Origin of the sequence: Pseudomonas frederiksbergensis (assembly GCF_003732665.1) — a bacterium.
Lineage (GTDB): Bacteria > Pseudomonadota > Gammaproteobacteria > Pseudomonadales > Pseudomonadaceae > Aquipseudomonas > Aquipseudomonas frederiksbergensis_G.
Genome location: NZ_MOBP01000011.1, coordinates 95,195 through 152,865, shown reverse-complemented (window position 1 = coordinate 152,865; position 57,671 = coordinate 95,195). Strand labels below are relative to the sequence as shown.

At 61.1% G+C, this 57,671-nt stretch carries 49 protein-coding genes, 1 tRNA gene and 1 pseudogene (1 of these 51 cut by a window edge); 28 read left to right on the top strand and 23 right to left on the bottom strand.

Features of this window, described 5'->3' with window-relative positions; genetic code table 11:
* Positions 1-88: 88 nt before the first annotated feature.
* The 15 genes from BK665_RS17585 to BK665_RS34865 all read left to right on the top strand — a co-directional run bounded on the left by BK665_RS17585 (position 89) and on the right by BK665_RS34865 (position 17,491).
* The gene (locus tag BK665_RS17585) at positions 89-1,507 is read left to right on the top strand and encodes an aminotransferase (RefSeq protein ID WP_123407640.1); all 1,419 of its coding nucleotides are present in this window, start codon (positions 89-91) and stop codon (positions 1,505-1,507) included.
* A 53-nt stretch (positions 1,508-1,560) separates the two neighbouring features.
* The gene (locus BK665_RS17580) at positions 1,561-2,406 is read left to right on the top strand and encodes a helix-turn-helix transcriptional regulator (RefSeq protein ID WP_259699617.1); all 846 of its coding nucleotides are present in this window, start codon (positions 1,561-1,563) and stop codon (positions 2,404-2,406) included.
* Positions 2,407-2,539: 133 nt separating this feature from the next.
* The gene (locus BK665_RS17575) at positions 2,540-3,637 is read left to right on the top strand and encodes a polyamine ABC transporter substrate-binding protein (protein WP_123407637.1); all 1,098 of its coding nucleotides are present in this window, start codon (positions 2,540-2,542) and stop codon (positions 3,635-3,637) included.
* Between the two features lie 203 nt (positions 3,638-3,840).
* A complete protein-coding gene (locus BK665_RS17570; protein WP_123407635.1) occupies positions 3,841-4,632 on the top strand; it encodes an enoyl-CoA hydratase/isomerase family protein in 792 nt (263 codons plus the stop codon).
* A 23-nt stretch (positions 4,633-4,655) separates the two neighbouring features.
* Positions 4,656-5,816, top strand: a complete 1,161-nt coding sequence (locus tag BK665_RS17565) for an acyl-CoA dehydrogenase family protein (RefSeq protein ID WP_123407633.1) — start codon at positions 4,656-4,658, stop codon at positions 5,814-5,816.
* A gap of 18 nt (positions 5,817-5,834) precedes the next feature.
* Complete coding sequence (locus BK665_RS17560; protein ID WP_123407631.1) at positions 5,835-7,922, top strand: acetate--CoA ligase family protein; 2,088 nt, start codon at positions 5,835-5,837, stop codon at positions 7,920-7,922.
* Between the two features lie 27 nt (positions 7,923-7,949).
* Complete coding sequence (locus BK665_RS17555) at positions 7,950-8,651, top strand: NAD(P)H-dependent oxidoreductase (RefSeq protein WP_123407629.1); 702 nt, start codon at positions 7,950-7,952, stop codon at positions 8,649-8,651.
* A 22-nt stretch (positions 8,652-8,673) separates the two neighbouring features.
* Positions 8,674-9,312, top strand: coding sequence for a TetR family transcriptional regulator C-terminal domain-containing protein (locus tag BK665_RS17550; protein ID WP_123407627.1), 639 nt, complete (start codon positions 8,674-8,676; stop codon positions 9,310-9,312).
* A gap of 96 nt (positions 9,313-9,408) precedes the next feature.
* Positions 9,409-10,122: a response regulator transcription factor gene (locus BK665_RS17545; protein ID WP_123407705.1), complete on the top strand. Its 714-nt coding sequence runs from the start codon at positions 9,409-9,411 to the stop codon at positions 10,120-10,122.
* A 188-nt stretch (positions 10,123-10,310) separates the two neighbouring features.
* Positions 10,311-11,945: a 5-guanidino-2-oxopentanoate decarboxylase gene (locus BK665_RS17540; protein ID WP_123407625.1), complete on the top strand. Its 1,635-nt coding sequence runs from the start codon at positions 10,311-10,313 to the stop codon at positions 11,943-11,945.
* 175 nt (positions 11,946-12,120) lie between these two features.
* Positions 12,121-14,124, top strand: coding sequence for an aminotransferase class I/II-fold pyridoxal phosphate-dependent enzyme (locus BK665_RS35190; RefSeq protein ID WP_123407623.1), 2,004 nt, complete (start codon positions 12,121-12,123; stop codon positions 14,122-14,124).
* A 27-nt stretch (positions 14,125-14,151) separates the two neighbouring features.
* Positions 14,152-14,934 (top strand): transporter substrate-binding domain-containing protein, encoded by a 783-nt coding sequence (locus BK665_RS17530; protein WP_123407621.1) that lies wholly within the window; start codon positions 14,152-14,154, stop codon positions 14,932-14,934.
* A gap of 141 nt (positions 14,935-15,075) precedes the next feature.
* Positions 15,076-15,780: an ABC transporter permease gene (locus tag BK665_RS17525; RefSeq protein ID WP_123407619.1), complete on the top strand. Its 705-nt coding sequence runs from the start codon at positions 15,076-15,078 to the stop codon at positions 15,778-15,780.
* 5 nt (positions 15,781-15,785) lie between these two features.
* Positions 15,786-16,484, top strand: coding sequence for an ABC transporter permease (locus BK665_RS17520; protein WP_123407703.1), 699 nt, complete (start codon positions 15,786-15,788; stop codon positions 16,482-16,484).
* On the top strand, positions 16,484-17,491 hold the full coding sequence (locus BK665_RS34865; RefSeq protein ID WP_123407617.1) for a DMT family transporter: 1,008 nt from the start codon (positions 16,484-16,486) through the stop codon (positions 17,489-17,491). Before BK665_RS17520 ends, BK665_RS34865 begins: the two co-directional genes overlap by 1 nt.
* Here the strand turns inward: BK665_RS34865 and BK665_RS17510 are convergent.
* Positions 17,447-17,875: pseudogene (locus BK665_RS17510) on the bottom strand (TetR family transcriptional regulator C-terminal domain-containing protein); the annotation flags it as partial. The gene BK665_RS34865 and the pseudogene BK665_RS17510 sit on opposite strands and share 45 nt — an antisense overlap.
* Positions 17,876-18,102: 227 nt before the next feature.
* On the opposite strand from BK665_RS17510, the gene BK665_RS17505 reads away from it, so the two are divergent.
* Positions 18,103-19,119, top strand: coding sequence for a M14 family metallopeptidase (locus BK665_RS17505; RefSeq protein WP_123407613.1), 1,017 nt, complete (start codon positions 18,103-18,105; stop codon positions 19,117-19,119).
* 54 nt (positions 19,120-19,173) lie between these two features.
* Here the strand turns inward: BK665_RS17505 and BK665_RS17500 are convergent, their stop codons facing one another.
* The 3 genes from BK665_RS17500 to BK665_RS17490 all read right to left on the bottom strand — a co-directional run bounded on the left by BK665_RS17500 (position 19,174) and on the right by BK665_RS17490 (position 23,686).
* On the bottom strand, positions 19,174-22,191 hold the full coding sequence (locus tag BK665_RS17500) for an EAL domain-containing protein (RefSeq protein WP_123407611.1): 3,018 nt from the start codon (positions 22,189-22,191) through the stop codon (positions 19,174-19,176).
* Positions 22,179-23,198, bottom strand: coding sequence for a substrate-binding domain-containing protein (locus tag BK665_RS17495; RefSeq protein WP_123407701.1), 1,020 nt, complete (start codon positions 23,196-23,198; stop codon positions 22,179-22,181). The genes BK665_RS17500 and BK665_RS17495 overlap by 13 nt, the downstream gene beginning before the upstream one ends.
* 400 nt (positions 23,199-23,598) lie before the next feature.
* Positions 23,599-23,686: transfer RNA gene (locus BK665_RS17490), tRNA-Ser, on the bottom strand.
* 123 nt (positions 23,687-23,809) lie between these two features.
* Between BK665_RS17490 and BK665_RS17485 the strand changes: the two genes are divergently transcribed.
* Complete coding sequence (locus tag BK665_RS17485; protein ID WP_123407609.1) at positions 23,810-24,481, top strand: Bax inhibitor-1/YccA family protein; 672 nt, start codon at positions 23,810-23,812, stop codon at positions 24,479-24,481.
* A 62-nt stretch (positions 24,482-24,543) separates the two neighbouring features.
* Here the strand turns inward: BK665_RS17485 and BK665_RS17480 are convergent, their stop codons facing one another.
* On the bottom strand, positions 24,544-24,873 hold the full coding sequence (locus tag BK665_RS17480) for a YceK/YidQ family lipoprotein (RefSeq protein WP_123407607.1): 330 nt from the start codon (positions 24,871-24,873) through the stop codon (positions 24,544-24,546).
* A gap of 58 nt (positions 24,874-24,931) precedes the next feature.
* Positions 24,932-25,369, bottom strand: coding sequence for an Lrp/AsnC family transcriptional regulator (locus BK665_RS17475; protein ID WP_008155029.1), 438 nt, complete (start codon positions 25,367-25,369; stop codon positions 24,932-24,934).
* Positions 25,370-25,503: 134 nt separating this feature from the next.
* Here BK665_RS17475 and BK665_RS17470 point away from each other — a divergent pair, with 134 nt between their 5' ends.
* A complete protein-coding gene (locus BK665_RS17470) occupies positions 25,504-26,397 on the top strand; it encodes a DMT family transporter (RefSeq protein WP_123407605.1) in 894 nt (297 codons plus the stop codon).
* Positions 26,398-26,400: 3 nt separating this feature from the next.
* On the opposite strand, the gene BK665_RS17465 is transcribed toward BK665_RS17470, so the two are convergent.
* Both BK665_RS17465 and BK665_RS17460 read right to left on the bottom strand, forming a co-directional pair.
* Positions 26,401-27,441, bottom strand: coding sequence for an FUSC family protein (locus BK665_RS17465; protein WP_185076547.1), 1,041 nt, complete (start codon positions 27,439-27,441; stop codon positions 26,401-26,403).
* Positions 27,442-27,476: 35 nt separating this feature from the next.
* On the bottom strand, positions 27,477-29,102 hold the full coding sequence (locus BK665_RS17460) for an NADP-dependent glyceraldehyde-3-phosphate dehydrogenase (protein ID WP_123407603.1): 1,626 nt from the start codon (positions 29,100-29,102) through the stop codon (positions 27,477-27,479).
* Positions 29,103-29,486: 384 nt separating this feature from the next.
* On the opposite strand from BK665_RS17460, the gene BK665_RS17450 reads away from it, so the two are divergent.
* The 4 genes from BK665_RS17450 to BK665_RS17435 all read left to right on the top strand — a co-directional run bounded on the left by BK665_RS17450 (position 29,487) and on the right by BK665_RS17435 (position 33,236).
* Positions 29,487-29,849, top strand: coding sequence for a c-type cytochrome (locus tag BK665_RS17450; RefSeq protein WP_123407601.1), 363 nt, complete (start codon positions 29,487-29,489; stop codon positions 29,847-29,849).
* Positions 29,850-29,867: 18 nt separating this feature from the next.
* Positions 29,868-31,262 carry a D-arabinono-1,4-lactone oxidase gene (locus BK665_RS17445; RefSeq protein WP_123407599.1) on the top strand — a complete coding sequence of 465 codons (1,395 nt, stop codon included), beginning with the start codon at positions 29,868-29,870 and terminating at the stop codon, positions 31,260-31,262.
* A 74-nt stretch (positions 31,263-31,336) separates the two neighbouring features.
* Complete coding sequence (locus BK665_RS17440) at positions 31,337-32,545, top strand: DSD1 family PLP-dependent enzyme (RefSeq protein WP_185076549.1); 1,209 nt, start codon at positions 31,337-31,339, stop codon at positions 32,543-32,545.
* Positions 32,546-32,714: 169 nt separating this feature from the next.
* On the top strand, positions 32,715-33,236 hold the full coding sequence (locus tag BK665_RS17435; protein ID WP_123407595.1) for a GNAT family N-acetyltransferase: 522 nt from the start codon (positions 32,715-32,717) through the stop codon (positions 33,234-33,236).
* 1 nt (position 33,237) lies between these two features.
* On the opposite strand, the gene BK665_RS17430 is transcribed toward BK665_RS17435, so the two are convergent.
* On the bottom strand, positions 33,238-33,930 hold the full coding sequence (locus tag BK665_RS17430; protein ID WP_123407593.1) for an aspartate/glutamate racemase family protein: 693 nt from the start codon (positions 33,928-33,930) through the stop codon (positions 33,238-33,240).
* A gap of 79 nt (positions 33,931-34,009) precedes the next feature.
* Between BK665_RS17430 and BK665_RS17425 the strand changes: the two genes are divergently transcribed.
* Together BK665_RS17425 and BK665_RS17420 are read left to right on the top strand one after the other, a co-directional pair.
* Positions 34,010-34,771, top strand: coding sequence for a helix-turn-helix domain-containing protein (locus BK665_RS17425; RefSeq protein WP_123407591.1), 762 nt, complete (start codon positions 34,010-34,012; stop codon positions 34,769-34,771).
* Positions 34,772-34,841: 70 nt separating this feature from the next.
* Positions 34,842-35,336 (top strand): hypothetical protein, encoded by a 495-nt coding sequence (locus BK665_RS17420; protein WP_123407589.1) that lies wholly within the window; start codon positions 34,842-34,844, stop codon positions 35,334-35,336.
* A gap of 118 nt (positions 35,337-35,454) precedes the next feature.
* On the opposite strand, the gene BK665_RS17415 is transcribed toward BK665_RS17420, so the two are convergent.
* Positions 35,455-35,676 carry a cbb3-type cytochrome c oxidase subunit 3 gene (locus BK665_RS17415; RefSeq protein WP_123407587.1) on the bottom strand — a complete coding sequence of 74 codons (222 nt, stop codon included), beginning with the start codon at positions 35,674-35,676 and terminating at the stop codon, positions 35,455-35,457.
* 8 nt (positions 35,677-35,684) lie between these two features.
* Complete coding sequence (ccoN, locus tag BK665_RS17410; protein WP_123407697.1) at positions 35,685-37,112, bottom strand: cytochrome-c oxidase, cbb3-type subunit I; 1,428 nt, start codon at positions 37,110-37,112, stop codon at positions 35,685-35,687.
* Positions 37,113-37,490: 378 nt separating this feature from the next.
* Between ccoN and nirA the strand changes: the two genes are divergently transcribed.
* The 3 genes from nirA to BK665_RS17390 all read left to right on the top strand — a co-directional run bounded on the left by nirA (position 37,491) and on the right by BK665_RS17390 (position 40,789).
* The gene (nirA, locus tag BK665_RS17400; RefSeq protein WP_123407585.1) at positions 37,491-39,164 is read left to right on the top strand and encodes a nitrite reductase NirA; all 1,674 of its coding nucleotides are present in this window, start codon (positions 37,491-37,493) and stop codon (positions 39,162-39,164) included.
* On the top strand, positions 39,161-39,640 hold the full coding sequence (locus BK665_RS17395; RefSeq protein ID WP_123407583.1) for a DUF934 domain-containing protein: 480 nt from the start codon (positions 39,161-39,163) through the stop codon (positions 39,638-39,640). Before nirA ends, BK665_RS17395 begins: the two co-directional genes overlap by 4 nt.
* A 180-nt stretch (positions 39,641-39,820) precedes the next feature.
* Positions 39,821-40,789 (top strand): hypothetical protein, encoded by a 969-nt coding sequence (locus tag BK665_RS17390; RefSeq protein ID WP_123407582.1) that lies wholly within the window; start codon positions 39,821-39,823, stop codon positions 40,787-40,789.
* Positions 40,790-40,917: 128 nt separating this feature from the next.
* Here the strand turns inward: BK665_RS17390 and BK665_RS17385 are convergent, their stop codons facing one another.
* Positions 40,918-43,278, bottom strand: coding sequence for a tetratricopeptide repeat protein (locus BK665_RS17385; protein ID WP_123407580.1), 2,361 nt, complete (start codon positions 43,276-43,278; stop codon positions 40,918-40,920).
* 205 nt (positions 43,279-43,483) lie between these two features.
* Between BK665_RS17385 and BK665_RS17380 the strand changes: the two genes are divergently transcribed.
* The gene (locus tag BK665_RS17380) at positions 43,484-44,155 is read left to right on the top strand and encodes a DUF3313 domain-containing protein (protein WP_123407578.1); all 672 of its coding nucleotides are present in this window, start codon (positions 43,484-43,486) and stop codon (positions 44,153-44,155) included.
* 163 nt (positions 44,156-44,318) lie between these two features.
* Here BK665_RS17380 and BK665_RS17375 read toward each other — a convergent pair whose 3' ends face one another.
* From BK665_RS17375 to BK665_RS17320, 11 genes are all read right to left on the bottom strand, one after another.
* Positions 44,319-46,832 carry a fused MFS/spermidine synthase gene (locus BK665_RS17375; protein WP_123407576.1) on the bottom strand — a complete coding sequence of 838 codons (2,514 nt, stop codon included), beginning with the start codon at positions 46,830-46,832 and terminating at the stop codon, positions 44,319-44,321.
* Positions 46,833-47,010: 178 nt separating this feature from the next.
* Entirely contained in the window at positions 47,011-48,600 is a 1,590-nt protein-coding gene (locus BK665_RS17365) for an arylsulfatase (protein ID WP_123407572.1), read from the bottom strand.
* Positions 48,601-48,674: 74 nt separating this feature from the next.
* Positions 48,675-49,697, bottom strand: coding sequence for an HAD family hydrolase (locus BK665_RS17360; protein ID WP_123407570.1), 1,023 nt, complete (start codon positions 49,695-49,697; stop codon positions 48,675-48,677).
* Positions 49,694-51,115 carry a BatD family protein gene (locus BK665_RS17355; RefSeq protein ID WP_123407695.1) on the bottom strand — a complete coding sequence of 474 codons (1,422 nt, stop codon included), beginning with the start codon at positions 51,113-51,115 and terminating at the stop codon, positions 49,694-49,696. The genes BK665_RS17360 and BK665_RS17355 overlap by 4 nt, the downstream gene beginning before the upstream one ends.
* Positions 51,115-52,689: a VWA domain-containing protein gene (locus tag BK665_RS17350; protein ID WP_123407568.1), complete on the bottom strand. Its 1,575-nt coding sequence runs from the start codon at positions 52,687-52,689 to the stop codon at positions 51,115-51,117. The genes BK665_RS17355 and BK665_RS17350 overlap by 1 nt, the downstream gene beginning before the upstream one ends.
* Position 52,690: 1 nt before the next feature.
* Positions 52,691-53,683: a vWA domain-containing protein gene (locus BK665_RS17345; protein ID WP_123407566.1), complete on the bottom strand. Its 993-nt coding sequence runs from the start codon at positions 53,681-53,683 to the stop codon at positions 52,691-52,693.
* Positions 53,670-54,263 (bottom strand): DUF4381 domain-containing protein, encoded by a 594-nt coding sequence (locus BK665_RS17340; protein ID WP_123407564.1) that lies wholly within the window; start codon positions 54,261-54,263, stop codon positions 53,670-53,672. The genes BK665_RS17345 and BK665_RS17340 overlap by 14 nt, the downstream gene beginning before the upstream one ends.
* Positions 54,260-55,195 (bottom strand): DUF58 domain-containing protein, encoded by a 936-nt coding sequence (locus BK665_RS17335; protein WP_123407562.1) that lies wholly within the window; start codon positions 55,193-55,195, stop codon positions 54,260-54,262. Before BK665_RS17335 ends, BK665_RS17340 begins: the two co-directional genes overlap by 4 nt.
* On the bottom strand, positions 55,192-56,172 hold the full coding sequence (locus tag BK665_RS17330) for an AAA family ATPase (RefSeq protein ID WP_123407560.1): 981 nt from the start codon (positions 56,170-56,172) through the stop codon (positions 55,192-55,194). Before BK665_RS17330 ends, BK665_RS17335 begins: the two co-directional genes overlap by 4 nt.
* A gap of 78 nt (positions 56,173-56,250) precedes the next feature.
* Positions 56,251-57,150 carry a transporter gene (locus BK665_RS17325; RefSeq protein ID WP_123407558.1) on the bottom strand — a complete coding sequence of 300 codons (900 nt, stop codon included), beginning with the start codon at positions 57,148-57,150 and terminating at the stop codon, positions 56,251-56,253.
* A 29-nt stretch (positions 57,151-57,179) separates the two neighbouring features.
* A protein-coding gene (locus BK665_RS17320; RefSeq protein ID WP_123407556.1) for a DUF1254 domain-containing protein crosses the window boundary here: on the bottom strand, positions 57,180-57,671 show its end. 915 nt of this gene lie beyond the right edge of the window; the window shows 492 of its 1,407 coding nt (coding positions 916-1,407); its start codon lies beyond the right edge, outside the window; the stop codon is at positions 57,180-57,182.

Here is a 57,671-nt window from a genome sequence, read left to right as displayed (position 1 = left end):
ACGAACGGCACCCACCCATTTGGAGTATGGCGCCGCTGTCCAATCGGCTGAATGATCGGCATGACAATTATTCGAAAGGGAAGTGTTCATGCCGATTTCAAAACAAGCGTTCTTGACGCCTGCCGAACAGGCGAAACTGACCCGCGCGGACAAGGCGCATTACATGCACGGTTATCACGTGTTCGATGAGCACCGGGAAATGGGCGCCCTGAACATTGTGGCCGGCGAAGGCGCTTACATCTTCGACGCTGACGGCAATCGATTCCTCGATGCGGTCGGCGGAATGTGGTGCACCAACATTGGCCTGGGTCGTGAAGAAATGGCCGAGGCCATTGCCGATCAAGTGCGTCAACTGGCCTATTCAAATCCGTTCTCCGACATGGCCAATTCGGTGGCCATTCGCTTGTGCGAGAAACTCGCCAGCCTGGCCCCCGGCGATCTGGATCACGTATTCCTGACCACGGGCGGTTCGACGGCGGTGGACACCAGCTACCGCTTGATCCAGTACTACCAGAACTGCCGTGGCAAGCCTGAGAAAAAACATGTGATCGCCCGCTACGGCGCCTATCACGGCTCGACCTGCCTGACGATGTCGATCGGCAACAAAGCCGCGGACCGGGTCCCCGAGTTCGACTACGCCCACGATAAAATCCATCACGTTTCCAGCCCCAATCCCTATCGTGCGCCAGAAGGCATGGACGAAGCGCAGTTGCTGGAGTTTCTGGTGCGCGAGTTCGAGGACAAGATCCTCAGCATCGGTGCGGACAAGGTCGCCGCGTTCTACGCCGAGCCGATCATGGGCTCCGGTGGCGTGATCATCCCGCCGGAGGGTTACCTGCGGCGGATGTGGGAGGTTTGCCAGCAATACGACATTCTGTTCGTCGCCGATGAAGTGGTGACGTCCTTTGGGCGTCTGGGCAAATTCTTTTCTGCCTGGGACGTGTTTGGCGTGCAGCCCGACATCATCACCACGGCCAAGGGTCTGACCTCGGCGTACCTGCCGCTGGGAGCCTGCATCTTTTCCCAGCGCATCTGGGACGTGATCAGCGAGCCAGGCCAGGGCCGCTGTTTTACCCACGGTTTTACCTACAGCGGCCACCCGGTGTGCTGCACGGCGGCGCTGAAGAACATCGAAATCATCGAGCGGGAAAACCTGCTGGCCCATGTCGATGACGTCGGCGCCTACTTCGAACAGCGCCTGAAGACGTTGGTCGGTTTGCCCCTGGTGGGGGATGTGCGCTGCAAGAAATTGATGGCCTGTGTGGAATTCGTCGAAGACAAACGCACGAAAAAGCTGTTCCCGGAAGCCTTGAACATTGGCGAGAAAATCCATCTGCGCGCCCAGTACAAAGGGTTGCTGGTGCGGCCGATCGTGCACCTGAACGTGATGTCGCCACCGTTGACGATCAGCCATGCCCAGGTCGATGAGATCGTCGAGACGCTTCGCGAATGCATTCTCGAAGTCGCCGTGGAGCTGCAATGCAGCGGTGATTACGCCGGGCAATGAAGCGTCGTTTCGCCACTTTGCGCGGGGAGGGGGCAATCGCTAGACTGGCCGGCATGGACATTTCGGCTCCCCCTCATTCGATCACCCTTCCTTTGCAGGCCTTGCACCAATGGCATGTGGAGCTTGAGCGCGCGTTCCGGCAGGCCGCCGAGCCCGGTGCATTGGCGCATCTGGTGGTGGCGTTGACCGCGCTGGCGCCGGTCGAGTCGGTCATGATCAGCCTGGAGCGCAAGAACTGCCCGCCCAGGTTGCTGTATCAGCATGGCATTCCCGAGCAGCACCTGGACGCCATCCTCAATCGCTACTTTTCCGTGGGCTATCTGCTCGATCCGTTTTGCCTGGCGGTGGACAGTGGTCTGGCCCAAGGCTTCTATTCGCTGGCCGAAATCGCTCCGGACGACTTTTTCGACAGCGACTATTACAAGACCTATTACCTGAACCTGGGCTGCACCGAAGACAGTTACTACATCGTCAATCTGGATGAGCAGAGCAAGATTTCGGTCAGCCTGTTCCAGGGCATGGGCGCCAGTTGCTTGAGCGCCGACCAGGTGAATGTGCTGCGCGCCGTGGAGCCGATGGTGCGTCTGTTCATTCGCCAGTGTGGCTACATTGAGACCCTTTCAGCGCAGGGCGAAAGTGCCGCGCAAACGGCATCGACAGCGGTCAACCAGCGCATCCAGGTGGCGATGCAACAGTTCGGCTGTGACGTGCTGACCGAACGCGAGCGCGAGAGTGCGCACATGGTGCTGCGTGGGCACTCGATCAAATCCACCGCCCGGGAAATGGGCATCTCCCCCGAAACCGTGCGCATGCACCGCAAAAACCTGTACTTGAAGCTGGGCATCAACTCGCAGTCGGAGTTGTTTGCGCAGTTTATCGAGTGGTTGCAGAAAGCTTAGCGCTGCTGCGGCGAACGGTTCCTCCCGAGATAAAAGTGCACCTACCCATTTGGAGTATGGTGCCGCTCCCCCAATGGCTAAATAGTAAAGGCGCACGCTTCCTCCAGAAGAAAACACCAAAAGGTGAATAACAATGCGAACTGCGCTAGCCGTCCTTTCCAGTCTTTTGCTTTTCCCCTTGTGCCCGGCGACTCAGGCGGCGGAGGCGGATAACACGCTGCGCATTTACAACTGGTCGGACTACATCGGTGAACACACCCTGGCGGACTTTGAAAAAGCCACCGGCATCAAAGTCATCTACGACACCTTCGATGGTTACGAGACTGTCCAGGCCAAGTTGCTGACCGGCCACTCCGGTTATGACCTGGTGATGCTTAACGCTTCGCTCGTCCCGCCGCTGATCAAGGCGAATGTGTTCCAGCCGCTGGACAAGAAGCAGTTACCGAGTTGGAACAACCTCAATCCCGAGATCGTGCAGAAGTTGCAGACCTACGACCCGGGGCTGGTCTATTCCGCGCCTTACACCTGGGGCAGCAACGGTGTGACCTTCAACGTGAAGATGATCAAGGAACGCATGCCCGATGCGCCGATCGGTTCATTGGCGATGGTCTTCGATCCAAAAGTGGTTTCTAAATTCGCCGATTGCGGCGTGACCTTGCTTGACGCGCCAACCGAAGTCATTCCCCTGGCGTTGCAATACCTGGGACGTGACCCGCAAAGCGTGGCCGCCGACGACCTTAAAGCCGCACAAGACGTGCTGATGGCCGTGCGCCCGTACATCAAGAAGTTTGACTCGGTGAGTTACCTCAACAGTTTGCCCAACGGTGATATTTGCCTGGCCATGACCTGGTCGGGTGACGCCGCTACGGCTCAGGCCCGGGCGAAAGAGGCGGGGCTCAAGACCCAATTGTCGTACTTCGTGCCCAAGGAAGGTTCGCTGATCTGGTTCGATGACTTGTACATCCCGAAAGACTCGACCCACGCGGCGAATGCGCACGCGTTCATCGAGTTCATGTTGCAACCACAGCACATGGCCGACGTCACCAACCTGATTCACTACGCCAACAGCAACTCGGCGGCAACCGCCCTGGTCGACGCGGACGTGCTCGCCACTCCGGCGATCTATCCCGATGACACCACGCGTCAACGCCTGTTTGCGCAAAAGACCCACGACGCCCAGGGCATGCGGGCGATGACCCGGGTGTGGAACAACGTTAAAACCGGCAAGTAGCCAGGGTTGTTGTTCGAAGATGTAACAACTTCCAGCGCCGCCATCTTCCGTTTGCTGAAAAATCCAAAACTAATCAAGTAGTTAAGTCTTGTAACAAGCGTTACACGGCTTTTTGCACGGGATTGCCGCCTTACTGAACACCTGTTTAGTATCGACGGCAGTTCTACACCCGCTGTTCAAAAACAATAAGACGAGGGCCTTTCATGACTTCCCCTTCGACACTGCTAAGCCGGGTTGAAAACGGCATCGCCTGGGTCACGCTCAATCGCCCTGAACAACGCAACGCGTTGGACATTCCGACCCTCAAGGCATTGACCCAACTGCTCGACCGGCAGGACGCCGACCCTGACGTCCGGGTGCTGGTGTTGAGCGGCACGGGCAAGGGCTTCTGCGCCGGCGCCGATGTCGCCGAATGGGCCGACGCCGAAAGCCGCGGCATCCTCGAAACTTACGGCTGGACCGAAACCGCCCATGTCTTGATGAACCGCCTCCACGGTTTCAGCAAACCTACCATCGCCGCCATCAACGGGATCGCCGTCGGTGCGGGGATGGATTTAGCCCTGTCCTGCGATTTTCGCCTGGCGGCGCAATCGGCGCGTTTCAAGGCCGGCTACACCAGCCTGGCCTACTCGCCGGATGCGGGGGCGAGTTGGCATCTGCCGCGCCTGATCGGTATCGAGCAGGCCAAGCGCCTGTTGTTCCTCGATGAAATCTGGAATGCCGATCGCGCATTGGCCACCGGTCTGGTCAGTGAGGTCTGCGCCGATGAGCAGTTGCAAAGCACCGCCACCGAGCTGGCGGCACGGCTGGCCAGCGGCCCGACGTTCGCCTTCATCCAGACCAAAGTCCTGATCCGCGATGGCGCCCAACGCAGCCTCGCCCAACAGCTTGAGGCCGAACAGGCCGCGGGCTTGCTCTGCGGACGCAGCCACGACGGCAGCGAAGCCCTCAAGGCTGCCGTGGAAAAACGCACACCGCATTTCATCGGCCGATAAGCGAACAGAAGGGACTGAGAGCCATGAATTTCCAGCTGACTCAAGAGCAGGACATGTTGGTCGAGGCGGTGCGCCGTTTTGTCGAAAAAGAACTGCTGCCCCACGAAGAAGCCGTCGACCGCGCCGATGCCGTGCCACCGGAACTGGCTGCACAGATTCGCGCCAAGGCCATCGCGGCCGGATTTTACGCCTTCAATATGCCGGAGGAGGTCGGCGGTGGCGGCCTCGATTACCTGTCCCAGGCGCTGATCGAGCGTGAGCTGTCCAAGGTGTCGTGGGCGCTGCACGTGTTTGTCGCGCGGCCGTCGAAGATCCTCATGGCCTGCACCGGCGCACAGATCGAGGACTATCTGTTGCCCTGCGTACGCGGGGAAAAAATCGACTGCTTTGCCCTGACCGAACCGGGCGCCGGCTCCGACGCCAATGCGATCCAGACCCGCGCCGTGCGTGACGGCGATGAGTTCGTGATCAACGGCAGCAAGCATTTCATCAGCCACGCCGGGCATGCGGATTTCGCCATCGTGTTCGCGGTCACCGATACCTATGAACACAACGGCCGCCAACGCAACGCCGTGACGTCGCTCCTGGTGGATCGCGACACGCCGGGAATGACCATCCGCCGTGGGCCCAAATGTGTGAGCAACCGTGGTTATCACACCAGTGAGATCTTCTTCGACGATTGCCGGGTGCCAGCCTCCAAAGTGCTGGGTGAAGTGGGTAAGGGCTGGGACGTGGCCAATGCCTGGCTGACCGCCGGGCGGGTGATGGTGGCGGCCAACTGTGTCGGCCAGGCCCAGCGTGCGCTGGACGTTGCGCTGCAATGGGCGGCGGACCGCAAACAGTTCGGCCACGCCATCGGCACGTATCAGGGCATCTCGTTCAAATTGGCGGACATGGCCACCGAAATCCGCGCCGCCGAGCTGCTGGCGTTGCACGCGGCGTGGAAGATGGACCAGGGCACGATGACGGATGGCGAGGCGGGCATGGCCAAGTTGTTCGCCAGCGAAGTGCTGGGCCGGGCGGCCGATGAGGCAGTGCAGATTTTCGGCGGCATGGGCCTGATGGACGAAGGGCCGGTGGAGCGGATCTGGCGCAACGCACGGATCGAGCGGATCTGGGAAGGCACGTCGGAGATCCAGCGCCACATCATTTCCCGCGAGCTGCTGCGGCCGCTGTTGCGCTGATCGGTCGAGGAGAATCCCATGTCAATCAGAGACAATCTCAAGCGTCTGCTGGCGCCCCGGCATTTGGCGTTCGTGGGCGGGCGCAGCATGGCGCGGGCGTTCAAGCGCTGCGCCGAGGGCGGGTTCCAGGGGCCGATGTGGCTGGTCAATCCGCAACACGAAAGCCTTGAAGGCATCCCTTGTGTGGCCTCGATTGCCGACTTGCCCTGCGGGCCGGATGCGGTGTTTATCGCCACCAACCGTGAACTGACCCTCAGCTGTGTCGCCGACCTCGCTGCCAGGGGCGCGGGCGGGGCGATCTGCTATGCCTCCGGCTTCGCGGAAACCGGCGAGCAAGGACAGGCTCTGCAGGCGCAACTGCTGCAAGCCGCCGGCGACATGGCGCTGCTCGGGCCGAACTGTTATGGCCTGCTCGACTACCTGCACAGCGCCGCGTTGTGGCCCGTCGCCCATGGCGGCAAGGCCGTGGAGAAAGGCGTCGCGGTGCTGACCCAGAGCGGCAACTTCGCCTACAACCTGAGCATGAGCGACCGGTCGCTGCCGTTGGCCTACATGGCGTCGGTGGGCAATCAGGCGCAGTTGGGCGTTGCTGAATTGATGGATGTGCTGCTCGACGAACCTCGGGTCACGGCCATCGGTTTGCACCTTGAAGGCCTGAAGAATGTCCCCGGTTTTGCCCGCGCCGCGCACAAGGCTCTGGAGAAGGGCATTCCGGTGATCGCCCTGAAAACCGGCGTGTCGCAGATCGGCGCCGAACTGGCGTTGAGTCACACCAGCTCCTTGGCCGGTTCCGATGCGCTGTACGACAGTTTGTTCGAGCGTTTGGGCGTGATCCGCGTCAGCGGCCCGGTGAGTTTCGTCGAAACCCTCAAGGCTGCGGCTTGCGGGCGTTTGCCGGCCGGCCCAAGCCTGGCGGCGATGGCGTGTTCCGGTGGCGACGCGGGATTCATCGCTGACTATGCCGAACGCAACGGCCTGAAGCTGCCCAAGTTTGACGATAGCCAGCGCGATGAACTGGCGCAGGTGCTGCCGAGTTACGCCAATCTGGTCAATCCGCTGGACTTCACCACCGCCATCTGGGGCGACCGCGATGCCCTGGAAAACATGCTCGACAGCGTGTTGCGCACGCCTTCCGATGCGGCGCTGCTGGTGCTGGATTATCCGGCCGAATTCACCGGTGAACGCAAGGAATGCGACTTGCTGCTGGAGTTGTATTGCGAGTTGCTGGAACGTCACGGCAAGACCGGTGTGGTGGCGTCGGCGTTCCCCGAATTGCTCCCGGCGGTGGCCCGCGAACGCCTGCATGCCCGTGGCGTGGTGGCGTTGCAAGGCATAGAGGACGGTTTGGCGGCATGGGGGCGGATCGCCGGCTACCAGAAACGTCGTCAGGCGTTACTGGCCAATGGCGAATCGGTGCTGTCACCGATCTGTCCGGATGCGCGGTTGGGCGAGGGATTTTTGCTGGATGAATGGCACTCCAAACAGGCGCTGCGTCCGTTTGGCCTGCCATTGCCCGAGGCGCGGCTGTGCCGTCCTGAACACGCGCTGGAAGAGGCCGGCCAGCTCGGTTATCCGCTGGTCCTCAAGGTGGTCAGCGCCGAGCTGCCGCACAAGACCGAAGCCGGCGGTGTCGCGCTCAATCTGAAAAATCCGGCGGCGTTGACGGCTGCACTGGACACCATGCGCGCCAGTCTCGCCAGGCACGCGCCGGGGCTGGTGTTCGATCAAGTGCTGCTCGAGCGCATGGCGCCGCCGCCCTTGGCTGAATTGATTGTCGGTATCAAGCGCGAAACAGGCTTCGGCCTGGCGCTGGTGATCGGTGCCGGCGGAATTCTGGTGGAGCTGCTCAAGGACAGTCGCAGCCTGTTGCTGCCGACCACCGACCAGGCCATTCACGAGGCGCTGCTGGGCTTGCGCTGTGCGCCGTTGCTCACGGGGTTTCGAGGTGGGCCGGCGGTGGATATGCCGGCGCTGGTCCGGGCGATTCGTGCGGTGGCGGATTACGCCTGCGAGAACGCCGACCGGTTACTGGAGCTGGATGTGAATCCCTTGCTGGTCAATGCCCAAGGTGCCGTGGCGGTGGATGCACTGATCCGCCTGGCGTGAAACTGACTGAATCATAAGGCTGCTTAAATGAATGTTCTGATACTGCACGCCCACCCCGAGCCGCAATCCTTTACCTGCGCCTTGCGCGATCAGGCCGTGCACACCCTGCAAGCCCAGGGTCACGAGGTCCAGGTTTCCGATTTGTACGCAATGAACTGGAACCCGGTAGCCAGTGCCGAGGATTTCTCCGATCGGGACAACCCCGACTACCTGGTGTACGCCCTCGAACAGCGCCTGGGAGTCAAAAGCAAAAGCCTGGCCCCGGACATCCAACAGGAACTGGACAAGTTGCTGTGGGCCGATCTGCTGATCCTTAACTTTCCGATCTTCTGGTTCTCCATGCCGGCCATCCTCAAGGGCTGGATCGACCGGGTGCTGGTGTCCGGCGTCTGCTACGGCGGCAAGCGTTTTTACGACCAGGGTGGGCTGGCGGGCAAGAAAGCGCTGGTCACCGTGACCCTCGGCGGGCGTGAGCACATGTTCGGCGACGGCGCGATTCACGGTCCTCTGGAGGATATGTTGCGGCCGCTGTTGCGCGGCACGCTGGCGTATGTCGGGCTGGATGTGTTGCCGCCGTTCGTGGCGTGGCATGTGCCCTACATCAGCGCCGAGGCTCGCGAACAGTTTCTGGTTGATTACCGGCAGCGGCTGGAACATCTCGATCAGGATTCGCCGCTGGTTTTTCCGCGTCTGGCGCAGTTTGACGAGGCGCTGTATCCGATTCGTTGATTTGAAAAAGGACAGGAGCACCATGGCCGAGGAAGCGCGATTTCTGCGAATGGACCCCGAGCTGCGCAAGGCCAATCTGGTGGCCGCCACGCTGACGTGCCTGAAAAAATACGGATTCGTCGGCACTTCGATCCGCAAGATTTGCGCCGAGGCCGGGGTGTCGGTGGGGTTGATCAGTCATCACTACGCCGGCAAGGATGAACTGGTGGCCGACGCCTATCTGCAGATCACCGGGCAGGTGATGAGCCTGTTGCGCGAGTCGGTCGCGGCCTCGGGCAGTGGTGCGCGACAGCATCTGTCGGCGTTCTTCGAGGCGTCGTTTTCTGCGCGCATGCTCGACCCCGAACTGCTCGAAGCCTGGCTGGCATTCTGGGGTGCGGTGAAAACCGCCGACGCGATCAACCGCGCCCACGATCATAGCTATGGCGAGTACCGGACCATCATGGGCGATGCCCTGATCCTGTTGGCGCAAGAGGAGGGCTGGGACGGTTTCGACAGCGTTCTGGCGGCCATCGGCTTGAGCGCGTTGCTGGATGGTTTGTGGCTGGAATGCGGGCTCAATCCCGACACCTTCACCCCGGCCCAGGGCGTGCAAATCTGCGAAGCGTGGGTCGATGGCCTGCAAATGGGCGGCTATCGGCGTTTTGTCTCGCCTTGTTGATCAACTGTTCAGCAGTCGCTACAGTGCAGTTCTTCGCGCTTCGCAAAAATCCAAAAATCGGCCGTTCGCGGCACGAACAGGAGCCAGGTCATGAAGGTGACGCCGTGCGTGCTGGTGGTGAGTGCAGATCTACAGCTCAGGGAGCCGCTGCAGGCGTTTCTGGCCGGGGAAGGGTATGAGGTTCACTGTGCCGACAGCGCCGGTCAGGCCGATGCTTGCTTGACTCGTTTGCCGGTGGGGCTGGTGTTGCTGGATGCGCATTTGCACAGCAGCAACGCCCTGACCCTGACTCGCCAATGGCGGGAGCGCTCGGAGGTCGGGATTATCCTGGTGGGTGTGCAGGGGGATGACGCCGAGCGTCTCGCCGGCCTGGAATGCGGCGCCGATGATTACCTGACCCAACCCCTGGCCTCACCTGAATTGCTCACCCGTGCGCGCAACCTGCTGCGTCGCGTTCAGCACGCTCAGTTGCTCACACAGCCTGCGGCACATCTCAAGCGTTTTGCCGATTGGACCCTGGACACCGACCGCCGCCGACTCAAGGCCTGCGACGGTCGCGAAACCCTGCTTAGCCATGGCGAATTCCAATTGCTCAGCGTGTTCATGCGCAACAGCGGTCTCACCTTGAGCCGTGACCAGTTGATGGACCAATTACGCAACCGCGAATGGCTGCCCAACGACCGTTCCATTGATGTGCTGGTGGGGCGCCTGCGCCGCAAACTGCATGACGACCCGGCCGAACCTGAGTTGATCATCACCATTCACGGTGCGGGCTACCTGTTTACGGCGGGGACATCGCTGGCGGCGTGAATGTTCGAAGATGTAACAGCTATGGGTCGGTCATCCGTTACAGCCTGATAAATTCGATATAAAACAAATAATTACAGAATAGTCGTGAAGTGTTTTCGCGAGGCAGGAAAAGATTGCCTCTCTGTTGAACGAGTGTTTAGTATCGACGTATTGCTTCATCACTCCAAAACAATAAAACGAGGGCCAGCATGAGCTCCCAATCGATCCGGCAACCTTCTTCCTCGACACTCACCGGCGGCCAGGCGCTGGTGCGTCTGCTGGCCAATTACGGCGTCGATACCGTGTTCGGTATTCCCGGCGTGCACACGTTGGAACTCTATCGAGGCCTGCCCGGCAGTGGCATTCGGCATGTGTTGACGCGCCACGAGCAGGGCGCCGGGTTCATGGCTGACGGTTATGCCCGGGTCAGTGGCAAACCGGGCGTCTGCTTCATCATCACCGGCCCTGGGGTGACCAACGCCGCTACCGCCATCGGTCAGGCCTATGCCGACTCGATTCCGATGCTGGTGATTTCCAGCGTCAACCACACGGCAAGCCTTGGCAAAGGCTGGGGTTGCTTGCATGAAACTCAGGACCAGCGGGCCATCACCGCACCCATCACCGCGTTTTCCGCCGTGGCGTTGAACACTGACGATTTGCCCGAGTTGATCGCCCGCGCCTTTGCCGTGTTCGACAGCGAGCGGCCACGGCCGGTGCATATTTCAGTGCCACTGGATGTGTTGGCCGGGGCGATCAGCCGTGACTGGAGTGCCGACGTGGTGCGACGTCCCGGGCGCGGTCTGCCGCACGCGGATGCACTGGATGACGCGGTCCGACGTCTGCAACAGGCCAGACGGCCCATGATCATCGCGGGCGGTGGTGCCTTGGCGGCAGGTGCCGAATTGCAGGCCTTGAGCGAACGTCTCGCCGCGCCGCTGTTCACCAGTGTCGCCGGCAAGGGGCTGTTGGCGTCGGACGCGCCGTTGCATGCGGGTTCCAGTCTCTGCGTCCAACCCGGTTGGGACCTGATTGCACAAGCGGACGTGGTGCTGGCCGTCGGTACTGAAATGGCCGACACCGATTACTGGCGTGAGCGTTTACCGCTGAGCGGGGAAGTGCTGCGGGTCGATATCGATCCACGTAAGTTCAACGATTTCTATCCGTGTGCCGTCGCCTTGCATGGCGATGCCCGGCAAACCCTCGGCGCCTTGCTGACACGCTTGCCTGCCGAAGCGCGGGATGCCCGTGAAGCTGCGACGGCAGTGGCCAATCTCAAAGCGGCTATCCGCGGTGGTCACGGCGAATTGCAAACAATCCATCAGCACATACTGGACCGCATCGCCGCCGTGATGCCGGCCAACACCTTCATCAGCAGTGACATGACGCAATTGGCCTACACCGGCAACTACGCGTTCGCCAGCCAGGGTATCCGCAGTTGGCTGCATCCCACCGGCTACGGGACCTTGGGTTACGGTTTACCCGCCGGTATCGGCGCGAAGTTCGGCGCACCGCAGCGGCCCGGCCTGGTGCTGGTGGGGGACGGCGGTTTCCTTTACACCGTGCAGGAACTGGCCACCGCTGTCGAAGAACTGGACAGCCCGCTGGTGGTGCTGCTCTGGAACAACGATGCCCTGGGGCAGATTCGCGATGACATGCTCAGCCTGGATATCGAACCGGTGGGGGTACTGCCGCGCAATCCGGATTTCGTACTGTTGGCCAAGGCCTTCGGCTGCACGGTGCACGAGCCGCAAAGCCTCGACGAACTGGAGCGCGACCTGCGCCGCGGTTTCAACCACAACGGCGTAACCCTGATCGAGCTCAAGCACGCCTGTGCTTGCCAATAGACCCTAAAAAACCGTACTGAAAATTGGCTCGACTGTCGTGAAAACGACCTGTTTACGCTGAACGCGCAGCGTCGCGACTTTTCAATTGAACGACTGTTCAGCTTCGACTATGTTGGCTCCACCACCCCCGGTTGGTTGCGGGCTTGCGTTTCTTCCATTCGAACGAGGCACTGGCATGCGGTTTTCACCTTTTGTAGAGCGGATTGCAGGCGACGGCGTAGCGGCCTGGGACATTCACAATGCAGCGTTTGAAGCCCGACGCCGGGGCGAAGACGTGATCATCCTCAGCGTCGGCGACCCGGATTTCCCCACCCCCGATTTCATCACCGACGCCGCGATCCACGCCCTGCGCGAAGGCGACACGCACTACACCGAAATTGCCGGTCGCCAGGCCCTGCGCGACGCCATCGCCGCACGCTACAGCGGGTTGTTCGACCGCGAAGTGAAGGCCTCCAACGTGATCATCGTCGCCGGGGCCCAGAACGCCTTGTTCGCGACCTCGATGTGCCTGCTCAACGTGGGCGACGAAGTGATCGCCCTGGACCCGATGTACGTCACCTACGAGGCGACGCTCAAGGCTTCCGGTGCGACGCTGGTGCGCGTGCCATGCTCGGCGGACGCAGGTTTCCGCCTCGACGCCGCCGTCCTCGCCAAGGCCATCACCCCCAAGACCCGGGCGATTTTCTTCTCCAACCCCAACAACCCCACGGGCGTGGTGCTCAGCCGTGAAGAGCTGCAAGGCATCGCCGATCTGGTGATCGCCCATGACCTGTGGGTGGTGGTGGACGAGGTGTATGAGAGCCTGACCTTCGAACGCGAACACCTCAGCCTGGCGGCCTTGCCCGGCATGGCCGAGCGTTGCGTGGTGATTGGTAGTCTGTCGAAATCCCATGCGATGACTGGCTGGCGCACCGGCTGGATCATCGCCGACGAAGCGATGGTCGCCCATGCGGAAAATCTGGTGCTGAGCATGCTCTACGGCTTGCCGGGTTTTGTCATGGAGGCGGCGCTCAAGGCCGTGGAGGCCCATGAGGAAGTCACCCACGGCATGCGCGAAATCTATCGCCATCGCCGGGATCTGGTGGTGGCTGGCCTGTCGGATTGCCCGGGCATTCGCGTGCTCAACCCCGATGCCGGCATGTTTGTGCTGGTGGATATACGCGAAACCGGGCTGACCTCGCTGGAATTCGCCTGGCGTCTATTGCGTGAAGCAAAGGTATCGGTATTGGACGCCGCCGCATTCGGCGAGCCGGCACAAGGCTTCGTGCGGATCTCGTTCACCCTGGGCGAAGAACGACTGGCCCAGGCTTGCCAGCGCATTCGCGACTTTGTCCTGGTGCTCAAAGGCGAAGCGCCCAGGCCCGTGATCGCCCGTGTCACCCGTGCTGCGACGGCCGCGCCGGTGGCGACCAAGGCCATGATCGAGGTCGATGGCCTGCACAAACGCTTCGGCAATATCGAGGTGCTCAAAGGCGTCTCGCTGACTGCCCGCGAAGGCGATGTGATCTCCCTGATCGGCGCCAGCGGCTCGGGAAAAAGTACCTTGCTGCGCTGCATCAACATGCTCGAAGTGCCGGACCAGGGGCGGATCCTGGTGGACGGCGAAAGCATTCACCTGAATTTCGATCGTCCCGGCGCACCGCTGGTGTCGGACGCCAAGCAACTGGTGCGGATTCGTTCGAGCCTGGGCATGGTGTTCCAGAACTTCAACCTCTGGCCCCATCGCACCGTGCTGGAAAACCTCATCGAAGCGCCGACCCAGGTCCTGCGTGAAAGCCGTGCCGAAGCCATTGAACGGGCCGAAGCCTTGCTGGAACGGGTAGGGCTGGCGGCCAAGCGCAACGAGTACCCGGCGTTTCTCTCCGGGGGACAGCAACAACGGGTCGCCATCGCCCGCGCCCTGGCCATGCGCCCCAAAGTGATGCTGTTCGATGAACCCACCTCGGCACTGGACCCGGAACTGGTCGGGGAAGTGCTGCGGGTGATCCGCTCCCTCGCGGAAGAAGGCCGGACCATGATCCTGGTGACCCATGAGATGGCATTTGCTCGCGATGTGTCGTCCAAAGTCGCCTATCTGCATCAAGGGCTGATCGAGGAAACCGGTTCGCCGGATGAAGTGTTCGTACACCCACGCAGTGAACGTTGCCGGCAGTTCGTCAACGCTCATCAGACTCGCTAACGCACCATAAAAAGACGGGAAAACATCATGGGAAATCGACGTTTGGCAAACTGGTTGACCGGCGTGACCTGCGTATTGCTGGCCGGCATGAGCGCGGCGCAAGCCCAGCCGATCCGGTTCGCAGTGGCGGCTGAACCCTATCCGCCGTACACCGAGAAACAGGCCAACGGTGAGTGGAAAGGCTTTGAAGTCGACCTGATCCACAAGCTGTGCAGCGAAATGAAAGCCGAGTGCGAAATCAAGGAAGTGGCGTGGGACGGGATTATTCCGTCGTTGCTGGCGAAGAAGATCGACGTGATTTTCTCGTCCATGTCCGTGACCGAAGAACGGGAAAAACAGATCGCGTTCAGCAAGGCCTACTACGACTCGGTGATTGCGATCGTCGGCCCGAAGGACGCTTCGGTGAAAAAATATCCGGATGATCTCAAGGGCAAGACCATCGGTGTGCAGAACTCGACGGTGAGTGCGAGTTTCCTGAAAACCTACTACGAAAAAATAGCCGACGTTAAGTATTACGACACCCAGGACTCGGCCAACGCTGACCTCATCGCCGGTCGTATCGACTTGATGATGGCGGACGGCACGGCCATGGCGGCCTTCGTCAAAACCCCGGATGCCAAGGACCTGGCGTACCTCGGTCCGGTGCCCTATGACCCGATCTTCGGCAAAGGCGTGGGCGCCGGTTTGCGCAAGGATGACACCGAACTCAAGGCCAAACTCGACAAGGCCATCACCTCCCTGCTGGCCAGCAAGGATTACGACGACCTGTCCCAGCACTACTTCGGCACCAGCGTGAAACCTGCGTTCTGACGCCAGGGCTGCAAACCCTGACCCTGTAGGAGCGAGGCTTGCCCGCGAAGGGGCCTTTGAAGCCGCCAAAAGCTTCGCGGGCAAGCCTCGCTCCTACAGGGATTGCGGAGACCGGTGATTGCGCTAATTGGAGAGCCAGCAATGTTCGAGTTGATCAATTTCAGCGAAACAGGGTGGGGCGGTGCGCTGCTCAAAGGGCTGTGGATGACCCTGCAGATTTCCGCCGGGGCTTTCCTGCTCGGGCTGGCCATCGGCCTGGTCGTGGCGTGCCTCAAGCTCAACGCGCCGAAACCGATTGCGACGCTGATGCGCAGCTACACCACGCTGTTTCGCGCAGTGCCGGAGCTGTTGCTGATCCTGCTGCTGTACTACGTCGGCTCCATGCTGCTCAACTCGTTGATGGCGCAACTGGGTTACGACGCGGTGAATGTCAGCGGTCCGCTGGCGGCCATCGTGGTACTGGGGTTGGTGCAGGGTGCCTACGCCTCGGAAATTTTCCGGGCGGCGATCCAGGCGATTCCGTTCGGCCAGATCGAAGCGGCGAGGGCGTTTGGCCTGAGCGGGTTCGGCCTGTTCCGGCGCGTCACGCTGCCGATCATGGCGCCGTTTGCGATGGCCGGGATGGCGAACCTGTGGATCAACCTGATCAAGGACAGTGCATTGATCAGCGTGGTCGGCACCAACGAGCTGCTGTACACCGCCAAGCAAGGCGCGGGTTCCACGCGTCATTATCTGTTGTTCTACCTCACGGCCGCGGCGATGTATTACGCGGTGACGTTGGTGTCCAACTACCTGTCGGGACGGCTTGAGCGACGCATTCGTCGCTGGATGCCTTTGGCTGAGTGATTGAAATGATTCCAGCGTGGATAGTTGAATACGCAGCGCTGTTGGGCCGAGGGTTGCAAACGACCGTTACCCTGCTGTTGCTGTCCAGTGTGTTCGGTTTCTTGTTGGCGATCCTGGTGGCGCTGGCGCGGATCTCGAAATACAAGGTGATCGCCAGGGCCAGCCTGTTCTATACCAGCGTGTTTCGCGGCACACCGTTGCTGATCCAGATCTACATCTTCTACTACGGCCTCGGCAGTCTGTTTGCGCAGTTTCCGCTGATTCGCGGCAGCTTCCTCTGGCCCTATTTGCGTGATGGTTATTGGTACATCGTGTTTGCCCTGGTGGTGTCGATGGGCGCCTATGTCGGCGAAGTGATTCGCGGTGGCCTGCTGGCGGTGCCCAAAGGTGAAATGGAAGCCGCCTCGGCCTTTGGCATGACCTCGCGCCAATCCCTGTTGCGGGTGCGCTTGCCCCGTGCGATGCGCCTGCTGTTGCCGACATTGGCCGGGGAGACCGTGATGCTGCTCAAGTCCACGGCACTGGCCTCCACCATTGCGGTGATCGACCTGTTGGGCGCGGCCAACGTAGTGCGGGCGCAGACCCTGCAAGTGTATGAACCGTTGCTGTTGGTGGCCGGCGTCTACGTTTGCCTGACCTTCCTGATCGAGGCGCTGTTTGCCTTTGTTGAACGGCGCGGGACGCCGGTGCGCAGGCCGATGTAATGAGTACGCCAAAGATCGTCGACCGCTCGCTGCAGGGCATTGGCCTGTGCACCTTGGGCTATGCGTTCCTGGCGTTGCAGGACGCGGGCATCAAGTGGCTGGTGGCCGATTATTCGGTGGTCACCATTCTGTTCTGGCGCAGCCTCGTCGTAGTGGTTGCCTGTTTGCTGGCGGGGCGCGTTCGGCTGGTCCGGCGGGCCTGGCATTCGCCGAGCCGACGCTTGCTGGTGGTGCGCGGTTTGCTGTCGATTGTGGCTTGGCTGCTGTACTACACCGCAGCCCGAGACCTGACCCTGGCAGAAATGACCACGCTGTATTTTTCGGCGCCGATCATGGTCACGGTGCTGGCCGCGATGATCCTCAAGGAGCGCGCCAGTGGCTGGCAATGGTTCAGCCTGGTCATCGGTTTTGTTGGCGTGATCATCGCCTGTCGCCCGAGCAACATCGCCGATCCCTTGCCGATCATCCTCACGCTGCTAGCGGCGATGTGTTGGGCGTTCACCTACATCCAGCTACGGCAGGTGGACGATCAGACCTCAGTGTTGGAGCAGATGCTGATCACCAACGTGGTGTTTGTGATCTGCATGGCGGTGGCGCTGCCCTGGACCTACACCCCGGCGCCGACACCGGCCTGGCTGGGCATGCTGGCGGCCGGGCTGGTGGGGGGTATCGGTCAGTTTCTGCTGTTTGCCAGTTTCCAGCGTGCGACCGCGACTTTGCTGGCGCCGTTCGAGTACACCGGGCTGATCTGGGCGTTCGCGCTCTCGAACCTGATCTGGGGCACGTTGATGGATGTTTCGCTGATGATCGGTGCCGGACTGATTGCCGTCAGCGGCACCCTGGCCATGATTTTCGGGCGTCACCCCTCACACGACGTCGTCGGTGCTGAATGCTCCGTGACGCAGCCCCTTTATCCAGCAACGACAGATATGGAGGCCGTTGGCGGGGCTGAAGGTTTCGGGGTTCAAGCACCACTCGATCCAGAGTCCGTCGAGCATCGCCGATAAGCCAATGGCCGCCAGACGCGTGTCGTGGATCAGGAAACCCTCGCTGGCCGCCAGATCATCCAGCAGTTGGCGCAGCAGTTCGAGGTAGTCGCGGTAGCTTTTTTCGTGGGTCTGGCTGACGTGTTCCGAGTGCCGGATCAGGCTCCAGAACACCACCCAGACGCCAAGCAGTTGCGGGTCCATGACCCGGGGTGAAAACGAGCCGACGAGGAAAGTGTCCATTTTTGCGGCCGGGGTGTCGGCCTGCTGGATTTCCTGGCGCAGGGCAGTGGTCAGTTCGCTGGCGAGGGTCTGGTAAGTGTCAGCAATCAACGCATCAATGCTGCCGAAATGGTGATTGAGCAGGCCGACAGACACCCCGGCCTCGGTTGCGATCCGGCGCACGGAAATGCCGGCGTGGCCGTCGCGGGCCAGGCAACGCAGGGTGGCGGCAATCAGCAGTTCGCGGCGTGCGTCGGGTTCAACGCGACGAAATTTTGGAGCGTCGGTGGTCACAAGCGAATCCTTGGGTGCGGTGCCTGGTGGCGAGCTTAGTTGAACGTGCGTTCAAGTTCCAGCGTCGGCGGTGACAAAACCACGTTTTTAACGAGTCATGACGGGAGGGCAAGCAGATGGCGCAGGATATTTCCTTCAGTGTTCGCAACAACAACGGCGACCCGGTGCAGGTCGGCGCCTGGCGTTTTGAGGGTGATGGCAGCGGACCCGCCGTGCACTTGCAAGCGGGGGTTCACGCCGATGAAATCGCCGGGATGCTGGTCTTGCATCGGCTGATGCAACGGCTACACATCGCCGAGACCGAGGGGCGCCTCAAAAGCCGTGTGACGGTCGTGCCCCAGGCCAATCCCCTGGGCATCGGGCAGTTTCGCCAAGGGCGGATTCTGGGGCGCTTCCATGATGCGACGGGGCACAACTTCAACCGTTCGTTTGACCTGTCGGCAGCGCTGGAACGGCCCTCGACCAACGTCCAGGAATGGCAAAAAAGCCTGGTGCAATTGGCAGCCACGGCAGACGTGATGCTCGATTTGCACACCGATGACGAGGCCCTGCCATACCTCTACGTGCACCGCGCCTTCTGGCCCCGTGGCCGTGAACTGGCGGCGGCGATGAAAATGGAGGTGGCGATCATCTGGGACGAGGGCGGCGATGGCTCCTTCGAAGAAACCATCATCGCGCCCTGGCTGCGCGACGACATCACCGACCGGAAGATGGCCGCGACCCTTGAGCTACGGGGGCAGGGCGATGTCGACGATCTCCTCGCCGAACAGGATGCACAAGGGCTGTACGCCTGGCTTTGCGGCATCGGGGCCATCGATGAAGCGCTGACGTGGGACGATTGGCCCGTCGAAACCATGGAGATGAGCCACATGGAAACCCACCTCGCACCGCAGCCCGGGGTGCTGATTTTTGAAAAGCAATTGGGCGAGTTCGTCGAAGCCGGGCAACGCTTTGCGCGAATCCTGCAACGACCCGGCGATCCAGCCTCTGAAGTGGTGCTGTATGCCGAGCAGGCCGGGCGGATGGTGACGCGCTATCGGGATCGGTTGGTGTCCCAGGGCATGGTCGTGGCCAAATTCACTGGCAGCCGGGTATCGCGCCATTGGAGCGGGGGCTTGCTGGACCCCAATTGAGTGGCGGAACACAAGGCAGGTCTGACTGTGCTGGATCGTAGTGCCGATCGCTCATTAATGCCCGGGCATTGGACTGCTTGGGCGTTTTACATCGGGTTTGCGCCTGACAGAATCAGGGCTCGCCACGCTCGGTTGAGACAGCCGAGGTGTACGCAGTAACACACTGATGTCCTCTGCACTGACCGCTCTGCTGAAAAAGTGGCCCTGAATTTCATCGCAGCCGTTTTCGCGCAGGAAGATTTGTTGCTCTTCGGTTTCGACACCTTCGGCAATGACCTTGAGGTTCAGTTTGTGTCCCAACGAAATCACCGCAGTGGCGATGGCTTTGTCATTTTCGTTGTCGGGCAGATCGCGCACGAAGGACTGGTCGATCTTGAGTCTCGCGATCGGGAAGCTTTTCAACGCGGCGAGGCTGGAGTAGCCCGTACCGAAGTCGTCGATCGAGAGACTGATCCCCATCGTTTGCAGTTCTTTCATTTTGCTGATGGCTTGTTGAAGGTCTTGCATGATCAGGCTTTCGGTCAGCTCAAGTTCAAGGTACATCGGGTCCAGTCCGGTTTCTTGCAAGGCATGCCGGACCCGGTCGATCAGGTCCCTTTCGATGAACTGACGTGCTGAAATATTCACCGACATGGTGATCGGCCGGCAGCCCGCATCCTGCCACGCCTTGTTCTGTCTGCAGGCGGTATGAATCACCCAGTCGCCGATGGGCACAATCAACCCGGTCTCTTCGGCCTGCGAAATGAATTTGATCGGAGACACCATGCCAAGCTCGGGGTGCTGCCAGCGGATCAGTGCCTCTACACCGATAATCTGACCCGATTGCAAATCCACCTGTGGCTGGTACAGCAGCAGAAATTCGTCATGGTTGAGTGCTTTTCGAAGCCCGTCCTGCATGGCGAGCTTGCCCTGAACCTTGTTATTCATCTCGCTCGTATAGAACTGGTAACTGTTGCGACCCAATTCCTTGGCCCGGTACATGGCGGCGTCCGCGTTGCTGAGCAACGTGTCGGTGTCGCTGCCGTCGGCCGGGAAGGTGGCCAGCCCCATGCTGCAGGTGACGTGGAGTGTGTGTCCGCTGAGTTGAATCGGCCGCAGGATGGCTTCCTGGATTTTGTGCAGGGCGGGAGTCACGCCGTCCAAGTCTGAAGGCTGGTCGAACAGGATGATCACAAACTCGTCGCCACCCAGTCGCACGACGGTGTCGGTGCGGCGTACACACTCCAGCATGCGCCGGGCGACGGTTTTCAGCAGTTCGTCACCAGCACTATGACCAAGGCTGTCATTCACCAGTTTGAATTTATCCAGATCGAGAAACACCACCGTCACCAGGCGGTTGTAACGCTGAGCGTAAAGTATTGCCTGCTTGAGGCGGTCTTCGAGCAGTGTGCGATTCGGCAGCCCGGTCAGTGCATCATGGTCGCCCATATAGCGAATGCGCTTTTCGGTCAGTTCGCGTTCTATCGCAATGCCGGCAAGCGGTGTCGCCATGTCGATCAGTCGCGTCTCGGCCGCGCTCGGGCTGCGTACGGTGTTGGAATACAAGGCAAACGTACCCAGCACCTTTCGCTCATGGGACAGAATGGGCGTCGACCAGCAAGCACGAAATCCATAGGGCGCAACAATCGAACGGTATGCTTCCCACAGCGGATCCTGCTCGATATCCGTCACGATGACCGGTTCTCGCCGATACACCGCGGTGCCGCATGAACCGACGTTCGGACCGATCGCAATCCCGTCGATCAGTTGGTTATAGGTTTTCGGCAAACTGGGCGCCGCCCCGTGCAGCAGGTGCGTGCCATCCTCATCCAGCACCAGGATGGACACCATCAGCCCCTCCAGTTGGGATTCGACCAAGTGAGCCAGGCTGTCGAGGACTTCTGTCAGCTCGGTGCTCCTGGCGATCAGCTCCAGGACACGACCCTGTCCGGCGCGGATGATGGCTTCTTGCTCTAGTCGGCTGTTCTGCACGGCGAGCCGCTCTGTGGCGATACTCAGTTGAACCGTTCGTTTTTCCAGCTGAAGTCGGTCGGTAAGGAACTGATTCACCGCCCGAGCCATGTTGCCGATCTCGTCCTGCCCATGTTCGGCCATCATCAAATGCGTTTTGTCAGTGTGCTTCTGGCGCAATTGCCGGCTTATTTCATTCAGGCGCACGAGCACATGCCGGCCCATGAAGACCCGGGTCACGAACCAGGCGAACACCAGGCTGGCACCCAACATAATCAGCACCCATTGCTGGCTGCGATTCGAGGCCTCGACCAGGCGCTGCACGGCTTCGCGATAGTCTTCGGTGTAGGCACTGGATTGCGCTCGGGCCACCGCGACCAGAACCCCGGCCTCATTCTTCAATTCTTCATTGAAGCGCTGGATGACGTTTTGCTGATTGATGAGCCTCAGGCGAAGGGCGAAGAGATCGGGCGTCTGCGCATCAGCGTCGGATAGCTTGCCCGCAGTCTGTGACAGGCGCTCATATCGGGTCTGCAGCCGCTGCACGGCATCACTGTCAACCGCCTGGGGCAAATCGAAAATTAACACCGCCAGTTCCAGGCTGGCCTGGTTCTGGGTCGCGGTTAACCGGGCGGTGTGATCCGTCAGGGTTTGCTCAAAGGTAACCTCGGTTTGCAGCAGGCTTTCTCGAAGCTGTGCAACGATGTTGGCGGTACTGCGGAACATCTGGCTCGACTGATACATGTCAAGTATCGCCACGCCACTGTTCGCGGCAGTTAGCTGCTGCACCAGGTGATCAAGGGCTTCAAGCTGTTCGACGGTCGCCGCATAGCTTGAGCGCAGGGCGTCGGGGGAGCGGGTTGTCAAAAGCTGATCGGTCTGGCGTTCGATCAGCAAGGTACGCTGCAGCATGTCTTGCCCGTTTTGCATGCGCACCAGTCGCTCATCCGTCAGTTGGCGGGTAGCGCTGTTTGACGCTCGCAACGCATAGACCGCCGTTGCACCACCCGCCAGGATCAGCAGCGCCAGCGTCAGAAACGCCAGGGTGAACTGTGCGCGTAGCGATTGCGGCAATAGCCAGCGTCCGAGTCGGGAGGTGACGTCCACTGTCAGGGATTCCATTGGTGGCGGTAGATGTCTCGGTAGCCATTGTCAGGGTCGTACTGGAATTTCTCCCCGCCGTCGAAGGCAATGTTGTCGGCGTCGACCAGGTGAATCGGCGCGACGAAGCCGCTCACCGGCTGACCTGCAAACAGGCGATTTAATTCGTCCATCACTTGCCAACCATGCAGATTGAGCGGCTCGGCCACGGTGACGGTCTGGTAGGTTTTTGCCTGTATGCGCAAGAAAGCCGACGCGCTGCCATCACCGGCAGACAACAGACTGATGGCGTCACTGGGTACGGCGGCGTTGGTCAATGAGGCAATCGAGTAGTCGAAATAGATATCGTTGATGGCCAGCGCGTGGGTCCAGCGCGTGCCATAGCGCTGAAGCAATTCCTTGGTGATCGCCGGCATCTTCTCGCTACTTTCAGAGATCGCGACATCGCGCACTTCCAGTAACGTACATGCCTGACAGGCCCGAATGACGTTTTCCATGGCCTTGGCTTTCGCCATGGCGATGCTGTACTTGGAATCAGTCAGGATGACCACGCCAGCGTGTCCATTTGATTGCGCCACTGCCGCCATGGCCGTGAGGCGCGCTACTTCGAGTGGGTCGGTCGTGACGTTCATGGCCACTGGCGTGCCGTCAATCGGCCCGGGGCGAGCCCCGGCGTGCCAGCCAACCACCGGGACCTCCCTGTTGGCAAAGAGCATCAGCGCCGCATTGTTCTCAAGGGCATCGGAGCCGCACAGAATAAGGCCGTCCGGTTTCGCGGCCAGCGCGTCGGAAAAGGCCTTTGCACGCCCGGCCGATGATCCAGCGCCATCAAATATCTTCAGCGTCCAGCCCATCGCCTTGGCGGCCTCGCGAGCGCCCTGGGCGACACCGACAATTCCGCCATTACGCAAATCTTCGGCGACAAAGGCGATGCTCTTGCCCCGCTGAGCTTGCGGGCCGGACTCAGGGCCGCTCCAGCGCACGGCGCCGAGGGTGGCCCTGGAAACGATTTCCTGCGCTTGAATCACCGTAACCGTGGCGTTTTCGCCACCCGCTGCGGTTGGCAGGTTCTGGCCGTATCCGGGGGTTGCCGTGAAAAGACACAAAACCGTAATTGAGGCCATCCGGAGTCGCCATGGCTTGATCAAGCATATTTGATCGCCCCATAGAATGCCGGGTCTGGAACCGATGGCGCGATCATAGGCTGGCATAGCGTCCCTTTTTGCCAAGAGTGCAGCGTTCACTGTCCGAAAGAATAGTCGGTTCTGCTGTTATCAGGGCTTTTGTGGGGAAGTGCGCGAACTTTAGCCCTGAAAATCCGGGAAAGGGGCTGATTTGCATCCAGGGCGTCACGCCAGACGGCAGTGATTTCACCAAACCCCAGAAACGAAAAAGCCCTGAATAATCAGGGCTCTAACGTACTAAAGATGGCGGAGGCGATGGGATTCGAACTCATGGACCTGTTACAGTCGACGGTTTTCAAGACCGTTGCCTTAAACCACTCGGCCACACCTCCGTTTGCGTTGCGGGCGCCATAATACCTGAATGAAACACACTGTCAAACTCTCTGCATAGCTTGTTACAGAGCGTCTGTTATGATCTTTGCAACTGAACGTATCAAACCAACAGGAGTATCGCTATGCGCGAACAGGATTACGCAGTTAATAACAGCGTGCAGGCTGAGCAGCTAGAGGTTAGCCGCGTCCTGCGCAACACGTACGGCTTGCTCGCCCTTACGCTCGCATTCAGCGGCGTGATGGCGTTTGTTGCTCAGCAGATGCGTGTCGGCTACCCGAACGTCTTTGTGGTGCTGATCGGCTTCTATGGCCTTTTCTTCCTGACCAACAAACTCCGTGACTCGGCGTGGGGTCTGGTGTCTGCTTTTGCCCTGACCGGTTTCATGGGTTTCCTGCTCGGCCCGATCCTTAACCGTTACCTGGGCATGCAGGGCGGCGCTGAAGTGGTCAGTTCCGCATTTGCGATGACAGCGCTGGTGTTCGGTGGTCTGTCTGCCTACGTGCTGATTACCCGCAAGGACATGAGCTTCCTCGGTGGTTTCATCACCGCCGGGTTCTTCGTGTTGCTGGGTGCGACGCTGGCAAGCATTTTCTTCCAGATCAGCGGCTTGCAATTGGCGATCAGCGCAGGTTTTGTGCTGTTCTCCTCGGTCTGCATTCTGTTCCAGACCAGCGCCATCATTCATGGCGGCGAGCGTAACTACATCATGGCGACCATCAGCCTGTATGTATCGATCTACAACCTGTTCATCAGCTTGTTGCAACTCTTCGGCATCATGAGCCGCGACGATTGATCGTAAATCACGAGTAATAAAAAACCCGCTTCGGCGGGTTTTTTATTGCCTGCAATTCGGGATTACTCGTTAATGATGATGCTGCCATCGGCCTGCTGCCGGTACACCGTGTAGGGCAGCAGCAGGGTGTCGAGCGCACCGGAAATAACCGCGTCAGCCACCACGACGAAAGGAACAGAGGAGTGCGTCTGGTCGTCATATCCACTCTGCAATGGGGCATTCAGATAGCAGAAATCAAAGGTCATGCCGCTGTAGATTCGCGGGACCGCGCCGCAGTAGCTTTTCCTGTCCTTTAGGCTTTTTACGGCCGATTCATCGCTGAACACCACGGTCTGCACCGTGCCGCAACCCGCGAGCATCATTGCCGTCAACATCATCGCCTGAATTTTCATACCGCCAATCCTTTAGCTGGAAAGCCATCAATCTACGCCAATTCTGAAAAAACAGCACTCACGCCATCGGCGGCAACCGGCGCTTGACCGGGGTTTTCTTGACGATGGCGGTATTGGTTTCGGCGTGGGTGTTGAGGCGGTCGAGCAGGGTGTCCAGCTGTTCCATCGAGCGCACATGCAAGCGTGCGATAAAGCAGTCATCGCCAGTCACCTTGTCGCACTCGGTGAATTCGGGAATGGCCTGGATCTGCCGCTCGACCTCCTGCAACTGCCCCGGCAGTGGCCGGATGCGCACGATGGCCTGGAGTTGATAGCCGAAGCACTTCGGATCGATCTCCACGGTATATCCCTTGAGCACGCCGCGCTCTTCGAGACGACGCAAGCGCTCGGCCACACTGGGCGAGGACAGACCGCTGATTTGCGCCAGGGCCTTGAGAGAACGCCGTGAGTCTTCCATCAGCGCGGTGATCAGCACTTGATCAATGTCGTCAGTCATGACGAAACCTCGATTAGGCGGTTAATCAAAACAGCCTTGATAAAAAAGGCAGAATCCGAGTTTAGCCTGTTTTTTGCGCTGGAGAAGGCTGCCGATGGATCGGCATAATTTGGCCACAAACACAGGAGGTTGAAATGGACAAATCACTACGTCACAGCTCGGTCGAAATGACGGCCGCCATGCTCATTTCCGGGACCATCGGCTGGTTCGTGCTAGTGTCCGGGCAACCGGTGCTGGACGTGGTGTTCTGGCGTTGCCTGTTCGGCGCCGGCACCTTGCTGCTGATCTGCGCGGCGTTCAGCTTTCTGCGCCCGGGCATTCTGACCCGCACCACGTTCCTGCTTGCGGTGCTCAGCGGCGTGGCGATTGTCGGCAACTGGCTGCTGTTATTTGCCTCTTACTCCCGGGCATCGATTGCCATCGGCACGGCGGTGTACAACGTTCAGCCGTTCATGCTGGTGGGCCTGGCCGCGCTGTTTCTTGGCGAGAAAATCACCTTGCAGAAGCTGTTCTGGCTGGGCATTTCTTTCCTCGGGATGCTGGCGATTGTCAGCGCCCACGGCGAGCAGGGCGCAAGCGGTAATGATTACCTGATGGGGATCGGTCTGGCGCTCGGTGCGGCGCTTCTTTACGCGATTGCCGCATTGATCATCAAGCGCCTGACTGGCACGCCGCCGCATCTGATCGCCTTGGTTCAGGTCTCCACGGGGGTGCTGCTGCTCGCGCCGTTCGCGCATTTTTCGGCATTGCCCCAGGCGCCGAGTGCCTGGGCCAGCCTGGTGACCCTGGGCATCGTGCACACCGGCGTGATGTACGTGTTGCTCTACGGCGCGATTCAGAAACTGCCGACGGCACTCACCGGTGCACTGTCGTTCATCTACCCGATCGCGGCGATTTTCGTCGACTGGTTCGCCTTCGGACATCGTCTGGAACCGCTGCAATGGCTGGGTGTGGCAGCGATCCTGCTGGCCGCCGCTGGCATGCAACAGGGCTGGGGCCTGAAGCTGCGCCGGGTGGTCACGCCTTAAGTGTCAGATGTTCCAGCGTGGGGCAGTTTTGGCCAGGCGCCCGCGCATTTCGCCGATATTGCCGCCCAGTTGCCGGGTCAACAGGCGATAGCCGTCCAATGGGCTGTAGACCGGCGCGTCGAGGCTGGCGTCCGGCAGCTCCACGGGGCGGTTGAGCCGCTGGGACGCCCCGGACTTCAAGGCCCGGGCCATGCCGATCAATTGAACGCGAATCTGCCGGTGTTCAGTTTTCAACGCCGTTTGCAGATGGGCCATGGCGACCGGGTCATTGGCATCCGGTCGCGTATTCCCGAGGATTTCCAGGGTGCTGACGCACATCCGCAGGTTGCGCTGAATGGCGTCCAGTTCGGTCATGGAAATCCGCACTTCCTTGGACACCGACGGCATCAGCGAGCGCAGTTGCACCAGCACCGTGTTCAGGCGGCCCATGAGTTTGAGGTGTTCGTCATCGGTGACTGGTTGGCCATTGATGATGCGCCCGTAAAGGGTCGCGCAATCGCGCAAGGCATCCGCCAGGTTGTAGCGCCAGGAGAACACCGCGTACAGCGGCAGGGCGAAGGAAAACGCCAGGGCCAGGGCGATGCCGATCAGGATATCGACCCCGCGCCACAAGCCGTCAGTGACTGGATTGTCACCATGCCCGGCAACGATAAACACGGTAATCGCCGATAACAGTGCCGTGTAACCGCCCTTGCCAATGGCGTGATACGAGAAGAACCCGCATACCACCGACATCGCGAAATACGTCAGCCATGGCATGCCGAGCCAGGCCTGTTGCGCCACCAGCAGCAAGCCGACCCCGGCACCAATCAAGGTGCCGATCGCCCGCTCGGCGGCTTTTTTGCCGATATTACCGTGGTGCTGCAAACCGCCGATCACCACCAGCATGGTCACCGACGCCCACTCGCCGTGGGGCAGGTGGATGCCGGTGGTCAGCAGGATTGTCGCCAGCAGCCCCAGCGACACCCGCACCGCATGGATAACCCGGGCGTTGCGATAGCGCCGATACGGGTCCAGCAACGGACGCAGCAGTCGGCGCAGCAACGGTGGCAGGCGAAAGGCGCTCAGTTCGGGTCTCCTCAGAAAATGTAGTCGGTGGTCAGGAAGCTCGAATCCCGCCCGCGAATGATCTCGCTGATGAGGGCTTTGTTGCTGTCCTGGAACTTGGTCGCCACCAGCGTGCGGATCGAAAACACCCGCAACGCGTCATGCACCGACAAGGTGCCCTCGGCGGAGTTCTTGCGGCCGTTGAACGGGAAAGTGTCCGGGCCGCGCTGGCACTGGGCGTTAATGTTGATGCGCCCGACCTGATTGGCAAAGGTGTCGACCAGTCGACCCACCGCCACCGGGTTGGTGCCGAAAATACTCAGCTGCTGGCCGAAGTCCGATTCCAGGACGTAATCGATCACCGTGTCCAGATGCCGGTACGGCACGATCGGCACCACGGGACCGAACTGTTCTTCCTGATAGACGCGCATCTGCGGGTTCACCGGGTACAGCACCGCCGGGTAGAAGAACGACGCGCGGGCCTGGCCGCCGTTGGGGTTGACCACCGCCGCGCCTTTGCTCACCGCATCCGCCACCAGCGAATGCAGGTAATCGACCTTGCTCGCTTCCGGCAGCGGTGTCAGGGCCACGCCGCTGTCCCACGGCATGCCGGGTTTAAGCGTGGCGAGTTTGGCGTTGAATTTCTCGATGAACGACTCGACCACGTCTTCGTGGACGAAGAGAATTTTCAGCGCCGTGCAGCGCTGACCGTTGAACGATAGCGAGCCGGTCAGCGCCTCGCTGACGGCGTTAACCAGGTCCACTTCCGGCAGCACGATGCCGGGATTCTTCGCATCCAGGCCCAGTGCGGCGCGCAAGCGGTGTGGTTTCGGATGCAGTTTTTTCAGGTCGCTGGCGGCCTTGTTGGTGCCGATAAAGGCAAAGATATCGATCTTGCCGCTGGCCATCAGCGCGCTGACGGTTTCGCGTCCGCTGCCATAGATCACGTTGATCACGCCGGTCGGAAAACTGTCGCGGAAGGCTTCCAGGAGCGGACGAATCAGCAGCACGCCGAGCTTGGCCGGTTTGAACACCACGGTGTTGCCCATGATCAGCGCCGGAATCAGCGTGGTGAAGGTTTCGTTCAGCGGATAGTTGTAAGGCCCCATGCACAAGGCAACGCCCAGCGGTACTCGGCGAATCTGGCCGAGGGTGTCCTGCTCCAGCTCGAAACGGCTGGAGCGGCGGTCGAGTTCCTTGAGGGCGTTGATGGTGTCGACGATGTAGTCGCAGGTGCGGTCGAACTCTTTTTCCGAGTCCTTGAGGTTCTTGCCGATTTCCCACATCAGCAACTTGACCACCGCGTCCCGTTGCTGGCGCATGCGCCCGAGGAAGGCTTCGACGTGCTGGATGCGCTCGGCCACGCGCATGGTCGGCCACAAGCCCTGGCCACGGTCGTAGGCACGGACGGCGGCGTCGAGGGCGGTCAGGGCGGTTTCGGCATCCAGCAGCGGCGTACTGCCGAGGATCACTTGCTCGTCGCCATTCTCGCCGGTCAGGTACACCGGGCTGCGGACCTGGGCGAGAGGGCCGTTCCAGGTGCGCAGTTCGCCGTCGACCAGGTATTCGCGCTGCTCGGTCTGGCCGTCGAGGCGGTATTTTTCCGGGATGTCGCTGCTGTCGGGAAACAGATTGCCAAGGATGTGTGCTGTGGTCATGTCGCTACCCCGTCTGGATTCTGTAATGCGCTGATGAATCGTTTTAGCAGACCTGGGCCTCGCTTGTCATGACCCATCTCAGGTGAGCGTTGCTTATTCAAGATAGACGCTACTCGCACTAATCGACACCAGCCCCTGTGGGAGCGGCGGTGCGACGATTCGACTTGCTCGCGAAGGCGGTGTGTCATTCAACATTGATGTTGGCTGGTCCACCGCATTCGCGAGCAAGCCCGCTCCCACAAGGTTTTTCGGTGGCCTCAGAAGTCCCCCTTTATGTCCCGCAATGCCCTCAACCTCCCGACACACCTGGCTTACCGTGGCCTCTCCTTGATCACAATAAAAATGTGCTTCCGGCTCGCGGTGGCACCCAACGAGAGGACGGCTATGCCGACAAACAGGTACGCGGCGTTTCTGATCGTCGCCACGCTGCTCAGCGGCTGCGGTGAAGAACCCAAGACCCCCGCCACCCGCAGCGAAGCGGCCAACGCAGCGCCCAGCGACGCTGCACTGGCCCAAATCTACGCCAACAGTTGCCAGCTCTGCCACGCCAACCCCGCTGCCGGGGCGCCGCTGACTGGCGACCAAAAAGCCTGGGAGCCACGAGTGCAGCAGGGCGCCGACACGCTGCTCGATCACGCGATCAACGGCTACAACGGCATGCCGCCGATGGGCCTGTGCATGCAGTGTTCGGAGGAAGAATTCCTCGCGCTGATTACCTTTATGTCCGGTCAGTCCATCCAACAATAAGAACGGCAGGTGCACTTCATGACAATGGACCTGACACGACGTCAGTTACTGCAACGGGCGAGCGTCATCGGCGCCTTCACCGCCCTCGGCTCGAGCCCGGCGCTGGCCGAGTTGCTGCGGGCGCCGCGGTTGATTCCCTGGCGCAACTGGTCCGGCGGCCAGAGTTGCCTGCCAGCGGCGCGACTGGCACCGAAGAACCTCGACGAACTGACCCAGGTGATTCGCCAGGCGCCCGGCAAAATAAGACCCGTCGGCTCGGCCCATTCCTTCAGCGCCCTGGTGCCCACCGACGGCACGCTCTTGTCCCTGAGCTACTTCACCGGTTTGCTCGATCACGACCCCAGCACCTTGCAGGCGGAGTTCGCCGCCGGCACGCCGATGTCGCGCATGGGCACGCCGCTCAAGGACATCGGTCAGGCCCTGCAAAACATGGCCGACATCGACTACCAGACCCTCGCTGGCGCCATTTCCACCTCGACCCACGGTACTGGCAAGACCTTTCAATCCTATTCCGCCCACGTCTGCGGCCTGCAACTGGTGACCGCCAACGGCGAGGTGCTGGACTGCGACAGCAGCCGCCATCCCGAAGTGTTCAGCGCTGCCCGCGTCTCCCTCGGGGCCTTGGGCGTGGCGACGAAAATCCGCCTGCAAAACCGCCCGGCCTATCGGCTAAGAGAACGCCAGTGGATCGCCAAGACCGAAGAGTTGCTGGAAGACATCGACAAGAACACCCAGGAAAACCAGCACTGGGAAATGCTCGTGGTCACCCATTCCGACTACGCCCTGTCCATCGCCCTGAACGAAACCACCGACCCGGCCACGCCACCGATTCCGGCGGATGAAGAGGGCGGCAACGAGTTCGTGACCCTGATCGAGAAGATCGACAAGTACGCCAGCGACTTCCCCGACCTGCGGCGCACGATGCTCAATAACCTGCGCCACCTCGCCAGTTTCGATGACCGGGTCGGCGACTCGTTCGACATCTACGCCAACGTGCGCACCGTGCGCTTCAACGAGATGGAATATTCAGTGCCGGCGGAACACGGCCCGGCCTGCCTGCGGGAAATCCTCAAACTGATTCAGGACAAAGACCTGCGCACCTGGTTTCCCATCGAGTATCGCTATGTGAAAGCCGACGACATTCCCCTGAGCATGTTCGAAGGCCGCGACAGTTGTTCGATCTCGGTCCATCAGCATTACCAGATGGATCATCACAATTTTTTTGCCGCCGTCGAACCGATCTTCTGGAAGTACAACGGCCGGCCGCACTGGGGCAAGTTGCATACCTTGAATGCGAAAAACCTGCAGCCGCTGTACCCACGCTGGCGAGAATTCATTGACGTGCGCCAAGCCCTCGACCCCAGTGGCAAGTTCCTCAACGCGCATCTGACGTCGATTCTGGGGGTGAACTGATGGCCGTGAATCGTCGTAATTTTCTGCTGGGGACCTTGGGTGTCGGTGCGTTGCTGGTGGGCGTCGGCGCGTGGCTGCGGCCGGGGGACCGGGGCGGGCCGTACAGCGATTATTTCCGTGGGCTGAACCGCGAACTCAAGGATCACGGGCCGATGCGCCCGGTGATGCTGATCGACCTGGATCGCCTCGATCACAACATCGACGTGGTGCTGCAATCGATCCGGCGCGCCGGCAAGCACCTGCGCCTGGTCGAGAAATCCCTGCCGGCGCCGGGGCTGCTGAGCTACATCGCCCAGCGTGCCGGGACGAAGCGCTTGATGTCGTTTCACCAACCGTTTCTCAACCATGACGCCGTGCTGTTTCCCGACGCCGACATCCTGCTGGGCAAACCGCTGCCGGTGCGTTCGGCGCAGGTGTTTTATGACACCCACAAAGGCCCTTTCGACCCGGTGCGGCAGTTGCAGTGGCTGCTCGATACTCCCGAACGGCTCCAGCAATACCTGGCGCTGGCCCAAGGGTTGGGCACGCGGTTGCGGGTAAACATCGAACTGGACGTCGGCCTGCATCGCGGCGGCGTCAGCGACCTGGGCGTGCTCGGGCAGATGCTGACGCTGATCAGCGCCCACCCGCAACACCTGGAATTCGCCGGGTTCATGGGCTACGACCCGTTCGTGGGCATGGGCGTGCCGGGGATTCTCGGTTCGCCGGAGGAACTGTTCGCCAACGTGATGCTGATCTACAACCGCTGCGTCGATTTCACCCGGCAGCAGTACCCCGGCCTGTGGCGCGAAGGGCTGACCCTCAACACCGCCGGCAGCCCGAGTTATCGCATGCATGAGCACGAAAACCTGAGCAGCGAAGTCTCGGTGGGCACGGCGATGCTCAAGCCGACTCACTACGATTTGCCGTCGCTGGTGGACCATGTGCCGGCGGCGTACATCGCCACGCCGGTGTTAAAAAGCACCGGGGCGGTGAACATCCCGGCGCTGGATGACAAGTCGAAACTGTTCTCATGGTGGGACGCGAACCAGCGGGAGACGTTCTTCATTTACGGCGGCAATTGGATGGCCGAATTCGAGTCACCCCAAGGCTTGCAGAGCAATGGCGTGTATGGCCGCAGCTCCAATCAGGAAATGGTCAATGGCTCCAGCGCCGTGGGGTTGGCGGTGGAGGATCAGGTGTTCTTGCGGCCGATGCAGACAGAGTCAGTGTTGCTGCAGTTTGGGGATTTGCTGGCGGTGCGGGAGGGTAAAATCGTCGACACCTGGCCGGTCTACACCTGAACACTGAGATCCCCTGTAGGAGCGAGGCTTGCCCGCGAAAGCGGTGGGTCAGGCAATAAAAATCTGACTGACACACCGCCTTCGCGGGCAAGCCTCGCTCCTACAGGGGGGGCTCGCCATTCAGGTGGATCGCGGGTTAGAGTCAGTGGCCACTCAAGGAAGAATGCCCATGCCTACCACCGACCCCACCATCACGATCCAACGCTTCAGCGAAGCCCATATCGACAGCATCACCGCGCTCTACAACGACCCTGCGATCACCCGCCAAGTGCTGCAAATGCCTTTCCAGTCCACCGAAGTCTGGCGCAAACGCCTGGCGCCGGATAACGAGCGGGTCGTGCGATTGGTGGCGCTGCATCAGGGCGTGGTCATCGGCAATATCGGCCTGGAGCAGTTCTCGCGAATTCGCCGCAGCCACGCCGGCAGCATCGGCATGGGCGTCGCGGTGGAGTGGCAGGGCAAGGGTGTGGGCTCGAAGTTGCTGGCGACGGCGCTGGACGTTGCCGACAACTGGATGAACCTGCGCCGGGTCGAGCTCTCGGTGTACGCCGACAACGAAGCGGCCATCGCGCTCTACCGCAAATTCGGGTTTGAAGACGAAGGCCTGTTCCGCGACTACGCCGTGCGCGACGGTGTGCTGGTGGACACCTTGAGCATGGCGCGTCTGCGCACCCTGCCCAAGGCCGGTTGAGTCAGTCGCCCAGCGCGAACGCCACCGCCGCCCGGGCGTGCAGTTCGGTGGTATCCAGCAAGGGCAGGGCGCTGTGTTCGGGTTTGATCAGCATGCCGATTTCCGTGCAACCGAGGATGATCGCTTGCGCGCCACGTCGGGTCAGGGATTCGATGACTTGCTGATAGACCCGGCGCGACGCCTCGCTGATCACCCCGACGCACAATTCGTCGTAGATGATCCGGTGCACAGCCTGGCGTTCCTCGGCTTGCGGCACCAACACCGTCAGGCCCATGGCGCTCAGGCGGTCCTTGAGGAAATCCTGTTCCATGGTGAACGCCGTGCCCAGCAAACCGACCTTGAGCGCCCCGGCATCCAGCGCCGCCAGACCGGTGGGGTCGGCGATGTGCAGGAACGGAATGCTGATCGCCGCCTGAATCTGCCCGGCCACCTTGTGCATGGTGTTGGTACACAGCACCACGCACTCGGCGCCGCCCGCTTCCAGCCTGCGCGCGGCATCCACCAGAATCGCCGCCGCATCGTCCCAGCGCCCGGCATGCTGGGCCTGTTCGACAGGCCCGAAGTCGACGCTGTACATTAGCAATTGCGCCGAACGCAACGGTCCGAGGCGGTCGCGGACTTGCTGGTTGATCAGGCGATAGTATTCGGCGCTGGATTCCCAGCTCATGCCGCCGATCAGGCCGATGGTGCGCATGCTGTGCTCCTGTTTAATGGCAACCCTTTGTTAGAGAGTCTCCCGTGGATCCGCGCTTCGATCTATCAGGAAATTTCACATGCTGAGCCAACGCCTGCTGGGCGACCAACTCTGCTTGCAACTGTTGCCCCGTGCCGCCTACAGCGCTCGGGACCCTGCGCAATGGCACACGCTGGGCGTGACCCTGGAGCGCCAGCAAGGGGTGCATGCCATCGATTCCGACCATCGGGTGGACTTTGACACCTTGCCCGGCGTCCTGGCGCACACGCCGGTGGGTGTTGAGGTGTTTTCAGAATCGGCCAGTGGCGGCGAATACCTGCTGCTGCGGCTGGACGAAGCGTTTGCCCGTCAGCACCTGCCGTCAGTCAATCACCGGATACAGTTCGCCGGCCAAAGCGAGGCCTTGGGACTGGCCCGAACGCTGCGCCGCCTGATGCTCGATCCGCAACGCGACAGCCTGGCACTGGAGCAAGCAACATTGGCCTTGATCGATCAGGCGAGCGCGCCAGCGAACGACCGCCCCACGCCCAAGGCCCTGACCCGCGTGTTGGACCAGATCGCCGAACAGTTTCATCAACCCCTGAGCCTGGAACAGTTGGCCGTCACCTATGGCCACAATGAACTGCGTTTCCTGCGCGATTTCACCCGCGCCATCGGCCTGACGCCCCATGCCTATCTGGTCGAAGTGCGCTTGCAAGCGGCGCGACGCATGATCGAGCAGAGCAACTCTCCCCTGGCCAGCATCGCGCTGGACGCCGGGTTTGCCCATCAGTCGCACATGGGCAGCGTCTTTCGCAAACACCTGGCCATGACCCCCAGCCAGTACCGCTCACGCTTTTAGTCGTACGCCCGTCGCTGGCATCTGCCATGCTCAAAGTCCGCAGCACGGCTTCAACCTAAGGAACACCGCAATGGACGACGTACAGCAACTGGGCGAGATGCTTCGCCACTACGCAGAAAGCGAAGCGCACAAGAAGCAATTGTTTGAGTCGCAATCGGCCGTGTGGGCGACGCGTATTGGTGAGCTGTTCGATCAGATCCAGCACTGGCTGGAACCGGTCCAGGTGCCGAACCTGCTGGAGGTGAGCCGCGAGCTGTACGTCGCGTCCGGGCCAAGCGTGCCGGTCGAGACCTCGACCTTCAAGACCGAGAAACTGACCATTGTGATTGCCGGCAAACCGGTGGAATTCGTGCCGGATGTGATGGGCGCCGGTGGCCAGATCTCCCTGGCCGTGATGGGCCTGACTGCCGCACGTTACGGCAGTATTTCCCTGGTGTGCCTGCCACCGTCGACCAACTGGCAGTGGCGCAAGACCAATGGCCTGAAAGACCCGGATACCTTTGCCTTCGATGCGAATTTCCTGGCGTTGCAATTGCAAAGCCTGATACCCCGCGAACGCGGCTGACACATAACACCTGTGGGAGCGGGCTTGCTCGCGAAAGCGGTGTATCAGTCACAACCTTGTTGACTGACACTCCCTCTTCGCGAGCAAGCCCGCTCCCACAGGGGGATTGGTGTTTGTATCAGACCTCGAGGTTGCCCCACCCCGGCTTCGCCTCTTCCGGCGCCACCGCTTTCACCTTCTTCCCCGTTGCCAATTCCACCCGCTTCGCCACTTCCGGGTCATCGGCGAACGGCATCAGGCTCGCATCCTCCAGGCTCTCGGGCGTCTGATGCTTCAGGCAATACTCGATCGCCAGCCAAAACCCCACGACGCCAAACAGATTCAACAGCATTTCCATCATTCCGACCCTCACGCAATCTGCGCTTCGCGCTCAGCCATCGCCACGTCCGCCACCCGTACGGTGCGCCAGGTGTTGTACGCCATCAGCAGCATGCCGCTGAGGAAGAACACGCCGCCGGTGAACCGCACCACGTAGCCCGGATGGCTGGCCTGCAAGGCTTCGACGAAGGAATAGGTCAGCGTGCCGTCGTCGTTGATTGCGCGCCACATCAGGCCCTGGGTGATGCCGTTGACCCACATCGAGGCGATGTAGAGCACGGTGCCGATGGTCGCCAACCAGAAGTGCGCGTTGATCAGGCCGATGCTGTGCATCTGCGGGCGGCCGAAGACCTTTGGCACCATGTGGTAGATCGCGCCGAAGGTGATCATCGCCACCCAACCGAGGGCGCCGGCGTGGACGTGGCCGATGGTCCAGTCGGTGTAGTGGGAGAGGGCGTTGACGGTTTTGATCGCCATCATCGGCCCCTCGAACGTCGACATGCCGTAGAACGCCAGGGACAGTACGAGAAAGCGCAAGATCGGGTCGGTGCGCAACTTATGCCACGCGCCCGAGAGCGTCATCATGCCGTTGATCATCCCGCCCCAGCTCGGCGCCAGCAGGATCAGCGACATCGCCATGCCGAGGGACTGCGCCCAGTCCGGCAGCGCCGTGTAGTGCAAGTGGTGCGGACCCGCCCAGATGTACAGGGTGATCAGTGCCCAGAAATGCACGATCGACAACCGGTAGGAATACACCGGCCGCCCCACTTGTTTGGGCACGAAGTAATACATCATCCCCAGGAACCCGGTGGTCAGGAAGAAGCCCACCGCATTGTGCCCGTACCACCACTGCACCATGGCGTCGGTGGCCCCGGAATACACCGGGTAGGACTTGAACCAGCCCACCGGAATCGACAGGTGATTGACCACGTGCAGCATGGCGATCACCACGATGAACGCGCCGAAAAACCAGTTGCCGACATAGATGTGCTTGGTCTTGCGCTGCACCACCGTGGTGAAGAACACGATGGCGTAGGCGACCCACACCACGGTCATCCACACCGCGCCGGAGAACTCGATCTCGGCGTATTCCTTGGTGGTGGTGTAGCCTAGCGGCAGGCTGATCAGCATGATCACGATCACCGATTGCCAGCCCCAGAAGGTGAACGCGGCGAGGGTGTCCGAGTACAGCCGCACCTGGCAGGTGCGCTGCACCGCGTAATAACTGGCCGCGAATTGCGCGCTGCCGGCGAAACCGAAAATCACCAGGCTGGTGTGCAGCGGACGCAAACGGCCGAAGGTGGTCCACGGCAGGTCGAGGTTCATCTCGGGCCACACCAGTTGCGAGGCGATCCACACGCCCATGGCCATGCCGATCACACCCCAGACAATGGTTGCCACGACGAATTGGCGGACGACCTTATAGTTGTAAGCCTGTCCGATTGTTGCTGTGCTCATGGTCAGTTCATCCATGCAAAGTCTTGCCAGGCCACCCGGTCTGGCATGGGATGCACTGTAGAAACCCTGCTGGAAACAAAACAGACTCAGGAAAACTCGATTTATGCGGATCAGATATGAGGCATGCCTGCGGCCATCTGCCGCGCTCTGATACGGTTTTTAAGGTTTCAGGTGGGTCTGTAACGCGCTGCGCCGCAGGTTCATAGTCGCCCCATCGAAAACGGGCCGCAGAGCCCGACTCCCGGCGCAATCCCTGTGGGAGCGGGCTTGCTCGCGAAGAGGGCGGCACAGTCAACATGGATATCGCCTGACCCACCGCTTTCGCGAGCAAGCCCGCTCCCACACGTTTTGTGCCCAACCCTGATGAGAGGCCACCACATGTATCAGTACGACGACTATGACCGGGCGCTGGTGTTCGAGCGGGTCGCGCAGTTTCGCGACCAGGTCGAGCGCTTCACGGCCGGTGAGCTGAGCGAAGAAGAATTCCTGCCCCTGCGTCTACAAAATGGCCTCTACATGCAAAAGCACGCCTACATGCTGCGGGTCGCCATCCCCTATGGCACCTTGAGCGCCGGGCAGATGCGCACCCTGGCGAGCATCGCCCGGGATTACGATCGCGGCTACGGCCACTTCACCACCCGGCAGAACATGCAGTTCAACTGGATCGAACTGGCCCAGGTGCCGGACATCCTCGAACGCCTGGCCCAGGTGGAAATGCACGCGATCCAGACCTCCGGCAACTGCGTGCGCAACATCACCACTGAAGCCTTCGCCGGGGTCGCGGCGGACGAGTTGATCGACCCGCGGCCCCTGGCGGAAATCCTTCGGCAATGGTCGACCATCAACCCGGAATTCCTGTTTCTGCCACGCAAGTTCAAGATCGCCATCTGCTCGGCCAAGCAAGACCGCGCGGCGATCATGATGCATGACATCGGCCTTTACCTTTATCCCGGCAGCGAGGGGCAAATGCTGCTGCGGGTGATCGTCGGCGGTGGACTGGGGCGTACGCCGATCCTCGGTTTGCAGATTCGCGAAGGCTTGCCGTGGCAGCACTTGCTGTCTTATGTCGAGGCGGTGCTACGGGTCTACAACCGCCACGGTCGGCGGGACAACAAGTACAAGGCGCGGATCAAGATCCTGGTCAAAGCCCTGGGCATCGACGCCTTCGCCCAGGAAGTGGAGGAGGAGTGGCAGCACCTCAAGGACGGCCCGGCGCAATTGACTGAGGTTGAGTACGAACGGGTGGCCAGTGCCTTCGTGCCGCCGGTGTATCAAGCGCTGGCCGGCACCGACCTGGATTTCGGCACACGCCTGGCGCAGAACCCGGCGTTCGCTCGTTGGGTCGCGCGCAATGTGCAACCGCACAAAGTGCCGGGGTACGCCAGCGTGGTGCTCTCGACCAAACCCGGCATCGCTTCACCGCCGGGGGACGTCACCGCCGAGCAGATGGAAGCGGTGGCGGACTGGTCCGAGCAGTTCGGTTTCGGCGAAATTCGCATCGCCCACGAGCAGAACATCGTGCTGCCGGACGTGACCAAATCCGACCTCTATGTACTGTGGTGCCTGGCCTGCGATCAAGGGCTGGGCAGCGCCAATATTGGCTTGTTGACCGACATCATCGCCTGTCCCGGCGGCGACTTTTGCGCCCTGGCCAATGCCAAGTCGATCCCCATTGCCCAAGCGATTCAGGGTCGATTCGAAGACTTGGACTACCTGCACGACCTGGGCGACATCAGCCTCAATATCTCCGGCTGCATGAACGCCTGCGGCCACCACCACATCGGCAACATTGGCATTCTCGGCGTGGATAAGAACGGCAGCGAGTGGTATCAGATCACCCTCGGCGGCGCCCAGGGCAGACACAGTGCGTTGGGCAAGGTTATCGGCCCGTCCTTCAGCGCCGCCGAAGTACCGGATGTGATCGAGGGCATCATCGGCACCTTCGTGCGTTACCGCGAGAGCGAGGAACTGTTCGTCGATACCGTGCAGCGCATTGGCCTGGAGCCGTTCAAGGAACGGATTTACCAGAAAGTGCGGGAAGCGACGCTATGAACAATCTGTTGCGGCTGGAGGAGGGTGTGGCGCGGGTTGATCTTGATGACACGTGGACGCTGGTGCGGGAGGTTGACGTCGACTTGCCTTCGGGGCGGTTGATTCTGCCGTTGGCCCGCTGGCTCGATGACCCGACGCGACACGGCGTTTGGTTGGGGCCGGACGATGAGGTTGAATGCCTGAAATCCTGCTTCAACCTGCTGCCGCTGATTGCCCTGGATTTTCCGAGTTTTCGGGACGGTCGCGGGTATAGCCAGGCTTATCTGCTGCGCACGCGGCTGGGCTGGACCGGTGAACTGCGAGCGATTGGCGATGTGCTGCGGGATCAGTTGAGCCATATGCGGCAATGCGGGTTTGACAGTTTTGCGGTGCGCGAGGACAAGTCGGCTGAAGATGCGTTGAAGGGACTGGCCGGGATGAGCGTGTTGTATGGGCGGTCGGTGATTGAGCCGCGGCCATTATTCCGACGTCGGTAAACACAGCAAGATCAAAAGATCGCAGCCTTCGGCAGTTCCTACAGGGGAATGAGTACACCTGTAGGAGTTGCCGAAGGCTGCGATCTTTTTGCTTTGGCGGTTGATGGCATTTTGGTAGAGTCCGCGCACTCAGCCGGTTTTCAGGCTGCATGGATGAAATCAAGAAGGGAGTCTGGCGCTGTGAGTTTCGGCAAGAAGATTTTGGGGCTGACGGCATTTCTGCTGATGCTGACCCTGTGGGCTGGCTATTTTTACGTGTTCCAGGAAAACCGTGGCGGACAGTTGGGCGGGGCCTATGACAGCATCGCCTGGTGTGGCACGCCGCCGTCGGCCGATGCGTTGTCCCTGGGCAAGGATCAACTGACCCTGCGCATCACCAACAACCTGCGTGGTGAGTTCATGCTCGGCGGCTCGATCATCGTGTCCGAGCGCACCTTCAATCGCTACGACCTGGGCCGCAACGAACTGCGCCTGCGCCTGGAACCGTTGCAATGGTCGTTCGGCGCCACGCCGGTCTTCCTTGAACAGGTGCGGATCAAACCCCTGAGCCGCAACCTCGCCGCTGACAACAAAAGCGCCTTCGCCGAACTGGACTCGCGCCCCATCGGAGTGCAGGGCCGGGCCACCGAGTTTCCCTTCGACACCTACCGCTACGGTTACAAACCGGTGCTGTATTACCTCAAGGGCAATGAGCGGATTGACCTGCGCTTTCGCCACATCACCACGCTGATGGAGATGTCGAACACCTTCACCCCGATCCAGAAGTACAACCGCGTGGAGTACATCAACGAGAAAACCCCGCTGGTGCGCGATGAGGATTACAAGCCTTACGCCGCCAACGAGTGCGCGTTCAGCGTCGAGCGCAAGGGCTCGTTCAAGGTGATCGTCTTGCTGTTGCTGCTGGTGATCTGCCTGCCGCTGATGCACGTGTTTTATCGCGACGAGCCGGGCATCGACTTCCTTGCGACGCTGGTGGGGATTGGCGCGGTGCGGGTGTTGCTGGTGGGGCCGTTGCAGGATTTTCAGTTGTACAACATCGACTTTTTGTTTGGCGCGGCGATTTTGCTGGTGGGGACGGTGTCGTTGATCAAGGCGATGCGGGCTAATAGTCGGCGGGCGTTGGCGGCGCAGAGTGGGTCGTCCTGGTGATGATGGGTCCAGAGATTTGGGTTGGTTGAGCTGACGTCTTCGCGGGCAAGCCTCGCTCCTACAAGGATTGCGCAAACCCCTGTAGGAGCGAGGCTTGCCCGCGAAGAGGCCGTCGGATCAACCCCCAATCATTTCAACGCCGGATCCCCCATATTCATTTTTTTCCACCCCTGCAACAACACCTGGGCCTTGGGCTCCTTGCCGTTCTCCAGGTAATACTGGATCAACGACAACCGCGCATTACGATTGGCCGGTTGCACTTTCAATAGCCGCTCCAGCTCCTCGCAGGCCTCATCCACCTTGCCGCTGTCATGCAGCGCCACTGCCAGCACATAGCCGTATTGCGCGCTCTGGGGTTTCAGCGCGGCGGCTTTGTGCAGCAGCGGCATGGCCTGGGCGGTTTTACCCGCACGAATCAGTGACAAGCCTTGGGTGTGCAGCAACAGCGCCGCATCCGGGTGGTCCTTGACGCTCTGCTCCAGCAGCGCCTGTGCCTCAGCACCGCGTCCACTGGCCTCCAGCCATTGCACCAACGTCACCAGCGCCGGGTAGAAGTCCGGGTCGCGTTTCAGCGCCGAGCGCAGCAGCGGTTCGACTTCTTCAGTGCGACCGCTGGCCTGATACAGCATCGCCAGGTTGAGGTTGGCCTCGGCCCGTTCCGCCAGGCTTTGCTGCACCTCCTCGTATTCGGCGATGGCCGCGTTCCAGTTGGCCTGGGCGCTGCCCAAACCGTTGCGCGCCACGCTCAACAGGTCCCGGGCGGCGACGATTCTTACGGCTTTCACCGGGTCGCCCAGTAGCGGCGTCAACAGCGGCGCACGCTCCGGGGGCGGCAGGAAGGCACTGATCGCCCGCACCGCGCTTTCCCGCACTTGTGGCGCCGGGTTGCTCAAGTCTGCCGTCGCCAGTTTCAACGCTTGCTCGCTGGGGTACAGCGGCAGTTCGGCGAGCAGGGTTGCCCGTTGAATCGCCGGTAGGTTGCTGCGTTGCAATTGCTCGTACAAGGCCTGCGCCGCGCCCGGTTGACCGTTGCGGATCAGCCACAGGTTTTCGTCATAACGGGGCGCCTGGACCGGTGAAGCATTGGCCGTGTTCCACCGTTTGAATTGCTCGGTGATTGTGTCCCCGGCCTTGCCCTGATGGCAGGTCAGGCACGCATCCGGCGTCCCGAGTTTCGCTGCGCGCTCGGGGTTGGGAATGCTGAAACTGTGGTCATGCCGAAAGTCATTGCCCATGTAGAACTTGCCCGGCATGTGGCAATCCACGCATTGCGAACCCGGCTGACCCGGTGTGTGGCGGGTGTGTTCGATGGAATCGTAGTTCTTCGCCAGCAAACCCTTGCCATCCACACCTTCCACCGCAGTCTTGCTGGCGGTGTTGTGGCATTGCAGGCACACGCCGTTGCCGGTGGCCTTGAGTTCAGTGCTGTGGGGGTTGTGGCAGTTGCTGCAACGCACGCCTTTATCGAACATTTTGCTCTGGGCGAAGGAGCCGTGTTCGAACACCTCATCCTTGATCTTGCCGTCCAGCGCATACAGTTCGCGGGTCAAGGTGCTCGGCAGATAGTCGTCCATCAAGCGCTTGCCGACGGTGTAGCCATCCCCCAACGGTGCACGGCGCGAGTGGCAGCGGGCGCAGGTTTCGAGCTCGACCGTGGCGTTCTTGTCCTTGAGGTCGACGGCAAAACCGGCGTGGATCAGATCGGTTTTCTTCGCGGTCCATTCCAGATGATTGGACGCCGGACCGTGGCACGCCTGGCAGCCGACACCGAGGCTGTTCCAGTGGCTCTCAAACGTATTTTTCGCCGCATCGAAATTGCGTTTATAGCCGGTGGTATGGCACTCGACGCACATGAAATTGGCATTCTGGCTCGGCTTGCTCCAGTGCAGCGGATTCTTGAAATTCACCCCCAGGCCCGGATACAGATGAAACCACTGGTGCTTCTCCGTATCCCAGGCCACGCCGAGGGCTTGCAGCCGACCTTCGCCCACTTCGATCAGGTATTGCTGCAGCGGCGCGATGCCGAAGGTGTAGGCGACCTTGAAGTCGGCATTCTTGCCATCGATCCCCGGGGTGTTGACCCAGAAATCGTCACCCTTGCGCGAGAACACGGTGGTCTCTTTTTCCGCCTTGAAGGTGACGTTATTGAAGTCCCCCAGCATCGTGTCGGCGGTGGCCGGTTGCATCGCCAATTGGTGATGGGAACCTTGCCAGTCCTTGACCTGCTCGGTGTGGCAGCCCTGGCATTGCTGCTCATCGACCATCGTCGCCGGCGCCGCGGCCACCACCGGTTTGGCCGGTTGAGCGATGGGCGTGCTGACAGGGGCAGGCTTCACAGACACCGGCGCGCTGCTACTGAACAGAAACCCGCCAATCGCCGCCACGGCCAGCAGCAATACACCGATGGTGACGGGAAACAGGTAGCGGTTAATCAGGGTCGGTTGCGCATCAGGGTTTAGGTTTACACCTTTATTTTTATGCTTCGGCATTGCGACTTCCGTAGTCCGAGTGCGTTGGCCGTTCAGGGCGCGCTTTGAAGCTCGATGCAGCTTTGCCGGATGGCAAGCGTCTGTCAAATAGGCGTTGTGCGCTGAGCCACCGGCTTGGATGAACCTTCGATGATGATGACGGCAAAATATGGATATTTGGCTATAACTACCTAGGCGCGTTTTCGACCCTTACAGGAGTTACAGCATGAAGCTTGCGTTAATGATGAGCACACTGTGCATCGCCTCGATCGGCGTGGTCGGCTGCTCCAGTAAAGTGGTCGAACCCGACCAGTATTCCGGGTTTCTCAAGGACTACAGCCAGCTCAAGGAAGCCAAGTCGCCCTCGGGCGCCGAAGTGATGCGCTGGATGGACCCCAAACTCAAAATCGATAAATTCACCAGCGTCTACATCGAGCCGACCCAGCTCTATCCGCAGCCGCAACCCACCGTGAAAATCCCCCAGGCCACCCTCAACGGCATCACCGGTTATTACGACCAGGCGCTCAAGCGCGAACTGGGTAAATCCTTGCCATTGGCCACCGGCCCGGGACCTGGCGTGATCGTGGTGCGTGCGGCGATTACGGCGGTCAGCAGCAAGACCGAAGGCCTCAAGCCTTATGAAGTGATCCCGGTTGCGTTGGTGGCAGCGGCGGTCAGCACGGCCAGCGGGATTCGTGACCAGGAAACCACATTGGCCACTGAGGCGGTGTTCCTCGATGGCGGCAACAACACGGTGGTGGCCCAGGTCGTGCGCAAAGGCACGGGCAAACCGCTGGAGAACGATACCCAGGTGATGAAGGCCGATGACGTCAAAAGCGTGATCGATGGGTGGGCTTCGGATCTGCATCAGTCGTATCTGAAACTCAAATCCAAGTAGCCGTCACAGATCGTTCCAACGCTCTGCGTGGGAATGCCTCAAGGGACGCTCCGCGTTCCAATGGGACGCAGAGCGTCCCGGGCTGCATTCCCACGCAGAGCGTGGGAACGATCAACCTGTAGGAGCGAGGCTTGCCCGCGAAGGCGGCTTAACAGGCGCCACATTACTGCCCGACAAACCACCGGTAATACGGATTCCCGCCATCCCCACGCATCACCTCGCCAATATCCCGCGCCCAGGCATCCCGGTCCCCGTCATAGGCATGCAAACTCGCCCGATAAAACTGCATCAGGCGCTGGCGGTGGGCGTTCATCCGGTCGTTGAAGCCTTCATCGGCATTCACCAGGCTTGGCGCGACATGCAATTCCAGCAGCGCCGGCAACACGCGGCTGATTTCCTTGGCCCGCACCCACGGCGCGTACTCGATGCGCGGCTGATCGTCGGTCACCGGTTGTGCGTCGGCGGCAAAGCGTTCGAGCCCTGCGCGGTCAGTCACCCAGGTCGCGAGCAACGCCGCCGCTGAGCCAATGCCCACGTCTTGCAAGGTGCTGCGCACGCTGTCCTGCTGAAAACGCTGAGTGATCTTCGCCGCGTCCAGCTCAATCGGCTCCATCGAGCCCACCAGCAGCATTTCGTGGAATTCGCTGGTCCACAGGGTGGCGTAGGGGTAGACGTCGAGGAAGCTGCGCACCAGGGAGCGCGAGTCGTCGATGTTCTGGGTGGGCAGCGGCAGCCACTGGGCGACCAGGCCGTTTTTCTGCAGGCGACTGGCGGCCAATTGGTAGAAGTCCCGGGAATAGAGGTTGACCACGCCGGCAGCGGAGGGCGGTGGCGGTTCGAGGGTGATCAGGTCGTAGGTCTGCGGGTTGCGCAGCAGTTCCTGGCGGCCATCGCGCAAGCGCACATCGACGCTCGGATCGCTCGCGGCATTGAAGTTGCCCTTGAACAGCGGCGCGGCTTTAACCACCGAAGGCAGCAACTCGGCGACCACCCGCTGTTCCAGCCCCGGATAACGGGTCAGGGCGCCGGCGGTGATGCCGGTGCCGAAACCGATCACCAGCGCCGAGCGCGGTTCGCCGTTGTGGATCAGCAGCGGCAGCAGCGCCTGGATGCGCATGTAGCGCAGGGACGGCATGGCATCGCCGGTGTTGGAAACCCCTTGGATGTACAAGCGCTGGAAGGCCTTCTCGCCCTTGCCCTGGGTGACCACCGCCACGGTGCCGCCGCGTCCTTCTTCGTAGAAGGCCAGGGTCCCGTTGCGCGCACCGGGGAGCAGGCTCGCGAGTTTGTTGACCGGGGTGAAAATCGCCAGCGCCACCGACAACAAACCAATCGCCACCACGCCCTGGCGCCGACCTTTCTTCACATGGTGACCTTTGCGCACCGCGAAATAACCGATCCCGGCGGCGACCATCGCCAGCAAACCGAGGGTGCGCACCAACCCCAGCAGCGGGATCAGCACGAAGCCGCACAGCATCACCCCGACAATCCCGCCAAGGGTGTTGAATGCCACCACCGCGCCGACGTCCTGGCCAATGCGCTCGCGGCCCACGCTCAGGCGCAAGGCCAGGGGAAACGCCGCGCCCAGCAGCAGGGTCGGCACAAACACGATGCTCAGCGCCGCCACTGCAAACCGCGTGCTCATGCCCAGCAGTTCGCTGGCGCCCAACGACAATACCCAGGCTTCGGCGACACTTTGCGCGAGCACCAACCAACGACCAAGCAGCGCAACTTCCAGTAGCGCGATCAACCCGGCACCGGCAATCAGCAAACCGAACACGCCCCAGGGATCACGAATGCGCTCGACCCGCCGGGCCAGCAGCGCGCTACCGAGAAACAGCCCCGTGAGATACGTCGCCAGCACCACGGCAAACGCGTAGGTGCGGGTACTCATGAACTGCACGATGGATTGCGACCAGACCACTTCGTAACCCAGGGCCACGCCGCCAGCGATGGAATACAGCCACAGGGCCAGGCGATCCGTTGCCTTCTCGGCATGATGCTTCACAGGCGTGGCGGGCGGGATTGAACGATGGCGTTGAAACCACAACGCACCGGCGGCGGCCAGCAAGTTCAGTATCGCGGCGGCCAGGGCGCTGCCGCGCACGCCAAGGGTGGCGATCAGCACAAACGCGGCGAGCAGAGTGCCGGCGATGGCGCCCGCGGTGTTGGCCGCATAGAGCTGACCACCAGCCTTGCCCAGTTGCTGCGGATCGGCGGCCAGCGAGCGCACCAACACCGGCAACGTGCCGCCCATCAGCAACGCCGGAATGCCCACCAGCGCAAACGGCAACACCCAGGCCAGCAGACCGACGTGCTGCTCCAGCCAGGCGAAAGGGCTGGCCGCCAGGCTCATGGCAAACGTCGCGCTGACGCCAATCACGGCCACCAACACTTCCAGCCCGGCATAGAGCAACACCGGTTGCTGCAAGCGATCCGCCCAGCGCCCGAACAACAAGCCGCCCAGGGCCAGCCCGGCGAAAAACGCGCTGATGCCGGTGGTGATGGCATAGACCTCAACGCCGACTACCAGTGACAGTTGCTTGATCCACAACACCTGGTACACCAGCGCGGCGGCGCCGGAGACGAACAGCAGCAGGGCAGGGATCATCAGCGCCGGGGCGGCGACGTGAGGGGTGGGTATGGCCGACGACTTGCTGGCGACACGTGAGGACATTGCGTGGTTGCCTTGTGCATGATCGTTCCCACGCTCTGCGTGGGAATGCATCAATGGACGCTCCGCGTCCGCTTTTGGGACGCGGAGCGTCCCGGGCTGCATTCCCACGCAGAGCGTGGGAACGATCAGTTAGAAAATAAGGCCGCCCGCCGACGAGGGCGAGCGGCGGTCCCGCGTCTTACGGTGCAGCCGGTGCCGCTTTCATTTTTTCTGCGATTTTCGCGTCCACCGCAGCACGGATCTGGTCAATGCTGAAGCTCGCCGGTCTCTGGCTCGGTGGATATTCGATGAACGTTTGCAGGAACTCAGCCGATTTGGTCACCGCAACGCCTGCCAGGTAGACGTTTTTGGTGTTCCAGTCGTAGAACTGATCCGACACCACGTCGGCCCGTTCATACGGGTCCATCCGCAGGTTGAGGATTTTCGGCACCCGCAGGCACACGAACGGTTCGCTCCAGACCCGGAAGCCACCCGGTTGGCGCTGCTCGCAGAACACCACTTTCCAGTTGTCGAAGCGCATCGACACCAGCACCCCGTCATCGTTGAAGTAGTAGAACTCCTTGCGCTCGCCTTTGGGCTGTTGCCCGGTCAGGTACGGCAGTTGGTTGTAACCGTCCAGGTGCACCTTGAAGTTGGTGCCGCCAGCGGTCGGTGCCCAACCTTTGAGCAGTTTGTTTTTGACATCGGCATCACCGGCCGCCGCGAGCAGGGTGGGGAACCAGTCCATCCCGGAGAACATCTCGTTGGAGACTTCACCCGGTTTGACTTTGCCCGGCCAGCGGATGATCGCCGGCACCCGATAGGCGCCTTCCCAGTTGGAGTTCTTCTCGTTGCGGAACGGCGTGGTCGCCGCGTCCGGCCAGGAGAACTGGTTCGGGCCGTTGTCGGTGGTGTAGACGACGATGGTGTTGTCGGCGACTTTCAGGTCGTCGAGGGTTTTCAACAGTTTGCCGACGTCGGCATCGTGCTCCAGCATGCCATCCGCGTATTCGTTGCCGGGCATGCCGCTCTGGCCCTTCATCGAATCGCGCACATGGGTGAACACGTGCATGCGCGTGGTGTTCATCCAGACGAAGAACGGTTTGTCCGCCTTGACCTGTTTCTCGATAAACGCCTGGGCAGCGGCGGTGGTTTCGTCGTCGATGGTTTCCATGCGCTTGGTGGTCAAGGCGCCGGTGTCTTCGATCTTGCCGTCGGCGAAGCTGTGGATCACGCCACGCGGGGTGTTGGCCTTGACGAACTCGGCGTCATCCTTGGGCCAGTACGGACGTTCGGGTTCTTCTTCGGCGTTGAGGTGGTAAAGGTTGCCGAAGAATTCGTCGAAACCGTGGTTGGTCGGCAGGTATTCATCCCGGTCGCCCAGGTGGTTCTTGCCGAACTGGCCGGTGTTATAGCCGAGGCCCTTGAGCGCCTGGGCGATGGTGATGTCGCGTTTTTGCAGGCCCACCGGGGCGCCCGGAATGCCGACTTTCGACAGGCCGGTACGCAGGGGCGTCTGGCCGGTGATGAAGGATGACCGTCCTGCGGTGCAGCTGTTCTCCGCGTAGTAGTCGGTGAACATCATGCCTTCCTTGGCAATCCGGTCGATGTTGGGAGTCTTGTACCCGACCACGCCCATGGAATAGGCGCTGATGTTGGTCTGGCCGATGTCGTCGCCGAAGATCACGAGAATGTTGGGTTTTTCAGCGGCCCCGGCAGTTGCCGAAATCGCCATGACCGAGGCTGCCACCAGGGCAAGTTTCGGTAGCCACTTGAGTATGCGAGTCATCTGACTTGCTCCTTTTGCTCACTTGCGTCGCCTCAAAGCGACAAACGTTTAATGCAGTCCTTCGTCACGCTTTTTTATTGCACTTGCTCGGGAGTGGCGGCCTCGAGCGGGTAGACCCGGCGCCATTCGGCAGCCATGTCCACGATAGTCCAGCCACGGGATTTCGCTTCGTCCAGCGCTTTGTCCAGCTTGCCGATCGAGGACTGGCGGTCGTAGGCCCATTCGCGCTTGGCATCGGTGTGGTGCACCAGGCCCATGAAGCGCTTGCCGGGTCCGGCGGCGGTCCATTGCAGCATTTGCAGGTCGCCGTCGGAGTTGCCGAACGCGAGGATCGGGCGGCGGCCAATCACCGCGTCGATGGTTTCCGGTTTGCCCGGGCCGTCGTCGTTGTGGGCGAGTTTGGCGGTGCGCAGGATCGAGGGTTGGCCGTCCTTGAGCTGATAAGCCGTGACGAACGTGGTGCCGATCACTTGCTCCGGCGGGATGCCATAGACCTTCTCAGCGAAAGCACGCATGAACGCGGTGTCGCCGCCGGAGACGATGTAGGTCTTGAATTGCTGGCTGCGCAGGTAGTCGAGCATTTCCAGCATCGGCTGGAAGATCATCTCGGTGTAGGGCTTGCCGGTTTTCGGATGGCGGGCCTGGGTCAGCCAAGTCTTGGCGTAATCGTCGAAGGCTTCGGTGGTCATGCCGGTGTGGGTCGCGCCGAAGATTTTCAGGATGCCGTCCATACCCGCAGCGGCCAACGCCTTGTGATCGTTTTCCAGCACAGCCTGGAACGGCTGGGTGGTCTTCCATTCCGGGTGTTGCGGCGCCGTGCGTTTCACCTCGTCGAAGGCGAACAGCAATTCGAAATAGGCCGGTTGCTCGCTCCATAGGGTGCCGTCGTTGTCGAACACGGCAATGCGCTCGGCGGGTTTGACGAAGTCCTTGCTGCTTTGATCAGTGACGGCCTGGACGAATTCGATGATGCTTTTTTTCGCCGGGCCGTCGTTCCACGAAGGCAGCGGCTCGTTGGCCTGGGCCAGCAGCGGCAGGGCCAGGGTCAGCAGCAGGATCAGCCCGTAACGGTGGCGGATCGATAGCGGGTGCGTCATGGGAAATCCTTCTCGTGGACGGGGTTGAGTGGCCGTAACGCGGGAGGTGCCGGGGCCTTGTGACGCTGGGCCTGACTATGCAGCGTAGCCAAGGATTGCTTGAGCTGGCGCAGGGCCTGATCTTCGGTCGGTTGGCGGCCGTAACAGGCGCGCAACAGGGTTTGCAGGCGCGGGCCGAGGTGGGTCAGTTTCAGGCCTTGGCGGCTGCGTCGGAGCCACAGGTACAGGGCGCTCAGTTGCGCGGGTCTGGCGTCGAGTTGGGCCGGGATTTGCTGCCAGGCGTAGTCCGCCGATTGCAGCCATGCGGCGTGTTTTGCCTGGCGCCGAGCTTGCCAGCGCAGCCTTGATTGCTGGATGAACGGGCGTGCGAAGTAGCCGAGCAGGGCCAGGATCAGCAGCAGCGCGATAAGCCCCAGCCAATGCCCGGACAGGTGCACGGGGCTTTGCTGGCCGAGTTTTTTCAGGTCTTCTGTTATGGAGAACACTGGGCGATAAGCGCTGTTTACCGTCGCTGCAAACGTAATGGCCGGCACTTGGGAGGTGCGGGTTTGTTGACTGCTGGTATCCCACCATTTCACCTCGATGGCGGGCAAGGTGTGGCTGCCTTCGGTGTCGATCCGGTAAGTCACGGTGTCGATGCGCTGGCCACCGTTGAAGTTGCCGCGACCGTCGTCCAGGGTGCTGACTTGCGGGGCTTTCGGGTAACGGCTGAGGCCCGCGACCTCGGCCAACGGCGGCACCGGCAGCGACATCGCCAGGGCGCCGTCGGCTTGCAGGGTCAGTTGCCGGGTAAGGCTGTCGCCGACCTTCAACGGTGTTGCCGAGTTGAAGACTTGTTGGGTGAAACGCAAACCACTGGCCACCAGCACCGCCTCACCCTCCTTGAACCCCGGCGGTTGCGCGGCGGTGAAATGCAGCGGCTGGCTTTGGGCGCTCAACTCGGCGCTGGCCTGGGCGGGGGTGGCGCGCACGGTTAACGCCGGGATGTCGAAACCCTGGGCCAGGTTTGGGGTAATCAGGTAGCTGTAGCGCATGCCGCTGAAGGCCTTGCCGTCGAGCGTCTGGTTCAGGTGCTGGGCGTGGCCGTTGGGGGGCATGACCAGAGCGCCGTTGAGCCTGAGGTCGGGCAGGGTCGGGGCGTCGGTGAACCAGGTGTCGGTGAGGATGTCGAGTTGGAGTTCGATGAGGCTGCCGACCATGAGGGTGTTGGTGGGGGGCAGGTGGGTCTGGACGCGGAGTTCGGGTTCGGCGGCCAAGGTGTTGAGGCTGATCAGGCAGATGAGCAGGAGTTTTTTGGTGATTGGTCTGGCCTCTTCGCGAGCAAGCCCGCTCCCACAGGGGATTTGTGGTGTGCGCAGATCCAGTGTGGGAGCGGGCTTGCTCGCGAAGGCCACGACGCGGTCTGCCAGACTGTTCATCATGGCTTCCCCTGATCCTGCAAACTGAACTTCTGCTTCAAGAACTTCGCCGGCGATGTCGTCAGGTTCTGCAACCACAGCTCATCCGACGCTGCCTGCTCCGTCTGCACCGCTTTGCTCTGGCCCTTGCCCGGTGCCTTGTCCATTTTGATTTCGTCGGGCTTGACCTGCGGCGCGTTCTGCTCGGCGCTGTCGGTGTCTTTCTGCAAGGCAATCGCCAGCGCCAGATTGGCCGTGGCTTCGGGGAATTGCGCCTGCAATTTCAACGCCTGGGTGTACGCCGCAATTGCCTGATCGAACTTGAAACGCTTCACATAAATATTGCCCAGATAGAAATACGCTTGAGGCGTTTGCAGCCGCGCGAAACTCGCCAGCGCCTGGTCGTAATCAGCCGCGTGGTAGGCGGCGATGCCTTTCCAGTACGGGTCGACGAATAGCGCCGCTGCCTGGGGCAGATGCTCATGCTCGAAGGCCCAGCGACCTTGTTGGTCCTTGGTAAAAAACGCATCGGTCAGGGCACTGGCTTCAGCGGTGGTCGGTTGCAAACCAATACCCAGCGCCAGCAGTAACCCGGCCATCCAGTTCAGGCTCCAACCCTTGCGCACGCTGAAGAAAGCGATCAACAGCAACGGCCAACACAGCCAATAACCGGCGTCTTTCCAGTGCAACTCCCGCTGTTCGTCACTGGCACTCTGGAAATGCTGCTGGGCGTGCAACTCGATCCAATCGAGGTCGTCGTTATTCAGGGTCAGGCTGCCCAGCGGTGCGCCCAGCGCCGAGGCCAGTTGTTTGAGCGCGGCTTGATCGAAATTGCCCAGCGCCGGGCGCCCGTTGCTGTCGGTGCGCGGTTGGCCGCTGGCGTCGTGGATAATGCCGCCGTCTTCGCTGCCCACGGCGAGGATCAGCACTTGCAACGGGCTGTCATCCAGCAATTTGTCGAGGTCGTTGAGTTGGGCGGTGTCCGCGCCATCGGTGATCAGCAGCAACGTACCCGGAGTTTTTTCGGCGGCCAGCAGACGCTTGGCTTGCTCGATGACGGCGCCGACGTTTTTCCCCTGCTTGGCGATCAAGTCAGTGCTCAGGGCCTGAATAAAGGTGTTGAGCAACGCCGGGTCGTCCGTGGGCGGCAACACCAGGTGCGCGCTGCCGGCGTAGGCGATCAAACCACTGCGAGCCCCGGCGCGGCGCTGGATCAGGTCATGGAGCTTGTATTTCGCCGCTTCCAGGCGACTCGGCGAGACGTCGCTGGCGTCCATGGACGGCGACAGGTCGATGGCGATGATCAGTGGGGCACGGTTTTCCAGGAAGTCCGGACGATCCTGTTCCCAGGTCGGACCGGCAGCAGCGAGTGCACCGAGGATCAACAGCGCGCAAACCAGATGCACTGGGCGCAGACGCTGTTGATCTTGCGGCGTAATCAGCAAATGCGGCAGCAAGTGCTCGGCGATATTGCCACGCAAACGCCGCTGCAAGTCGTGGCTACGGCGCCACAGCAGCGGCAGCAACGCGCCGAACAGCGCCAGCAACAGCCACAGCGGACGCAGGAAATGGAAGTCGCTGAGATTGATCTCCATCTCAGACCTCCTGCCGCTGACGGGCAATCGACAGGCGTGGACGGAGCAGGGCGCCCAAGTGATAAAGCGCGAGCAAACCGATGGCTGCACCCAATGGCCACCCGAACAAATCGCGTTTGGGCTGATGGCTCAGGGTTTTCACCTGATGCGGCGTCAGTTTATCGAGGGTGGTGTAGACCTGATCCAGCGCCGTGCGGTCTTCGGCGCGGAAAAACTGACCGCCCGTGGCCTCGGCGATGTGTTGCAAGCCTTGCAGGTTGACCTTGGCCTCGCCTTCGGCGCTCGGGTCGCCGATGCCGATGCTGTGAATCACCACACCCTTGGTCGCCGCCATGGCTGCCGCGTGATCCGGGGTAATCGCGCTGCTGGTGTCGTTGCCGTCGGTGAGCAGGATCACCACTTTCTCCTGTTCGTGGGCCTGATCCAGCAGTTTCAGGCTCAGGCCAATGGCATCGCCGATGGCGGTATTCGGGCCGGCCATGCCAATCCCGGTGTCGTCCAGCAACAGCGACAGGCTGGGGTGATCGAGGGTCAACGGCGCTTGGGGGTAGGCGCCGCTGCCGAACACGATCAGGCCAAGTCGATCTTCTTTGCGCTTGTCGATAAAGCCATGGACCACCTCTTTGACGGCGGCCAGGCGATTGATCTTCTGGCCGTTGGCATCGGTGAAGTCGGTGGTTTCCATGGACTGGGAAATGTCGATGGCGAGCATCAGGTCGCGCACCGGTTGCTGGCGCTCGATGGGTTTTTCGACGAATACCGGGCGGGCCACAGCCACTGACAGCAGCGCCCAGACCAGCAGGTTCAGCAGCAATTGCCAGGGATTATGGCGACTGCCCGGGGCACTCGGCGCCTGGCCGACGGCGCGGCTCATCGCGGCGAAAAACGGTACGCGCACCGCGCTGCGGGCCTCGCGGTAGGCGGGAAGGTAGCGGTAACCCAACCACGGCAACGGCAGCAGCAATAACAGCCAGGGATAGTCAAGCTGCCACATGATGATGCTCCACCCAGCGTTTGCAGGTGGCGAACAGGTGTTGGCGGTGTTCGTCCGACAATGCCAGCAGAGTGGCGTCAGGGGCGTAGGCCAGTTGCGCGAGTTGTTGGCTGAAATCGGCGGGTAAAGGCTTCGGACTGTGCAACTGCAAAAAGGCCTGCCACTCCTCCCCAGACAGCGCACCAACCCCCTGTGGGAGCGGGCTTGCTCGCGAAGGCGCCGGGTCAGTCGACATCAATGTTGAATGTAATGGCCCCTTCGCGAGCAAGCCCGCTCCCACAGGGTTGGTATTCCAAGTGGGGGATGGTATCGACAGGGCCACTCGCTTGAGCAATTCCGGAAGTTCGCGCAACGCACTCAAATCATCACTACGCCGCTGCAACTCCGCCAACCGCACCAACCCCTCCCGCCGATACCGATCCCGCCGCCATTGCCAAACCTTGCGCGCACTCACCAGCACCACCGCAATCCCCAACAAACCGAGCAACACCCACCAACCCCAGGTCTGCGGGGCGTAACTGACAGGCGCGGGCAGTCCCAACTCCTTGAGTTGATCGATGCTCGGGATATTCGGATTCATCGCCGGCCGCCGCGCAGTTTGCCCAGTTCGGCCCGCAGTTGTTCGTGGGCTGGTGTGGCGGTGCTGAACATCATCAACGGCACCTGGCTGCGGCGCAGCAGAGTGGCGACATCCTTGAGCCGGCCACTCAGGAAATCCCCCAACGGCTCATGCACCCGCCGTTGTTCCACTGCCAGTTCCACCTGCAATTGGCCCTGGGTCACGAGCACACGGCCATTCTTCGGCAGGTTCAGCGCCAAGGGGTCATAGACCTGCATGGCGATCACGTCGTTGTGGGCCGCCAGTTGCCGCATCAACTTCAAGGTGCGTTCGCCGGCCCCGGCGAAGTCGCTGACGATGCAAATCAAATGATCGTGACCAGCCACCGCCAGGCAATGCTGCAACACCTTGTCGAGCTGGTCTTCATCCTCAAAGTCGGGGTTGGCGGCGTTGAGTTCCTGGTTCTGCCGGGTGATACGGCTGCACAGCGCTTCAACCCGTTTGCGACTGCGTAGCGGGGCGATGCTGTCGATGCGTTGGTCGTTGAACACCAGGCCACCGACCCGATCCCCCGCGTTGAACACCATCCACGCCGCCAACGTACCGAGCTCAGCGGCGATGGCGGATTTGAAGCTGCGTTGCGAGCCAAAGAACATCGACATGCGCTGGTCCACCAGAATCAACGCCGGGCGGTCGCGCTCTTCGGTGAAGGTGCGTACCACCGGTTTGCCGGTGCGCAGGGACGCTCGCCAGTCCAGATGCCGCAAATCGTCCCCCGGCTGATAGCGGCGCAGTTCATCGAAATTCAAGCCACGGCCACGCAACCGCGAGGCATGGTTGCCGGCGAGGATGCTGCCCTGGGGCTGACGGGCGAGAAAACTCAGGTCACGGGCCTTGAACTCCAGCGCCATCAACTGCGCGAGAGAGACATAGACCAGACCGTCCACGTTCATGCAGGAATCGCCACTTTATCGAGCAAACGGTCAAGCACTTGATCCGCCGTCACGCCGTCAGCCACCGCGTCGTAGCTCAATTGCAGGCGATGACGCAGCACCGGGTGCACCACCGCGCGCACGTTGTCCGGCGAGACGAAATCCTGCCCTTGCAGCCAAGCGTCGGCGCGGGCGCAACGGTCCAGGCCGATACCGCCGCGAGGGCTGGCGCCAATGGCGATCCAGCGCCCGAGGTCCGCGTCGTAATCCGCCGGGTGGCGGGTGGCATTGATCAGATCGATCAGGTAGGCGTCGATGGCCGGGGACACATGAATGCCGCTGACCTCACGGCGTGCCGCAAAGATCACCTCTTGCGACAGCGCAAAACCCGGCACCGCGGCGGTTTTGGCGCCCAGGGCAAACTCCTCTTCGCGCAGCAGTCGCAGCACTTGGCTTTCATTTTCAGCGCTGGGGTAATCCAGCAGCACTTTCATCAGGAACCGATCCATTTGCGCTTCCGGCAGCGGGTAAGTGCCTTCCTGCTCAATCGGGTTTTGCGTCGCCACCACGATGAATAATTCGGGCAGCACATGGCTGTTGCCGGCCACGGTGATTTGCCGTTCTTCCATGGCTTCGAGCAACGCCGCCTGGACCTTGGCCGGGGCGCGGTTGATTTCGTCGGCCAGGATCAAGTTGCCGAACAGTGGCCCGGGCTGGAAGCGGATTTCGTTCTGGCCTTCGACCTGGTGCAGCACCTCGGCGCCGGTGATGTCCGATGGCAGCAAGTCCGGCGTGAACTGGATGCGACTCATCTTCGCGTCCAGGTGCTTGGCCAGGGCCTTGACCGTGCGGGTCTTGGCCAGGCCGGGCAGGCTTTCCAGGAGCAAGTGGCCGTTGGCTAAAAGACCCAGGAGAATCTGGCGGATCACCTGATCCTGACCGAGTACCGCTTCTGCGATGCTGGCTTGCAGGGCGTTCAGATCAGTGAGTGCGGTCATAGGGGCAGTCCCTCGCTTAAAACATAAAGGTCGGAATGACCGAGATAAACGACAAACGGAAATTCCAGCGGCGCTCGGTTACCAGGCGTATTGCAGGCGCAAGGTCCAGGTGTTCACGTCCGGCGAGCCGGTGCGCTCCGAAACGGTGTCCGAGTAAGCGAGCATCCCGCCGAACTGCGGCGACAGCATGAAACCGACGCTGGCGCCAAACAGGCCGTTTTCCTGTTTGTTGTCCTGCCAGTCGCCATTGATTTTGGTTTCGCCGCCACGGTTATAGGTGGCGTCCAACGAGGCCCACAACGCTCGGTTGATGGTGTAGCTGTAGTGGGTTTCGATGGCGTACAGCGGCTTTTGCTCGAGCTTGCCGTCACCGTGGTAGTCGTTGTTGTCGCCGTACATCGACACGTAGGTGTTGAACTCAAGCCAGGTCGGGCCGATGGGCGTGCCAAAGGCGATTTCCGGTTTGAACGCCCAGCGGTTGGAACCGATGTTGATGATCCGGTCCTTGTCGTAATCCCCGGTGGGCGCGGTGATCCACACGGCGCCGGTGAGGAAGGTTTCCGGAGTCCAGTTGGCGAACTCTTCCTTGGTCAGCGCCGGGCCGCCGAACAGGTTGTGCACCAGCACGAACTGGGTGTCGGCCATGCCGCCGTTGTGCTTGGTGCCGTCGAAGAACTGCGCGTTATCGAACGACGCGGAGATGTCGGCGTAGGGTTGCAGGATCTGGATCGCGCTGTTGCGCCCGTCCACCGCGAACGAGCGGGCGTAACGGGCGATGTACAGGTCCGCGTTCAGGGACAGGCCATCGATCGGCAGCGCGGTGTCAATCGGGGTGTTGGTGTCGATGCGGTTGTAATAACCGAACACCATGTTTAGGTCGGTCGGCAGGTTCTGCCAGTCACGGGCGTTGTCGGCCTGCGCCAGCAACGGTGTCACGGCCAGCGTCAGTGCCGTCATCCTTGAATTTTTCAAACGCATTGTTCTGCTCCGGTATGACGGCTGATGAGTTACTGGCCGATGGGCGTCAGCAACGGGATCTGCCATTGGCCGCTGACCATTTCCGGTTTTGGCAGGTACACCCGCAGCACGGCATAGAACGGGCCGTGGGGCGCGGGCAGCCAGTTGCTTTTCTTGCCGTCTACCGGCTCCGAATGCTGCACGTACAGGGTCAATCCGCCGTCGGCGTCACGCTTGAGCTTGGGTAGCATCCGCGAGTTGATCAGGTAACGTTTCATGTGATTGGCCACCAGCAACTTGGTCTTGCCGTCATACATGGTCAGCGACCAGAAGGCGTCGGCTGGCGGCAGTTCGTCCTTGTTGAAGTGCAGGGTGTAGCTGTGGCGCGCACCGTTGACTGGTTTGCCCTGGTTATCGACGAAGTAACCGATGTAGTTCGCCTCTTCGGCGGAGTTGCCGAAGATCCCCATGTTGGCGCCGGCGTAGCGGTACAGGTAGTTGCCATTGAGGTGATCGCGAGTGCCGAAAAAGTCGCCGCTGGT

Bases quoted from the DNA above. Each gene is read 5' to 3' on its own strand.
- nirA (WP_123407585.1), top strand. From the start codon at position 37,491: ATGTATCAGTACGACGACTATGACCGGGCGCTGGTGTTCGAGCGGGTC.
- BK665_RS17450 (WP_123407601.1), top strand. From the start codon at position 29,487: ATGCCGACAAACAGGTACGCGGCGTTTCTGATCGTCGCCACGCTGCTC.
- BK665_RS17575 (WP_123407637.1), top strand. From the start codon at position 2,540: ATGCGAACTGCGCTAGCCGTCCTTTCCAGTCTTTTGCTTTTCCCCTTG.
- BK665_RS17375 (WP_123407576.1), bottom strand. From the start codon at position 46,832: ATGTCCTCACGTGTCGCCAGCAAGTCGTCGGCCATACCCACCCCTCAC.
- BK665_RS17365 (WP_123407572.1), bottom strand. From the start codon at position 48,600: ATGACTCGCATACTCAAGTGGCTACCGAAACTTGCCCTGGTGGCAGCC.
- BK665_RS17540 (WP_123407625.1), top strand. From the start codon at position 10,311: ATGAGCTCCCAATCGATCCGGCAACCTTCTTCCTCGACACTCACCGGC.
- BK665_RS17415 (WP_123407587.1), bottom strand. From the start codon at position 35,676: ATGATGGAAATGCTGTTGAATCTGTTTGGCGTCGTGGGGTTTTGGCTG.
- BK665_RS17460 (WP_123407603.1), bottom strand. From the start codon at position 29,102: ATGACCACAGCACACATCCTTGGCAATCTGTTTCCCGACAGCAGCGAC.
- BK665_RS17345 (WP_123407566.1), bottom strand. From the start codon at position 53,683: ATGTGGCAGCTTGACTATCCCTGGCTGTTATTGCTGCTGCCGTTGCCG.
- BK665_RS17475 (WP_008155029.1), bottom strand. From the start codon at position 25,369: ATGACTGACGACATTGATCAAGTGCTGATCACCGCGCTGATGGAAGAC.
- BK665_RS17420 (WP_123407589.1), top strand. From the start codon at position 34,842: ATGGACGACGTACAGCAACTGGGCGAGATGCTTCGCCACTACGCAGAA.
- BK665_RS17485 (WP_123407609.1), top strand. From the start codon at position 23,810: ATGCGCGAACAGGATTACGCAGTTAATAACAGCGTGCAGGCTGAGCAG.
- BK665_RS17555 (WP_123407629.1), top strand. From the start codon at position 7,950: ATGAATGTTCTGATACTGCACGCCCACCCCGAGCCGCAATCCTTTACC.
- BK665_RS17560 (WP_123407631.1), top strand. From the start codon at position 5,835: ATGTCAATCAGAGACAATCTCAAGCGTCTGCTGGCGCCCCGGCATTTG.
- BK665_RS17350 (WP_123407568.1), bottom strand. From the start codon at position 52,689: ATGGAGATCAATCTCAGCGACTTCCATTTCCTGCGTCCGCTGTGGCTG.
- BK665_RS17360 (WP_123407570.1), bottom strand. From the start codon at position 49,697: ATGACGCACCCGCTATCGATCCGCCACCGTTACGGGCTGATCCTGCTG.
- BK665_RS17565 (WP_123407633.1), top strand. From the start codon at position 4,656: ATGAATTTCCAGCTGACTCAAGAGCAGGACATGTTGGTCGAGGCGGTG.
- BK665_RS17530 (WP_123407621.1), top strand. From the start codon at position 14,152: ATGGGAAATCGACGTTTGGCAAACTGGTTGACCGGCGTGACCTGCGTA.
- BK665_RS17520 (WP_123407703.1), top strand. From the start codon at position 15,786: ATGATTCCAGCGTGGATAGTTGAATACGCAGCGCTGTTGGGCCGAGGG.
- BK665_RS35190 (WP_123407623.1), top strand. From the start codon at position 12,121: ATGCGGTTTTCACCTTTTGTAGAGCGGATTGCAGGCGACGGCGTAGCG.
- BK665_RS17525 (WP_123407619.1), top strand. From the start codon at position 15,076: ATGTTCGAGTTGATCAATTTCAGCGAAACAGGGTGGGGCGGTGCGCTG.
- BK665_RS17480 (WP_123407607.1), bottom strand. From the start codon at position 24,873: ATGAAAATTCAGGCGATGATGTTGACGGCAATGATGCTCGCGGGTTGC.
- BK665_RS17550 (WP_123407627.1), top strand. From the start codon at position 8,674: ATGGCCGAGGAAGCGCGATTTCTGCGAATGGACCCCGAGCTGCGCAAG.
- BK665_RS17385 (WP_123407580.1), bottom strand. From the start codon at position 43,278: ATGCCGAAGCATAAAAATAAAGGTGTAAACCTAAACCCTGATGCGCAA.
- BK665_RS17505 (WP_123407613.1), top strand. From the start codon at position 18,103: ATGGCGCAGGATATTTCCTTCAGTGTTCGCAACAACAACGGCGACCCG.
- BK665_RS17395 (WP_123407583.1), top strand. From the start codon at position 39,161: ATGAACAATCTGTTGCGGCTGGAGGAGGGTGTGGCGCGGGTTGATCTT.
- BK665_RS17470 (WP_123407605.1), top strand. From the start codon at position 25,504: ATGGACAAATCACTACGTCACAGCTCGGTCGAAATGACGGCCGCCATG.
- ccoN (WP_123407697.1), bottom strand. From the start codon at position 37,112: ATGAGCACAGCAACAATCGGACAGGCTTACAACTATAAGGTCGTCCGC.
- BK665_RS17335 (WP_123407562.1), bottom strand. From the start codon at position 55,195: ATGAACGTGGACGGTCTGGTCTATGTCTCTCTCGCGCAGTTGATGGCG.
- BK665_RS17500 (WP_123407611.1), bottom strand. From the start codon at position 22,191: ATGGAATCCCTGACAGTGGACGTCACCTCCCGACTCGGACGCTGGCTA.
- BK665_RS17570 (WP_123407635.1), top strand. From the start codon at position 3,841: ATGACTTCCCCTTCGACACTGCTAAGCCGGGTTGAAAACGGCATCGCC.
- BK665_RS34865 (WP_123407617.1), top strand. From the start codon at position 16,484: ATGAGTACGCCAAAGATCGTCGACCGCTCGCTGCAGGGCATTGGCCTG.
- BK665_RS17330 (WP_123407560.1), bottom strand. From the start codon at position 56,172: ATGACCGCACTCACTGATCTGAACGCCCTGCAAGCCAGCATCGCAGAA.
- BK665_RS17355 (WP_123407695.1), bottom strand. From the start codon at position 51,115: ATGAACAGTCTGGCAGACCGCGTCGTGGCCTTCGCGAGCAAGCCCGCT.
- BK665_RS17325 (WP_123407558.1), bottom strand. From the start codon at position 57,150: ATGCGTTTGAAAAATTCAAGGATGACGGCACTGACGCTGGCCGTGACA.
- BK665_RS17340 (WP_123407564.1), bottom strand. From the start codon at position 54,263: ATGAATCCGAATATCCCGAGCATCGATCAACTCAAGGAGTTGGGACTG.
- BK665_RS17580 (WP_259699617.1), top strand. From the start codon at position 1,561: ATGGACATTTCGGCTCCCCCTCATTCGATCACCCTTCCTTTGCAGGCC.
- BK665_RS17445 (WP_123407599.1), top strand. From the start codon at position 29,868: ATGACAATGGACCTGACACGACGTCAGTTACTGCAACGGGCGAGCGTC.
- BK665_RS17585 (WP_123407640.1), top strand. From the start codon at position 89: ATGCCGATTTCAAAACAAGCGTTCTTGACGCCTGCCGAACAGGCGAAA.
- BK665_RS17435 (WP_123407595.1), top strand. From the start codon at position 32,715: ATGCCTACCACCGACCCCACCATCACGATCCAACGCTTCAGCGAAGCC.
- BK665_RS17425 (WP_123407591.1), top strand. From the start codon at position 34,010: ATGCTGAGCCAACGCCTGCTGGGCGACCAACTCTGCTTGCAACTGTTG.
- BK665_RS17430 (WP_123407593.1), bottom strand. From the start codon at position 33,930: ATGCGCACCATCGGCCTGATCGGCGGCATGAGCTGGGAATCCAGCGCC.
- BK665_RS17380 (WP_123407578.1), top strand. From the start codon at position 43,484: ATGAAGCTTGCGTTAATGATGAGCACACTGTGCATCGCCTCGATCGGC.